Annotated in this window: 45 protein-coding genes (1 of these 45 only partly in view); 23 read left to right on the forward strand and 22 right to left on the reverse strand. The window is 59.5% G+C overall.

Translation table 11 applies throughout. The annotated features are described in order from the left end of the window. Nucleotides 1–936: DUF2950 domain-containing protein (locus tag GSQ80_RS10590; RefSeq protein ID WP_158787617.1), on the forward strand; the 936-nt coding region annotated here is incomplete at its 5' end. A gap of 134 nt (nucleotides 937–1,070) precedes the next feature. Here GSQ80_RS10590 and GSQ80_RS10595 read toward each other — a convergent pair. The 5 genes from GSQ80_RS10595 to GSQ80_RS10615 all read right to left on the reverse strand — a co-directional run bounded on the left by GSQ80_RS10595 (nucleotide 1,071) and on the right by GSQ80_RS10615 (nucleotide 9,487). After that, on the reverse strand, nucleotides 1,071–2,495 hold the full coding sequence (locus tag GSQ80_RS10595; RefSeq protein WP_158787618.1) for an amidase: 1,425 nt from the start codon (nucleotides 2,493–2,495) through the stop codon (nucleotides 1,071–1,073). A 10-nt stretch (nucleotides 2,496–2,505) separates the two neighbouring features. Next, nucleotides 2,506–5,952, reverse strand: coding sequence for an FG-GAP-like repeat-containing protein (locus GSQ80_RS10600; protein ID WP_254059575.1), 3,447 nt, complete (start codon nucleotides 5,950–5,952; stop codon nucleotides 2,506–2,508). 72 nt (nucleotides 5,953–6,024) lie between these two features. After that, nucleotides 6,025–7,152 (reverse strand): DegT/DnrJ/EryC1/StrS aminotransferase family protein, encoded by a 1,128-nt coding sequence (locus GSQ80_RS10605; RefSeq protein WP_158787619.1) that lies wholly within the window; start codon nucleotides 7,150–7,152, stop codon nucleotides 6,025–6,027. Further along, nucleotides 7,152–8,321 carry a UDP-N-acetylglucosamine 2-epimerase gene (gene neuC, locus GSQ80_RS10610; protein ID WP_158787620.1) on the reverse strand — a complete coding sequence of 390 codons (1,170 nt, stop codon included), beginning with the start codon at nucleotides 8,319–8,321 and terminating at the stop codon, nucleotides 7,152–7,154. Before neuC ends, GSQ80_RS10605 begins: the two co-directional genes overlap by 1 nt. Then, the gene (locus GSQ80_RS10615; RefSeq protein ID WP_158787621.1) at nucleotides 8,318–9,487 is read right to left on the reverse strand and encodes a polysaccharide biosynthesis protein; all 1,170 of its coding nucleotides are present in this window, start codon (nucleotides 9,485–9,487) and stop codon (nucleotides 8,318–8,320) included. The genes neuC and GSQ80_RS10615 overlap by 4 nt, the downstream gene beginning before the upstream one ends. A gap of 214 nt (nucleotides 9,488–9,701) precedes the next feature. Between GSQ80_RS10615 and GSQ80_RS10620 the strand changes: the two genes are divergently transcribed. The 14 genes from GSQ80_RS10620 to GSQ80_RS10685 all read left to right on the forward strand — a co-directional run bounded on the left by GSQ80_RS10620 (nucleotide 9,702) and on the right by GSQ80_RS10685 (nucleotide 30,540). Further along, a complete protein-coding gene (locus GSQ80_RS10620) occupies nucleotides 9,702–11,174 on the forward strand; it encodes a hypothetical protein (protein WP_158787622.1) in 1,473 nt (490 codons plus the stop codon). Beyond that, on the forward strand, nucleotides 11,171–12,892 hold the full coding sequence (locus GSQ80_RS10625) for a CRTAC1 family protein (protein ID WP_158787623.1): 1,722 nt from the start codon (nucleotides 11,171–11,173) through the stop codon (nucleotides 12,890–12,892). Before GSQ80_RS10620 ends, GSQ80_RS10625 begins: the two co-directional genes overlap by 4 nt. After that, nucleotides 12,889–14,865, forward strand: a complete 1,977-nt coding sequence (locus tag GSQ80_RS10630; protein WP_158787624.1) for a beta-propeller fold lactonase family protein — start codon at nucleotides 12,889–12,891, stop codon at nucleotides 14,863–14,865. Before GSQ80_RS10625 ends, GSQ80_RS10630 begins: the two co-directional genes overlap by 4 nt. Before the next feature lie 8 nt (nucleotides 14,866–14,873). Continuing rightward, nucleotides 14,874–16,007 (forward strand): regulator, encoded by a 1,134-nt coding sequence (locus GSQ80_RS10635; RefSeq protein WP_158787625.1) that lies wholly within the window; start codon nucleotides 14,874–14,876, stop codon nucleotides 16,005–16,007. A gap of 5 nt (nucleotides 16,008–16,012) precedes the next feature. Then, the gene (locus GSQ80_RS10640) at nucleotides 16,013–16,537 is read left to right on the forward strand and encodes a Rid family hydrolase (RefSeq protein WP_158787626.1); all 525 of its coding nucleotides are present in this window, start codon (nucleotides 16,013–16,015) and stop codon (nucleotides 16,535–16,537) included. A gap of 20 nt (nucleotides 16,538–16,557) precedes the next feature. Further along, nucleotides 16,558–17,499 carry a 3-deoxy-7-phosphoheptulonate synthase gene (gene aroF, locus GSQ80_RS10645; RefSeq protein ID WP_158787627.1) on the forward strand — a complete coding sequence of 314 codons (942 nt, stop codon included), beginning with the start codon at nucleotides 16,558–16,560 and terminating at the stop codon, nucleotides 17,497–17,499. A gap of 13 nt (nucleotides 17,500–17,512) precedes the next feature. Next, nucleotides 17,513–18,862, forward strand: a complete 1,350-nt coding sequence (locus GSQ80_RS10650; protein ID WP_158787628.1) for an ABC transporter substrate-binding protein — start codon at nucleotides 17,513–17,515, stop codon at nucleotides 18,860–18,862. Continuing rightward, nucleotides 18,852–20,036, forward strand: a complete 1,185-nt coding sequence (locus GSQ80_RS10655; protein ID WP_158787629.1) for an ABC transporter substrate-binding protein — start codon at nucleotides 18,852–18,854, stop codon at nucleotides 20,034–20,036. The genes GSQ80_RS10650 and GSQ80_RS10655 overlap by 11 nt, the downstream gene beginning before the upstream one ends. A 209-nt stretch (nucleotides 20,037–20,245) precedes the next feature. Continuing rightward, nucleotides 20,246–21,817 carry an acetylxylan esterase gene (locus GSQ80_RS10660; RefSeq protein WP_254059576.1) on the forward strand — a complete coding sequence of 524 codons (1,572 nt, stop codon included), beginning with the start codon at nucleotides 20,246–20,248 and terminating at the stop codon, nucleotides 21,815–21,817. A gap of 51 nt (nucleotides 21,818–21,868) precedes the next feature. Then, on the forward strand, nucleotides 21,869–22,954 hold the full coding sequence (locus tag GSQ80_RS10665) for a Gfo/Idh/MocA family protein (protein WP_158787630.1): 1,086 nt from the start codon (nucleotides 21,869–21,871) through the stop codon (nucleotides 22,952–22,954). A gap of 32 nt (nucleotides 22,955–22,986) precedes the next feature. Further along, nucleotides 22,987–24,048: an SMP-30/gluconolactonase/LRE family protein gene (locus GSQ80_RS10670; RefSeq protein WP_158787631.1), complete on the forward strand. Its 1,062-nt coding sequence runs from the start codon at nucleotides 22,987–22,989 to the stop codon at nucleotides 24,046–24,048. A 438-nt stretch (nucleotides 24,049–24,486) separates the two neighbouring features. Beyond that, complete coding sequence (locus tag GSQ80_RS10675) at nucleotides 24,487–26,040, forward strand: carboxypeptidase regulatory-like domain-containing protein (protein WP_158787632.1); 1,554 nt, start codon at nucleotides 24,487–24,489, stop codon at nucleotides 26,038–26,040. Nucleotides 26,041–26,424: 384 nt separating this feature from the next. Beyond that, a complete protein-coding gene (locus GSQ80_RS10680) occupies nucleotides 26,425–28,305 on the forward strand; it encodes a hypothetical protein (protein ID WP_158787633.1) in 1,881 nt (626 codons plus the stop codon). Between the two features lie 231 nt (nucleotides 28,306–28,536). Further along, nucleotides 28,537–30,540, forward strand: coding sequence for a tetratricopeptide repeat protein (locus GSQ80_RS10685; protein ID WP_158787634.1), 2,004 nt, complete (start codon nucleotides 28,537–28,539; stop codon nucleotides 30,538–30,540). A gap of 22 nt (nucleotides 30,541–30,562) precedes the next feature. Here GSQ80_RS10685 and GSQ80_RS10690 read toward each other — a convergent pair whose 3' ends face one another. From GSQ80_RS10690 to GSQ80_RS10700, 3 genes are read right to left on the reverse strand one after another with little or no spacing between them, the layout of a single operon-like run. Next, complete coding sequence (locus GSQ80_RS10690) at nucleotides 30,563–32,359, reverse strand: CRTAC1 family protein (protein ID WP_254059577.1); 1,797 nt, start codon at nucleotides 32,357–32,359, stop codon at nucleotides 30,563–30,565. Nucleotides 32,360–32,369: 10 nt separating this feature from the next. Continuing rightward, on the reverse strand, nucleotides 32,370–33,809 hold the full coding sequence (locus tag GSQ80_RS10695) for a sigma-54 dependent transcriptional regulator (RefSeq protein WP_158787635.1): 1,440 nt from the start codon (nucleotides 33,807–33,809) through the stop codon (nucleotides 32,370–32,372). Further along, nucleotides 33,802–36,765 carry an ATP-binding protein gene (locus tag GSQ80_RS10700; protein ID WP_158787636.1) on the reverse strand — a complete coding sequence of 988 codons (2,964 nt, stop codon included), beginning with the start codon at nucleotides 36,763–36,765 and terminating at the stop codon, nucleotides 33,802–33,804. The genes GSQ80_RS10695 and GSQ80_RS10700 overlap by 8 nt, the downstream gene beginning before the upstream one ends. Nucleotides 36,766–37,221: 456 nt before the next feature. On the opposite strand from GSQ80_RS10700, the gene GSQ80_RS10705 reads away from it, so the two are divergent. After that, nucleotides 37,222–38,154 (forward strand): alpha/beta fold hydrolase, encoded by a 933-nt coding sequence (locus tag GSQ80_RS10705; RefSeq protein ID WP_158787637.1) that lies wholly within the window; start codon nucleotides 37,222–37,224, stop codon nucleotides 38,152–38,154. On the opposite strand, the gene GSQ80_RS10710 is transcribed toward GSQ80_RS10705, so the two are convergent. Beyond that, complete coding sequence (locus GSQ80_RS10710) at nucleotides 38,079–38,741, reverse strand: alpha/beta hydrolase (RefSeq protein WP_254059578.1); 663 nt, start codon at nucleotides 38,739–38,741, stop codon at nucleotides 38,079–38,081. The two genes, GSQ80_RS10705 and GSQ80_RS10710, sit on opposite strands and share 76 nt — an antisense overlap. A gap of 84 nt (nucleotides 38,742–38,825) precedes the next feature. Here GSQ80_RS10710 and GSQ80_RS10715 point away from each other — a divergent pair, with 84 nt between their 5' ends. Together GSQ80_RS10715 and GSQ80_RS10720 are read left to right on the forward strand one after the other, a co-directional pair. Continuing rightward, nucleotides 38,826–39,863 carry a M20/M25/M40 family metallo-hydrolase gene (locus GSQ80_RS10715; protein ID WP_158787639.1) on the forward strand — a complete coding sequence of 346 codons (1,038 nt, stop codon included), beginning with the start codon at nucleotides 38,826–38,828 and terminating at the stop codon, nucleotides 39,861–39,863. A 39-nt stretch (nucleotides 39,864–39,902) separates the two neighbouring features. After that, the gene (locus GSQ80_RS10720) at nucleotides 39,903–40,604 is read left to right on the forward strand and encodes a 1-acyl-sn-glycerol-3-phosphate acyltransferase (RefSeq protein WP_254059579.1); all 702 of its coding nucleotides are present in this window, start codon (nucleotides 39,903–39,905) and stop codon (nucleotides 40,602–40,604) included. A 34-nt stretch (nucleotides 40,605–40,638) separates the two neighbouring features. On the opposite strand, the gene GSQ80_RS10725 is transcribed toward GSQ80_RS10720, so the two are convergent. The 4 genes from GSQ80_RS10725 to GSQ80_RS10740 are packed head-to-tail and all read right to left on the reverse strand — an operon-like array spanning nucleotide 40,639 to nucleotide 44,122. Next, nucleotides 40,639–41,259, reverse strand: coding sequence for an SPOR domain-containing protein (locus GSQ80_RS10725; protein WP_158787640.1), 621 nt, complete (start codon nucleotides 41,257–41,259; stop codon nucleotides 40,639–40,641). Nucleotides 41,260–41,319: 60 nt separating this feature from the next. After that, nucleotides 41,320–42,015 carry an outer membrane beta-barrel protein gene (locus tag GSQ80_RS10730; RefSeq protein WP_158787641.1) on the reverse strand — a complete coding sequence of 232 codons (696 nt, stop codon included), beginning with the start codon at nucleotides 42,013–42,015 and terminating at the stop codon, nucleotides 41,320–41,322. A gap of 36 nt (nucleotides 42,016–42,051) precedes the next feature. Then, complete coding sequence (locus tag GSQ80_RS10735; protein ID WP_158787642.1) at nucleotides 42,052–42,474, reverse strand: hypothetical protein; 423 nt, start codon at nucleotides 42,472–42,474, stop codon at nucleotides 42,052–42,054. Nucleotide 42,475: 1 nt separating this feature from the next. Beyond that, nucleotides 42,476–44,122, reverse strand: coding sequence for a tetratricopeptide repeat protein (locus GSQ80_RS10740; protein ID WP_158787643.1), 1,647 nt, complete (start codon nucleotides 44,120–44,122; stop codon nucleotides 42,476–42,478). A gap of 292 nt (nucleotides 44,123–44,414) precedes the next feature. On the opposite strand from GSQ80_RS10740, the gene GSQ80_RS10745 reads away from it, so the two are divergent. After that, nucleotides 44,415–44,993, forward strand: a complete 579-nt coding sequence (locus tag GSQ80_RS10745) for a hypothetical protein (RefSeq protein ID WP_158787644.1) — start codon at nucleotides 44,415–44,417, stop codon at nucleotides 44,991–44,993. Between the two features lie 76 nt (nucleotides 44,994–45,069). Here GSQ80_RS10745 and murA read toward each other — a convergent pair whose 3' ends face one another. Beyond that, nucleotides 45,070–46,350, reverse strand: a complete 1,281-nt coding sequence (gene murA, locus GSQ80_RS10750; RefSeq protein ID WP_158787645.1) for a UDP-N-acetylglucosamine 1-carboxyvinyltransferase — start codon at nucleotides 46,348–46,350, stop codon at nucleotides 45,070–45,072. Between the two features lie 411 nt (nucleotides 46,351–46,761). After that, nucleotides 46,762–47,727, reverse strand: a complete 966-nt coding sequence (gene murQ / locus GSQ80_RS10755; RefSeq protein WP_254059580.1) for an N-acetylmuramic acid 6-phosphate etherase — start codon at nucleotides 47,725–47,727, stop codon at nucleotides 46,762–46,764. Between the two features lie 150 nt (nucleotides 47,728–47,877). Between murQ and GSQ80_RS10760 the strand changes: the two genes are divergently transcribed. Together GSQ80_RS10760 and lepB are read left to right on the forward strand one after the other, a co-directional pair. Beyond that, on the forward strand, nucleotides 47,878–48,954 hold the full coding sequence (locus GSQ80_RS10760) for a serine hydrolase (protein WP_158787646.1): 1,077 nt from the start codon (nucleotides 47,878–47,880) through the stop codon (nucleotides 48,952–48,954). A 172-nt stretch (nucleotides 48,955–49,126) separates the two neighbouring features. Further along, entirely contained in the window at nucleotides 49,127–49,801 is a 675-nt protein-coding gene (gene lepB / locus GSQ80_RS10765) for a signal peptidase I (RefSeq protein ID WP_256369890.1), read from the forward strand. Between the two features lie 229 nt (nucleotides 49,802–50,030). Here lepB and tpiA read toward each other — a convergent pair whose 3' ends face one another. The 4 genes from tpiA to GSQ80_RS10785 all read right to left on the reverse strand — a co-directional run bounded on the left by tpiA (nucleotide 50,031) and on the right by GSQ80_RS10785 (nucleotide 53,934). Next, nucleotides 50,031–50,783, reverse strand: a complete 753-nt coding sequence (tpiA, locus tag GSQ80_RS10770; RefSeq protein WP_158787647.1) for a triose-phosphate isomerase — start codon at nucleotides 50,781–50,783, stop codon at nucleotides 50,031–50,033. Nucleotides 50,784–50,861: 78 nt separating this feature from the next. Next, nucleotides 50,862–52,073, reverse strand: a complete 1,212-nt coding sequence (gene pgk, locus GSQ80_RS10775) for a phosphoglycerate kinase (protein ID WP_158787648.1) — start codon at nucleotides 52,071–52,073, stop codon at nucleotides 50,862–50,864. Nucleotides 52,074–52,191: 118 nt separating this feature from the next. Beyond that, nucleotides 52,192–52,386 (reverse strand): hypothetical protein, encoded by a 195-nt coding sequence (locus GSQ80_RS10780; protein ID WP_158787649.1) that lies wholly within the window; start codon nucleotides 52,384–52,386, stop codon nucleotides 52,192–52,194. A 36-nt stretch (nucleotides 52,387–52,422) separates the two neighbouring features. After that, nucleotides 52,423–53,934, reverse strand: a complete 1,512-nt coding sequence (locus GSQ80_RS10785) for an aldehyde dehydrogenase family protein (RefSeq protein ID WP_158787650.1) — start codon at nucleotides 53,932–53,934, stop codon at nucleotides 52,423–52,425. Between the two features lie 203 nt (nucleotides 53,935–54,137). On the opposite strand from GSQ80_RS10785, the gene GSQ80_RS10790 reads away from it, so the two are divergent. Beyond that, nucleotides 54,138–55,169, forward strand: coding sequence for a YeiH family protein (locus GSQ80_RS10790; RefSeq protein WP_158787651.1), 1,032 nt, complete (start codon nucleotides 54,138–54,140; stop codon nucleotides 55,167–55,169). Here the strand turns inward: GSQ80_RS10790 and GSQ80_RS10795 are convergent. Further along, complete coding sequence (locus GSQ80_RS10795) at nucleotides 55,166–56,095, reverse strand: LysR substrate-binding domain-containing protein (RefSeq protein WP_158787652.1); 930 nt, start codon at nucleotides 56,093–56,095, stop codon at nucleotides 55,166–55,168. The two genes, GSQ80_RS10790 and GSQ80_RS10795, sit on opposite strands and share 4 nt — an antisense overlap. 70 nt (nucleotides 56,096–56,165) lie before the next feature. After that, entirely contained in the window at nucleotides 56,166–56,537 is a 372-nt protein-coding gene (locus GSQ80_RS10800; protein WP_216850272.1) for a RidA family protein, read from the reverse strand. A gap of 90 nt (nucleotides 56,538–56,627) precedes the next feature. Here GSQ80_RS10800 and GSQ80_RS10805 point away from each other — a divergent pair, with 90 nt between their 5' ends. Beyond that, entirely contained in the window at nucleotides 56,628–57,290 is a 663-nt protein-coding gene (locus GSQ80_RS10805; RefSeq protein WP_158787654.1) for a DUF6629 family protein, read from the forward strand. A 96-nt stretch (nucleotides 57,291–57,386) separates the two neighbouring features. Here GSQ80_RS10805 and gap read toward each other — a convergent pair whose 3' ends face one another. Beyond that, on the reverse strand, nucleotides 57,387–57,671 hold the final stretch of the coding sequence (gene gap, locus GSQ80_RS10810; protein ID WP_158787655.1) for a type I glyceraldehyde-3-phosphate dehydrogenase. The gene runs 720 nt beyond the window's last position; 285 of the gene's 1,005 nt are visible here — the last part of the coding sequence; the start codon falls outside the window, past its right edge; the stop codon is at nucleotides 57,387–57,389.

Below are 57,671 nucleotides of genomic sequence, written 5' to 3' on the forward strand. Positions count from 1 at the left end.
ATGTCGCTCAATAGTCGTAGAGTCGGAGTAACACTTTGCTCAACCTTGATGGCGGTGACGATTGTTCTTGTTGCCTGCAAGAAGGCGCCTTCGTACGAAACATTTGCCTCTCCCGATGAAGCTGGCGATGCGCTCCAGCAAGCGGCCAAGTCAGGCGATCAAAACCAGGTGTTGGCAGTTTTCGGCCCTCAAGCAAAGAACGTCATTTTCTCAGGAGATGCCACTCAGGACAAGGCCGCGACAGATGCCTACGTTCAGGCCTACGGGACGATGCACCGTTGGCGCAAGATGCCTGACGGCACTCAGCTACTGTTGGTGGGAGCTGACAATTTTGCATTCCCTATCCCGCTCAGGAAGACCAGCGACGGAAAATGGTTCTTCGATGCTGGAGCTGGAGAAGAGGAGATCTTGAGGCGTCGTATCGGGCGAAATGAGCTTGCAGTAATTGACGTCTGTTACGCGATCGCAGATGCGCAGGCCGAGTACTACTCCCAACCTCGAAATGGCGATAGCACACAACAGTTCGCGCCGAGGTTCCTAAGTGATCCGGGTAAGCAAAACGGATTGTATTGGGAGACGTCGCAAGGTCAGCCTCCCAGCCCGCTCGGTCCGCTCGTGGCCCTTGCGACCCACGAAGGATATAACGCCAAGCCGGATGCGCACTTGCCTTTCCACGGCTACTACTTCAAGATGCTGAACAGCCAGGGCAGCAACGCCCCTGGCGGCGCAAAAGACTACCTGGTCAACGGGAAGATGGCGGGCGGGTATGCGTTCATCGCTTATCCTTCCAATTACGGCAACTCGGGAGTGATGACCTTCATCATCAACCAGGATGATGTGCTACTTCAAAAAGACCTTGGCAAGACAACCACCCAGACTGCAGAGGCAATCACCGCGTTTGATCCCGACAAGAGCTGGAGTGTTGTCACTGATTAATTAATTGTCAAAAAACTTAGCGCCGGATCTTCCGATCGCAGGAGCGCGGAAGATTGGGCGTTGTTGTGCGGAAGGCATCAGCCGGCTCCGGTAGTCCTTGACTAATCTTGAGAGCCTTGCGTACAACTCTCTGCTTAGGGGTACTGCGCGGGCGGTGCTACGTAACCAAAATCCTCTTCAAGGATGCTGGCAATCCCGAGCACGTCTTCATCGCCATAAGGGCGTCCAGCTAGCTGCAGGCCGATCGGAAGGCCCTCGGCTGAGCGGCTGATCGGAACGACCGCGGCAGGAGCGCCGAGCAGATTGAACCACTGGGTAAAGCGCATGGCATCAAGGTAGGCGAGCGACCGCGCTGTACCGTTTGCATCATGCAATGTCCAGTTGCGTTCGCCGTGACGGAACGCGGGGATCGAGCAGACGGGGCTTAACAGGATAGGGAAATCGCGCATTTCCACGAGCAATTGCGATCGAACGATATTGGTCTCGCGCCAGGCACCGAGCAGTTCGTCCGCCGCTAGCGGTGCGTGCGCGCGGGCGGTCGAGAGGAAGTCAAGAAATGTAGGACTGAGGTCGGACTCGCGGCCGCGGCCCAATGGTTCCAGTAACAGGGCGCCGCAACGGACAAAGTAGGTGTACCAGAGTTCCCGCGCCCGCTCGAGAGAAGGCGGCCGAAACGCCTCGACGTGAAAGCCGTGGCGACGCAGCGAGTGCACAGCATCCTGCACAGCCTGCCGGGTTTCCGCCGTGACTGGAACCAGGCCGTCGTCTTCGAAGTAGCCGATGCGGATTGTCTTGAGAGCCTCCGCAGTAGACGGTCGGTAGGGAACGGGCGCGGCGACGGGGTCGATGTCGAGTGCACCGGAGACTACGCGGAACAGCAACGTGACATCAGCCATCGTCCGCGCCATCGGCCCAATGGTGCCGAGAAGGGCAAACGGTCCCAGGGTGTCAGGTAGATGGCCAGCCGTAGGAATGCGGCCGGGTGTTGGTTTCATCGCGCAGATGCCGGTGAAGTGAGCAGGCTCGCGAACCGACCCACCACCGTCCGAGCCAAGCCCCCCCGCAGAGAGCCCGGCTGCGATCGCTGCGGACTCTCCGCCACTCGAGCCGCCCGCGGTGCGCGTAAGATCCCACGGGTTGGACGTGCGACCATACAGGCGATTGTCGGTCTCGTAGGCCATCAAAAACTCAGGACAATTTGTCGTCCCGAGAATCAGCGCTCCCGCCTTGCGTAGACGCGTGACGGTCTCAGCATCACTCGTTGGACGACGCCCTTGATTGAAGAGACTGCCGGTCTCGCACAGACGTCCTACGACTGAGATGGAACTCTTCACTGTGAGCGGAAGGCCATGAAGCGGACCGCGCGGTGCTGTCGATTGATCGAGCATTATCGCCTGCCGGCGAATCTCGTCCGGATCAAAGTCGACCAAGGCGTTCAGCTGAGGATTCAGCTGCTCGATGCGTTCAATGTGCAGCTCAGCGAGCTCGAAAGCGGATATTTTCTGTGCTGCCAGCAGGGCAACGAGATCGACGGCGGGTTGAGTGAGAAGATCGCTCAAGTCAGGCTTCCTATGGTTGGGCTTGCAGCGTCGACGTATGAGGAACATAGTCGAACTTGAACGAGCGATCCACGGTACCAGACTCAAAGCGAGTGTTGTACTCGAGCTGATAGGCCGTGTGGGCAGCATCCGTTGGGTAGTGCTCGGTTGCAGGATAGGGATAGCTGCTCATGCCGTGAAAGGGCAGGCTGCCGACGCTGAAAGGCCTCGCCTCGTAGAAGTCCATGTCTTTCACAAAGCCATTCGCATAGAAGAAGTAGTCGCGCGACCAACCCTTCGGCAGCGCGGGGAGAGCGACTGCCTTGAACTCCAGGTCCATATCCTCGCCAGTGCCGAAGATCACGAACTCGTCGTCAATCGCGTGCAGCAGCGGAGTCACGTCGCCGTATCGCGTATAAGCCCCGCGATGAGGAACGAAGGGTCCAGTGGCGCTCATGCGCTGATAGTTGTAGGTGAGGTCGCCGGGCGTGCGCCCATCAAGCTGCTGGGGATATCCGCGGAAAGCCAGCGTGGCATGGGCAAGCGGAAGCTCCGTGGTGTGCGTTGCCAAAACCGCGTTATCAGGCTGCTGTTGTGGTGAGGCTTCGTTGTCGATCAGCACCTGGTCCCAATAGATTTGCAGGTTGGTAGTGATGCGCAGACGCGTCACTCCCTCGGGAAGCTTACCCGTGAGATTGACCGTAACAGTGCGAGGCAGGCCGGCAGGGAAGCCCATGTCGGCAACTACCTTCCGCCAGGAACCATCCGGCATTTGCGCCTCAATATACGGCGGAACGGGCGAGAGACCAGCCTGCCAGGCTGAGTACATGGAACTAGCCGAGAAGTATTCGATGAACCCATGCAACAGAAGGCGCAGAGGAAGCTGCGGCGACCACGCTCCAATGTCGATGGTCAGCGAATGAAGATTAGCAAAGCCGGCAAACGGAAGATTGGTGAAATCGCGAACGTAGTTCCGTCTCTCCCGATCGCCGATGTCGCGCTGGCTGAGCACGTCCAGCACGCTGTTGCCGTGATCGTCCCAAGCGCCAGCGAGCGGACGCGGGACAGCGGCAACGATCGTCTTTGCTTTGGCGAACGGGGGCTCAGAGAGAAAGCCTTCGTTGGGGAAGACCGCCGTGCCGGAGGGGTGATCGATGGCAACCAGCCGAACCTGGTCCACAAAGTTGACCTCCTCCATGGGCTCGCCAAAGCGGAGACTAAATAGCCCGTTGTGTTCCTGTAGCTGATCACCGTCCACCTTGATCCATTCGTCAGGGTCCGGAATATTTGTGTGCGTAGGCGACACCCAGTGACCGATCACCGCCGCGCCGATCACATCTGCGACGAAGTTGTAGCGGCTTCCGTTCCACGCGAAAAGCGTTGGGCATGAACTACCGCGGCGATCGAGTTCGGTGATGGGATGCATGTCGCTCGCCGCGACGTCAATCTCATCCTGCGGAACCCCGGTGGGCCATAGCAGGCGCACAAGGTCTGCCTTGTCTGCGCTGCCAAGACCGGCGAGAATCTCGCGTTGGCCCGTGTCCTCCCACTTCTGCCAGAGCCCGTTCGCGAAGACCTGGACCTTCGTACCGATGCCGCTCTTATTGTCCGCACCGCCGTGCAGCACAATGTGCAGCGAGTGGTTACGGTTGCCTCCAACATTCGCTAACAGCACGCTCGAGCCGTCGGAATCGGTAACAATCAGGTCTGCCGCGCCTGTGCGATTCACGTCGCCCGCTAGCAATGAGTTCGGTGAGTGAAGATGGAGTTCGTTCAGCTTGAGTTGTGCGCTGACATCCACAAAGCCAGCGGGGCCAAGGTTGCGCAGCACCCGAAGTTCAGGCCCGCGCCGCGTCTGGACCAGTGCCGCGATATCAATCCAACCGTCATTGTCGAAGTCAATCGGGATCGCTGCCGTGGCACTGAGAATGCCGTTCATGGGCAACAACACACGTTCGAAGTTTTTCCCATCGACGTTTCGCCAAAGCGTTACGCCCGGTTCGCCGGAGTGCGAGAGAAGTACATCCATCCATCCATCTTTATTGAAGTCCAGCGTTACCACCGAGACGGTGGGTGGCAGGTTCGCCGAATACAGTGGCGAAGAACCAAATGGTCCTTCGCGATTATTCGCGAAGAAAGTCGGAGCGTTCGTCTTGCCCGCTACCAGCAGATCCACGGCGCGATCGTTATTGAGGTCGGAAAGAATTGCCGCAGTTGTGGAAGCAGTTCCTTCAAGGCCGGTCGACTTTGTCCAGTCGGTAAAAGTCTTGTTACCGTTATTGCGCCAAAGCGTGTTGGGCGAAGCATGTGAGGCCGTCGGCGACCCAGTAATGAAAAGATCAAGATCCCCATCATGATCGTAGTCGACGAACATCAGGCTGGTCGGGTGACTTGTAGCAGTGATGTCGGAGGCGGCGGTGGCATCTTCAAAGCTCCCTTTGCCAAGATTGCGATAAAGCGCGATACGATCCTGCCCATCCGGGCTAGTCACCGCCAGAGCCAGGTCCGGAAGCCCGTCGTTGTCAAAATCCCCGACTGCGCACGCGAGACCAGTGCCAGCAAGGTGAATGCCCGTGACGGAGGAGGGAACCGCCGAAAATCGAGTCGAGCCCACGCGGTCATACACGCGGATGGCATCCTCACCTTTGCCCATCAGGATAAGCGCTGGTTCGGTGTCGGACGACAGATCGATGAGACACGCTGAACCGCTCATACCGGTCGTCGCCGGAGTCGCGGGAGGCGAGCGCCACGACTCGCTGAACGCGACAGGGATCATAGGTTCAACGCGGGTGGGCGCCAACGCGGCATCTTCTACGCGCGCGTACATTCCTTCCTCTCCATAGTTGTGCGAGAGCGGCGCTCCGAGCTTGGCGGAGCTTATATGTTGAAAGCGCGCTAGAGCCTGCTGGGCGCCAGCCGTATCCCCCTCGCGACGAAGCACGCGTGCAAGACCGAACAACGCGGAAGCATGATGCGGATCCAGCTCAAGCGCCTTCTGATACTCCACCTTCGCGGCGGGAAGATTATTCAACTCGAAGTCGACCGACGCAATCATGTAGTGCGTGTCAGGATCGCCAGGCCTAAGCGCCGCAACCTTCTGAAAGGCCTCCAGCGACTTCTCGGGGTGATTCTCGTTGCGATAGAGCAAGCCAAGGGCGTACCAGATGTGAGGGTCTTTCGGATCCGCGATGGCCGCCGCCTCAAGCAGCCTCTCCGCCTCCGGAAGTTTTTGCAGATACATCAGCGCGATGCCTTCATTCACCTCGGCCAGGGTAAGGCTCGGATCGGCCTTAGCTGCTGCAGCGAAGGTGCTGACTGCGCGATCGAGGAACTGTTGGCCCACCAGCGCCGTTCCGAGATTGTTGAGGCGCGCCGCCTCGATCGCTGAGGACTGCTGCTGGGCGCGGAGCCCCGGAGACAAAGCCACTGACATGACCACCAAGCCGAGGCCCAGGCGCCGTGTGGCCCGTGTTGCCATGTTCCGTACATCGAAGAAGAAAGGCATGTTCGCTCGCGCTCGAGGTTATTTGTTACTGAAAAGATCGGGTGATTAAGATATACGCCTGACAGCCAGTTTCAGGGCGTCGCATACGGTTACGATCTGTGAATCGTTGATGCGATTGAAGAAGGGAAGGGCAATGGTGCGCAAGGCAACCGACTCGGTAACGGGAAGGTCCGCGGCAACGGGAACATCGGCGTATGCCGGCTGCAAATGAATGGGAGCGAAATATCGTCCGCAGCCGATGGCCGCCTGCTCGAGTTCCCGGATGACCAGTTCGCGATCCGCAGCAGTAAATTTATCCGCAAGACGGACTACATAGACGAACCAGCTGATGCAGCAACCAGGCATTTCATCGATCGGAAGAATGAGGCGACGCTCCGCGCTTAGGTGCTGGCGATAGATGTGTGCGATCTCCTCGCGCCGGTCGAGGATCGCGGGCAGGCGTCTCATCTGGCCAATTCCCAGAGTGCACCCAATCTCGGACAGCCGATAGTTGTACCCAATCTCTGTATGTTGTAGCCAGCTGTCAGTCGGCGCGCGCCCTTGGTTGCGCAAGCTCCGCATGTGCGAAGCAAGGCCAGCGTCGCGCGTCACGATCATGCCGCCCTCGCCAGTCGTGATCTGCTTGTTGGGATAGAAGGCGAAGACGGCGATGTCGCCGAAGGACCCAATCGGCTGCGAATCAATGGTCGCGCCGAGAGCTTCGCAAGCATCTTCAATCAACGCAAGATGGTGCCGCCCCGCGAGCGCAACTAGTGCAGGCATATTGGCTGGAATGCCGAAGGTGTGCACGGCAACGATAGCCCGTGTGCGAGAGTTGATCGCCCGCTCCACCGCGGCCGGCGACAGGTTAAGCGTGACGCTGTCAATGTCAGCAAACACAGGAGTCGCGCCAACATAACGAATGGCATTGGCGGCGGCGATGAAAGTGAACGAGGGAACGATGACCTCGTCGCCCGCGCCGATCTCGAGTGCCAGCATCGCGAGGTGCAGGCCTGCGGTGCCCGAGCTTACGGCAACGGCATGTTCGACCCCCGTCAGGAGCGTGAAGGCCGTTTCGAACTCGGCCAGACGCGGCCCCAGGCTGAGTTGTGGTGAGCGCAGCGTCGCAGCGACCGCTTCAATTTCAGCTTCGGTAACATCCGGCGATGAGAGAGGAATCTTGGGCGAGTTCATCAGGATGGCCGAAGCTCCGCCGGAAGTGGCTGAGCACGCTTATGCAGCAAACCTTCAAGCGGTATCGAAGTAAGGACGCCCACGATTCGCTCGGCAGCGTGTCCATCGCCATAGATATTCTTCATGGACCGCAGGCTCTCGCGGAATGCAGGCTGCCGGGATCGGTCGACTTGCGCCCGGATGGACTCGACCGTCGCCTCCGCATCCAGGATGTTGGGATCGCGCTCGCGACCTTGCTGCCGCATCCCCACGTTCACCACGGGCAGCCCAAAGGACGCAGCCTCCATGATGCCGCTGCTGGAATTGCCCATCAGCACGCTAGCCTCGCGTAGAAGACTCCAATACGTAATCGAAGCAAGGTTGATAAACAAATGCGCGTCAAGACGTGTAGCGCAGAAGGTTTGAATGCGAGCCATCAACTCATGGCTCCCTGCGTCGGCGTTGGGATAGCAAAAGATAATCTGCCCGGAAAGACTTTCAAGCGCCGCAAAGACTGCATCCGCCTCGGCCGTCGTGTGCCTGAAAATCGTCACGGGGTGATACGCGACAACGGTAACATCGTCCGCCAGCGAAAGCTCAAGAGCCTTCTCAAGTTCAGCGCGGGTGAGCAGCGTGCTGCGGCGAATGTGGTCCAGCGAGGGTGCGCCGGTCCGATGGACACGCCATGACTCCTCCCCCATGGATATGACCCGTGCCCGCGCCAAATCGGTCGACGTGAAATGAATGTGCGCCATCTTGGTGAGCGCATTGCGGACAGCATCGTCAATGGCGCCCTCACTGATCTCGCCGCCTTCGATGTGTGCCACGGGGATCCGCAAAGTAAGTGCGACGCTCGCCGGTGCAAGCATCTCGTAGCGATCCGCGATCAGCAGCAGCAGGTCCGGCCGCATCTGCGCCAGCGCGTCCGTCAGGCCAAGGATCGCTAGCCCGAGCGTCTTCGCCATACCAACGTCGCTGTCGGAGCTGAGCAGGCATTCAATACGCGACGCAATCGGAAACCCGTCGCGCTCGATCTCGCCAACCGTGGCGCCGAACTCAGGCGAAAGATGCGCCGCCAGCACGATCAACTTGAGGTCAACATCAGGGTGTGCTTCGAGATCTCTTAGCACCCAATAGAGATGGCCGTAATCGGCGCGCGAGGTCGTGACAACCGCGATCGTGCGTCTCATGCGCGTATCTCCGTTGCCAGCTCCAGAGCAGCCTGATCCTTGCTCGCTGCCATGATCAGGCTGCTGGGCTGGTACTCGGGTACAAGGGCCTTGATCCCCCGCAGCAGTTCCGGCAAGTCGCATTTATAGACAGCTCCGCGGAGCGTATCCAATGCAGCGTTCACGTCCGCCGCAGCAGGTATCGGTGTGTCGATGGCTTGCAGGCCCGAGCCACCGACCTTACCTTGGGAACTGACCGTCTCGCGGCTCGAAAGAAGCTGTTCGGAAAGCTTGTCGCCAGGTCGCAACCCCGTAAATTCGATAGACACCGGGCTTTGATGGAGCGAAATTAAATATCGCGCAAGATCGACGATGCGGACGGCAGGGCCGATGCGGGGAAGAAGCAGCTTCTTTGTGGATGCCACATCCAGCGTGTCGAACAGAGTTCGGACAGTTTCATCCAACGTGATGAAGTATCGCTCCGCATCGGGGTGCGTTACGGTGACATGTCCACCCGACGCAATCTGCTCAAGAAATAGCGGAAGCACGCTACCCTGCGAGCCCATCACATTGCACAATCGCACCACTTTCATCCGGGTAGAGCCCGCCAGACTAAGAAGAATGAGCTCTGCAACGCGTTTGGACGCGCCCATGATGCTGCGCGGCTTAACCGCCTTATCCGTGGAGACGTGAATGATCTGCTCTACTTCGTGCGCGATGGCAGAATGCGCCAGGGCGTACGTGCCGAACACATTATTCTCGATGGCCGCAAACGGTTTCTGTTCCATCAATGGAACATGCTTCAGAGCTGCTGCATGGAAAATAATCTCGGGTCGATGCGCGGTCAGCGCACGATCGAGCGTATCGGAATTGCAGACGCTGCCGAGAAGGGAAATATGTTCCCGCGAACCCGCCTCATGAAGGCTGCGATCTACTTGGTAGAGCCCATTCTCCGAGCTGTCGAGAAGCACTAGGCTGGCTAGCCGAGACGCCGCCGCCGCATGCGACAGCGCCGATCCGATGGACCCCCCCGCCCCCGTGATCAGAACACGTCTTCCGGCCAAGGATCCCGATCCGAGCAGCCGCCAACTCGCCGGAGAACTCGGTACGATCAGTTGCTCCCAGCAGGGCGACGAGTGATCGGAGGTTCCGGCATCGCGAAGATCCGTTGAAGCTGCAGAATTCATGTGTCTACAGTCTAGAGAATTTCTCGGCATCGGTCACAAACCGCCGATTTCTGCGTGCAACAGCCGTGGTCTCTCCATCGATCGGTGGATACGGACGCCCTTCAATAAGTCCATTACACGCTGCGTTCAAGTTGGTATACCTAATACATCTCCCAACGATCAGAAGCTTGAAAGAGCGCGCCGGTTGGACTGTTCCGCGTGCGCGAAGGCCCTTATGGACGTCGTCGGGAAAGTCGTATGTGCAGGTTTGGGTATAGCTCTGTGCGCGTTGTATAAGGCGCCTGCCTTCACACAGAGCGTCACCGCTTTCGCCCTCGCCGCGAGCACGGCCCAGGATCCCACAGACATCGCCTTCATCCAGGCGCCTGAATTCACGGCAGGCGATCCCGCGCGGCGGTTTCCGCTCGGCAGCCGCCTCGTGCGCTTGCGCCTCGGAGCCGAAGTCACGGCACCATCTGTGCTCATCCTCCTGACGCCTCAGTTCTTCGCCGCCGCTGATCCCCAGGTGTCCTTCGATGGCCGCAATCTCCTTTTTGCCGCCCAGGCCCAGCGCAACACTAATTGGCAGATATGGGAGATCCCGGTCAAAGGGGGAAGTCCGCGGCAGGTCACTCATTGCGCCGGAGACTGTGTCCAGCCCGAGTACTTAGCAGTCGGCGAAATCGCCTACACGTCGCTGCGAGGCGTGGAGCCTGCTCGTACTTCGGAAGTGCAAATCTGCCGCAACGATGGGTCTGAAGCGCACCCGATTACGTTCGGACCGGGCAGATACGAAGTGGAGGCCGTTTTGCGCAGCGGCCGACTGCTGCTGTCTGCCGAGGCGCCGCTCGTCGACGTTCCCTCGGTGAATCAGGCGCGGAGCTTGTATCTTGTCGATCCGGATGGGTCAGGGTTGATGCTGCTGCGACAAGACGGTACCGCACAGGCTATTCGCAGCGGCGCGGTCGAGTTGACCGACGGGACCATCCTCTTCATGCAGCGGAATGCAGCGAGCGCTTCGGAAGAACATCTCGCATGGATTCATCCCGGAGCCTTGCAAGCCACAGCCATCGAGAGCGCCCATTCGGGATATGCGTCCGCGAACGCGCTCGACCATGGGACATTACTGGTATCGCGGCGAGCCCCGGGCCACCGGTTCGATCTTTATCAGATATTCCCAAACAGTAGGGGCCGCGACCAGTTGCTCTACCGGGATGCGCACGCGTCGAGCGTTCAGGCCGTTCTCATCGCTCCCCATACTGTGGCGCTCACTTACAGCAGCATTTTGCATCCGGATCGTAAATCCGGACGGATCATTTGCCTCGATGCCTATGCCTCCAAAGATTTTACGACCGGCCGATTGCCCGATCAGATCGTTCGTGTGCGTGCGCTGCTCAAAACGCAGGACGGCGAGAAGATCCTGGGAGAAGCCCCGGTCGAACGGGATGGATCGTTCTACGCGACGGTGCCCGCGGACCTGCCGATACGCCTTCAGTTAATCGGCGTGCACGGTGAAGTTCTGAAGCAGCAGCGCAGCTGGATGTGGGTGCGCTCCGGCGAAGATCGCGGATGCGTTGGATGTCACGAGAGCCAAGCGCTGGCACCGGAGAATCGTTCGCCCCTAACACTGCAGCGCTTGGATACACCGACGCCCCTCATGGGTGAAATCGTCATCAACCCAGGTACGCAGAAGAAAGCACGACCGTGAAAACCTCACTCAGAACCTACGCAATAGGCATTGCAATCTCGCTACCGGCCTTAACCGCCCCCGCCGCCAATGCTCAGTCAGCCCCCGTTGTGGCCGACAACGCAGCCCGTACCACGCCCATTCCGCAGTTCGAGGATGTGACCAGACAGGCTGGGATCAACTTCCAACACTCCTTCGGTGAAAAAGCTCTGAGTTCGATCCAGGAGGGTACGGGATCGGGATGCGCCTGGATCGACTACAACAGCGACGGCTTCATGGATCTCTACGTTGTCAACGGTCGGCATGTCGACGGGCTCACCGACCACTCTGCGCCTGACGGGATCGACGCGACCAACCACCTCTATCGCAATAATGGTGACGGCACGTTCACAGACGTGACGACGCAGGCGGGCGTTCCCGGCAATGGCTTCGGTGTCGGCGTTACGGCGGGAGACTTCGATAACGATGGCAACGAAGACCTGTACATCACCAATTACAACTCGGCGGTCCTCTATCACAACAACGGCAATGGAACTTTCACCGACACCACCTCAAAGGCCGGCGTAGCCAACCCGAACTTCGGAACGGGTGCCGCGTTTCTCGATTATGACCGCGATGGTCGCCTTGATCTCTTTGTCGGAAACTACCTGAAGTACGATCCGGCCAACCGGCAGTTTTATTCAGCGCAGCAGTACCCGGGACCGCTCGAATACGCGCCAGAAACGAACCGGCGCTTCCATAACAACGGCGACGGAACGTTCACCGACGTCTCCGCGGCATCGGGTATCCGCGCCCAGCCCGGACGTGCCATGGGTGTCACGGTCGGGGACTATGACGGCGATGGATGGCCTGACATCTATGTTGCGAACGACACGATGGCGAGCTTCCTCTATCACAACAACCGCAACGGTACGTTCACCGATGTCGCCGCTGAAATGGGCGTAGCGTACGGACAAAACGGCGAGGCTTCCACCGCAATGGGTCCTGTCTTCGGTGACTATGAGAATAAGGGACACCAAGCGTTATTCGTCTCCGATGCCCACTTCCACCGCCTGCTGCGCAACAGCGGAAATCCGGGCGAACCGTTCGAAGATATGACCAACGAATCTGGAGTCGGATCGGTCTCAGCACAATTTGTCGGCTGGGGCGATGGCTTGTTCGACTTCGATAATGACGGATGGAAGGACTTGTTCATCGTGAACGGCGGCCTGGTGTGGCTCATCCCCCAACAGAGTTCGCTGCTGCGCAACAACGGCGACGGAACATTCGCCGACGTCTCCATGCAGGCGGGAAGTTTCTTCCAAACCCAGATCGTCAGCCGCGGCGCCTGCTTCGCCGATTACGACAACGATGGATATGTCGACGCGTTTGTCGTGGCGCTGGGTGGCAAAGGAATTCTGCTGCACAACACGCCGCCGCCGGAGAAGCGCAATCACTGGCTGACGATCAAGCTGGTGGGAACGCGCAGTAATCGCGACGGCTTTGGAGCGAGCCTCGAGGCAATTGCCGGAGACCTGCACCAATGGGTGCAGTCCACCTCGGCCAGCGGATACCTCTCGCAGAATGATCCGCGTCCTCACTTCGGCTTAGGTCAGCATGCGCTCGTGGATACCCTGACGATCCATTGGCCCAGCGGGGTCGTCCAGACTCTGCACGATATCAAGGCGGAACAGGTGCTGAAGATTACCGAGTCGGTATCAACCGCCGCCGCAGCTCCAACCAAGGCGAAGACGCCATGACCACCGCCAGTAAGCGTTCAGCATCGCGCGTTCGCCGTCGAGACGAAGCCCTTCTCGGTATTGCGCTGCTGTCCGTGATCATCGCGCTGATCATGTTTATTGCTCAACGGCCGAAGCCTGCCACAGCCGCAGAACATACCTCTTCGCCGGAAGCCGCCATCCGCTATCTAAGCCCGGTCGCCCTGCAACTCTCGCCGAATGGTCAGCGCCTGTACGTCGTCTGCGAGGACAGCGACGCAGTACTCGCGGTGGACACGCGCTCTCAACGCATCGTCGGCCGTGCGGAGGTCGGCAAACGGCCGAAGGGAATCGCAATCTCGCCTGACGGAAATACGCTCTACGTCTCCGACGAAGGGAGCGATGCCGTTACTGAAATCGATGCACAGACATTGACCATCCGGCGCACAATCAGCGTAGGTTGGAACCCCGTCGGGCTTGTCACCGACCGAGCAGGAATCACGTTGTACGTCGCCAACACACTTGGGGATGACGTCTCGGTGATCGATCTGCGAACCGGCACGGAGAAGAAACGGCTTCACGCCGGACGTTTCCCAGAATACGTTGCTCTCTCGCGCGATGGCAGCCGCGTGTATGTTGCGAATCTCCTCGCACGTCTCGGTCCGCCGGATCAACCACCCATATCGGAGTTGACTGTGATCGACTCTGCGACCCAGCAAGTGACGGCGCGCCTCGAAGTTCCCGGAGTCCTCCAACTGCGCCACATCACGGAGTTGCCTGCCGCCGCGGGAGGCTATCTGCTCATCCCGTTCATGCGCCCCAAGAACCTTAACCCGCTGGTTCAGATCCAGCAGGGCGGCTATCTGACCCATGGCATGGCCGTGATTCGGCCCTCCGCTACGAGCGCAGGAGAAGCGCGCGACTACCAGGTGTCCGAGCTGCTCCTGGACGATATCGATCATTACTACGCTGATGGATTTGGCGTTGCCTCAACGCCTGACGGGCACTGGGCGCTGGTCACCGCTTCCGGATCGAATATCGTTTCCATCGTCGATACATCAAGGCTTCGGACGCTTCTGTTGAACAGCAGGCCAATGCATCGGCTGGAGCTCGCAAATCGGTTGGATTCGGCCCACAAACTCGTCGCTGCTCGCCTTCTAACAGGGCGCAATCCAACCGACGTAGTCACCTCGGCCGACGGACGCTTCGCCTACATCGCCAATCGCATGGACGACACAATCAGCGTGTTGGACATGACGCGACTCCAGCTCGCGGCAACGATTGATCTCGGTGGTCCCAAGCAGCTTTCGCGGATCCGTCGAGGGCAGCAGCTCTTCTTTGACGCGAGCCATTGCTATCAAGGGCAGATGGCGTGCGCCACGTGCCACCCGCATGAAGGGCTTTCGGACGGCCTCGCGTGGAGCCTTGAGACGCCACAACTCGGACGTGATGTCGTGGAGAATCGCACGCTCTACAGCATCGAGGGGACTGAACCCTTCAAGTGGAACGGTAAGAATCCGGACCTTGAGACACAGGATGGCCCGCGAACAGCCATGTACATCTTCCGCTCCCAGGGCTTCAGCCCCACAGAAGTAGAAGACCTCGTGGCCTATATCTTTTCGCTGCATCTCGTCAGAAATCCCCATTTAGCGGCAGACGGACATCTGACCGACGCGCAGACCCGCGGCCAGGCACTGTTCTTTCGCGAAAAGACCAACAGCGGTGCGCCGATCTCTCCATTACAGCAGTGCCCGACGTGCCACTCGCCGCTGACGCATTTCACATCGAAGATTCAGATCGATGTCGGCACAGCAACGAAGTACGACACAATCACCGCGTTCGATGTACCTCAGTTAGAAGGCGCTGTCATGAAGCCTCCATACCTGCACGACGGAGAGGCGCTCCAGCTGGAAGAGATCTGGACACGATTTAATCCCGACGATAAACATGGCCTCACCTCTGACATGAACAAGGCGCAGCTCAACGATTTGATCGAGTACTTGAAGACCTTATGAGGCTGGCGATGAACCCGAACAAGACCACGACCGTACTCCAAAGGACTCTGCTGAGCATGGCATTGCTACTCGTCGCATTGCCGTGCGCCATGACACAAGCGCCTGCGCAGAACCGTGCAACCCAGCCAGCCCTCTACACAAAGTGGATCAATTACACCGCGGCGAATGGGTTTCCAGAGGGTGAGGTGTACTGCGTAACAGTAGATGGTTCGCGTGTCTGGGCCGGAACATCGCATGGACTCGTTTTGCTCGAAGATGGCCGCGTGAAAAAAATATTCTCGACAGACGACGGTCTGGCCGGTCGGGCAGTGATGTCCGTCGCGGTGGATCAACAAAATGGCGACGTGTGGATAGGAACTTTCGGCGGTCTCAGCCTCTACTCGGGTGGGGAATTTAAGAATTACACCAATCTGACCAGCGGTCTAGCGAACGACCTCGTTTACGGAGTCGCGTTGCAAGGGCAGTTCCTATGGGTGGCAACAGCGGCAGGCGTCAATCGCCTTGACACCAACACAGGGACCTGGTCGATTTTCAACGAAACGAATGCCCCGTTCAACGAGCCGTGGGCCTATGGAATCTCCGTTGCTCAGCAAAAGGTATACTTCGCCGTCTGGGGCGGCGGAGTCCTGGCATACGATCTCGCAAAACAAACCTGGAAGCCGTTCACCGACCCCGACGGAGAGCAAGAGCTCGTTCTCTATCGAAACCAGGGGCTAATCCATAACATCGTCAGCAGCGTCTCGTACAACCCTGACACGAAGACATTCTGGGCATCCACCTACTTTGGCCTGAGCGGCTATGACGGCCGGAACTGGCATAACTATCTCACCAAGGACAGCGGGCTGGCTTCAAACTTCATCAACGCGGTGCAGTCGCGCGGAGACGACGTGTGGGCTTCCACGCAGAGCGGCCTCAGCCAGCTCGACACAAATACAAACACCTGGACCACCTACAGCCGCGATCCAAAAACGGGGCGCGGAGAAATCCTCATCACCCACGCGGATGGCAGCAAGCAGCGGATCGCCACGGAGACTAGCCTGGCGCACAGCTACATTCTCAACACAGCGTTTCAAGGCGACGACATCTGGGTGGCGACTGCACAAGGTCTGAGCCACGGTATCCACGCACAACCGAAGGAGTAACGAATATGAGCAGCACGATCGTAGCAACGCAAAACGTAACGAATGGAACCATCGGCGCGCACAAATCGATTCGCAAAAAAGCGATGTCCGCTCCCATGGCGCTCAATGAGGCATACAAGTACCAGCGCCCCTCGTCCTTCTCGCGCGGCATGCGCCTGGACATCAAGGGCATCACGATCCTGATGATCTCCGGAACAGCCAGCGTTGGAGAAAGCGGCGAGACCGTTCATCCCGGCGACTTCGGCGCACAAGCCCGGCGCGCGTATCAGAACGTTACGGCACTTCTGAAGTCAGAAGGCGCCACGTGGAAAGATGTGGTTCGCACCACCTGCTATCTTCGCGATATTGAACGCGACTATGAGCAATTCAACCTCATCCGCACGGAGTTTTTCAAAGAACAGGGTCTCGAAATCCTACCCGCCTCCACAGGCATCCAGGCCATCCTCTGCTGGCCGACGCTCCTCTATGAAATGGAAGCCATGGCGATCTTCGAAGCACCTACAGCGATCGATCCGCAGGGCGCGAAATAACGAAAGCAAGGAGCTCCAGCATGAGCCAGAAGATTGCAGGACAAGTGACCCTCGAAGACCTTTCGCGGATGTGTCCGACGATAAGTCGGCGCACGCATCCCGAGTTTGCCGACGGGTGCGCCTTCGAAGTGGAAGTGGGCGCCGTGCGCTTTGGGACAGGCGTCCCCGTCATGATTGCAGGACCATGCGCCGTCGAAAGCGAGCGCCGGATGATCGAACTCGCGCTTAGCGTGAAAGCCGCCGGCGCAGACATGTTGCGCGGTGGCGCCTTCAAACCACGCACCTCGCCTCATGATTTTCAAGGGCTTGGCCTGGAAGGCCTAAAAATTCTGCGGGCCGCGAGCGATCTCACCGGCCTTCCCGTCGTTACGGAAGTAATGGATGTACGGCTGGTCGAACTGGTCAGTCAATATGCGGACATGCTCCAGATCGGTTCTCGCAGCATGCAGAATTATCCGTTGCTCGTCGAGGCAGGGCGCAGCGGCAAGCCCGTCCTCTTGAAGCGCGGCATGGCTGCAAGCTTGTGCGAATGGCTGGGCGCAGCCGAGTACATTGCCAGCGAAGGGAACCTCAACATTGTTCTTTGCGAGCGCGGTATTAAAACGCACACTGCCGGAGAGTACTCGCGATACACCCTCGATCTCAATGTGGTTCCCGCTGTACAAGCGGAGACATTTCTTCCAGTGATCGTTGACCCAAGTCATGCGACCGGTATGGCATCCCGGGTGGAGCAGGCAAGCCGCGCAGCGATTGAATTCGGAAGCGATGGTTTGTTGATCGAGGTCTCGACGTGGGGCCGCGGTCCCGACGCTCAACGGCCATTGTGCGATGCCGACCAGGCAATCACTCCCGAGACGCTGCGGAGAATTGTTGAATTCGTCCGTGAGCGCAAATCGGGAGCGCAGTCAAGGAACGATCCAATGACGAGCCTGGCCCGGCATGCAAGAGCTAGCGGTCGATGAGGAAGGTCAAACGATGAGGACGAAACAATGCATTACGGTCCTGCTGTTGGCGGCCGGAGGCTTGACGGTACATCGCGCAACCGCGCAGGCGTTTCTCCCCGCAGCTCCGATGGACAAAACGGTGATGCGGTACGCGAACATGCCGCCCGCCGCCCGCCCGTACGCGAGCTTTCGCAAGCCCTACCAGGAGTGGTATGTGCAGCCGGACACGCTTGAGTATAGCGGCGCTGCACGAAGCGAGCGGGACGGAGATGTGGCTACGCTCAAGACAATCAACATCGGTTTTCTCGGACCCTTGGACGCCGACAATGAAGACTCACCCTATGGTGTCTCAATGCTGCACGGCGCAGAACTCGCTGTTGACGAGGTCAACGCCAGCGGGGGATATCGTGGCAAACCATTCGCGCTAGCCATCCATGACGATCAGGCGCTGTGGGGAGCTTCCTCGATGGCGATCGTTGACATGCGCTTCAAAGATCAGGCATGGGCGATGCTCGGCTCCGTTGACTCCGCCTCCACGCACATCGAGCTTCGCGCCACTTTGAAGCTTGAACTGCCGATCATGGATACCGCTACCAACGACCCAACCGTCACTCAGACCCTCGTTCCATGGCTACTCCATAACTTTCCCGACGACCGGCAGCAAGGCTACGCGCTCGCGGACTACATCTTTCTGCAGCGCCATCTGAAACGGATCGGCATCCTGCAAGTGAACAACCGCTACGGTCGAGTAGGAAAGGAAATATTTGCTCAAACAGCGCGACGCATCGGTCACCCGCCGATTGTCGAGGTTTGGTTTGCCACCGACACCACGGACTTTTCCTCTCAACTGCAGACGATTAAAGCGAGTGGCGTGGACGGCCTGGTCATCTGGGGCAATGCTGCCGAGGCTGGCCTCATCCTGAAACAGATGCGCGCACTCGGTATGCAGCAACCGGTGTTTGGCAGCAGCCGTATTTGCAGTCCCGAAGTCATCAAGATCGCTGGCTCGGCATCAGAGGGCTTGACTGTCATCAGCGCCATCAATCCGACGCGCGACGATCCAACCTGGACCGGCTTCCAGCAGCGCTTTGCAAAACGCTTCGGCGTCGAGCCCGATGCCTACGCCGCCTACGCCTATGACGGCGCGAACATGCTGATGGGCTCAATCAGCCAGGCAGGTCTCAATCGTGGTCTCATCATGGATGCATTGCGCGGCTATGAGATGAAGCACTATGCAGGTGTGAGTGGAAGCGCTTTCTTCGATTACACGCTGAACAACATCGCGCCCGTAACCTTTGCGCAGATTCGCGACGGGAAGTTTGCCTACTGGCCAGAACGGCGGACTGACTGGAAGCCCAACGATGCAGCCAATGCGCGATAGGGAACTAGCCCTCTGCGCTGTGATCGTTGCGTTGCTGCTACCCGGGTTTGCCGCTCCGACGCGTGCCCAAACCACGACGCCGACGCCCTACGCTTCCATCTCCGCAGAGGTTGAAAGATACGCAGGGCCGGGGCGGGCGTCCGCATACGATCTGACGGGCCAGGTCGTTCGGATTGGGCTTCTCGCTCCGCTGCACGGCGCACGGAAGGCGGAGGGCGACGCGATGGTAGCGGCCGCTCAGATGGCACTGCGGGACACTGCATCGCAGCGATTGACCCGCGGACGCCACGTAGCGTTAGCCGTAGAGGACTCGAGTGGACCGTCCTGGGGAATGGTCTCCGACGCGGTGATCCGCCTCATGCTTAACGACGAAGCAGTCGCAGTGATCACATCCACCAGCAGAGTCGATACGCACCTGTGCGAGCAGGTGGGCAACCGCATCGGCGTACCGGTGTTGACCCTCTCCGCGGACCCAACGACGACGCAGGTTGATATCCCATGGATCTTCCGCATGGGCCCGAGCGACGACCAGCAAACCCAGGGTATTGCCCAAGATATCTATAGTGTGCGCAAGCTACAAAACGTGCTGTTGATCGCGCAGCACGATCCTGAGAGCAGTCGTGCCATCCAGGAAATGAAGCAAGCCACGTCGGCCTTCGGTGCTCGAGCCCCTGGCGTGATCGCGCTCGATGAATTGCCACTCAATCTCAGACCCATCATGAGAAAAATCGAGGCCGAGGCCTCACAAGCCATCGTCATTTCGGCGGACCCGTCGACCGCAGCAATCCTCTTAAATGCGCTTCGAAGCGCAGGAGTGAAAACCCTCTGCTACCTCTTTCAAGATGCAAGCTCCGAGATGCGCGACGCGTCGACGAGTGAGTTAGCCGCCAGTGATGTCTGGACGGTTGCCGGCGCTGATGAACCAACCGGCAACCGCCAACGATTCGCAGCGCGCTTCCGGCAATCTACCGGGGTCGCTCCGAGCCTTGTCGCAAGCCAAACCTACGATGCGGTGATACTGACCGTGCAGGCATTGCAAATAGCAGGCCCCAATCGTGCTCGTGTCCGGGATGAGATTGCCAAGGCGACCAACTATGAAGGTGTGTCCGGCAAAATTTCCTTCGATCGCGAAGGCAACGACAACGCCACCTGGCACCTGGTCCAACTGAAGTAGGTGCACAAGCGGCCCTTGGCCTCAGCCAACTCGCGACGGCGCGCGAAGACGTCTTCAAGGAAAGCCTCCTCGCTAACGTCTTGTTAATACAGCATCAGAGGTTGAATCGGCGGGCGGCTCTATCCGGGCGTAGGTCTCAGGCATTACTATGGATCCCGAACTAAAGCGCTTTACGCAACAAAGACTGAGCAGCATCTCTGGAGAGATTCATGCGCCGATCCATTGCATCTCGAAGCTCCGCCATCAACGTCAGCCTCGTACTCTCCGCGTGCATGGGCTGGGCTGCGCATGCGCAGAATAGCGCCTCGACCCCATCGCTGCCTCCGCCGGTAACTTTCACGGCCGCGCAAGATCATCAGAACATGATGGATCAACTTGGAGTCAAGCGCCTGCGACCTGGGCCAAGTGGCAATGAAAAGGCGCCTGACCACGCGAACTATGATGAGACGCTCGCGAATCCCCACCCACTCCTTCCCGACGCACTGCGACTAAATAATGGCCAACTCGTAACGACCGCGAAGGAATGGTGGGACGTGCGGCGGCCCCAGATTGTGCACGCGTTCGAGGAGAACGTCTACGGCAGAGTTCCAGCAGATGTGCCCGCCGTGCATTGGTCCGTAGTCGCCACGGATCACGAGATCATTGGCGGCCGTCCAGTGATAGCCAAGGCCTTAGTTGGACAGGTGGACAATTCCGCCTATCCGCTGATCTCCGTCACCATCCGCATGACGCTCGTTCTCCCGGCGAACGCGACCGGCCCGGTCCCGGTCCTCATGATGTTCGGCCGAGCAGGTTTCCCCGCACCCAATCAGCCCTCGGTCGACGAATTGGATCGGATCAACGCAGCAGAGAAGGCGCTCCTCGTGCAGCAGGATCCTTCGCTAAAGCAAGTCTTCGCCGATCATCCCGCGTGGGAGCCTAACCTTCCTGCGCCCTTCGAGTTTCCTCAATTCAATGCCGACGGCGATCCGCCGAACACATGGGAACTCATCGCCGCCGGTTGGGGCTTCGTAACCATCGACCCGCAAAGCATTCAAGCCGACAACGGAGCGGGCCTCACCCGAGGCATCATTGGCCTCGTAAACAAAGGGCAGCCGCGCACGCCCGATCAATGGGGTTCGTTGCGGGCCTGGGGTTGGGGCGCAGGACGCGGCCTCGATTACCTGGCGACCGATCCCGCGGTCGATGCAAAACACGTCGGCATCGAAGGTGTCTCTCGCTACGGAAAGGCTGCCCTCGTGACCATGGCCTTCGATCAACGCTTCGCCATGGTCCTGGTTGGTTCGTCAGGCAAAGGTGGCGCAACGCCCCTGCGCCGCAACTTTGGAGAAGCGGTCGAGAGCCTCGCTTCCGATGGGGAATACCACTGGATGGCGGGCAACTTTCTAAAGTATGGAGCCGCTGAAGCCAGCTTTGGAAGCAAGACCCCCGGCGATCTTCCTGTCGACTCCAATGAATTGATTGCCCTATGCGCGCCGCGCCTGACATTCATCAGCTATGGCATCCCAGAGAAGGGCGACGCGCAATGGCTCGATCAGCGCGGAAGCTACATGGCTACTGTTGCGGCGAGCCCCGTCTTTACGTTGCTCGGCGTCAAGGGTGTAGGTGTGGACGAGGACTATCACACCGCAAAGATGCCACCCGTAAACGACGGCTTGCTGGATGGACATCTCGCCTGGCGCCAGGACGATGGCGGCCATACCGACGCACCCAACATGAAATATTTCATTCAGTGGGTCGACAAGGCCATTGGCTACGGCACCGCAGCAACTCAAAATTAAATCAACAGTCCGCTGGCGCGAAAAGCCATGCTGTTTCCCAAGAGGTAACCAATGGATCGCCGCCAGTTCACGAAGACTTCCGCGCTCGCACTAGCGGCGACGCCTCTTCGATCCTTCGCCCAGGCCCCTGGCCCACAAAAACCCGTAGGATTCGCCGCCGTTGGCCTCGGATCGATCTCGGACATCTTCATGCGTGCGTGCGCCAACTCCCAGACAGCGAAGATCACCGCGCTCGTCACCGGCCATCCGGCAGAGAAGGGAAGCAAGTACGCGGCGATGTACGGCATTCCGCAGACCTCCATCTACACCTACGAGCAATATGAACGCCTCGCCGACAACAAAGATGTTGATGCTGTCTACATCGGCCTGCCCAATAGCATGCATTGCGAGTACACCGTGCGCGCCGCACGGATCGGCAAGCACGTGCTCTGTGAGAAGCCGATGGCGGTCTCCAGTGCCGAATGCCGCACCATGATCCAGGAGTGCCGCACCGCTAACGTCAAGCTCATGATCGCCTATCGCGTACATTACGACCCCACCTGGCAACAGGCGATGCAGATCATCGATTCCGGCGGCATCGGCGATATCCAGTCGTTTCAGGGAGGATTTTTCAATCAGCAGCGCGCAGGCACATGGAGGCTGAGCCGCAAACTTGGCGGCGGCGGCTCGGTGCTCGATCTCGGCATCTATCCGCTCAACGCCATCCGTCATCTCACCCGCGAGGAGCCCACCAGCTTCACCGCCGTCGTCTCGACCCGCGACTTCAGTGGCCGCTTCGCGGAGGTTGAGCAATCGGTAGAGTGGACCATGAAGCTTCCCTCCGGCATCATTGCGTCCTGCGGCTGTTCCTACGGCCAGATCGCTCCAGGATTCTTGACGATCAATGGAGACAAAGGCTATCTCCAAATGCAACCTGCATTCCTCTACGACGGCGTGCACATGGTCGGCCGCGTCAATGGCCAACCGATCGATGTCCTCGGCACAGGCAAATCTCCGTTCCAGTTCGCATTGGAAGCAGAGCATTTCGCCGACTGCATTCGCCAAAACAAGCGCCCGGAATCGCCCGGCGAAGAAGGCCTCAAGGACATGCTCGCAATAGAGGCCATCTACAAAGCCGGAGGTACACCCATCGCGTGAAAACTCTCTTCCAGCAAAGGTGGCGCGCAAGGATGCACACTCGACACTTCACCCGTGGCGCGCTTTGTGTGTGCGCTTCCGTCGTCGTCCTCGCTGCGCCGCCTCGGGCTCTCCCGCTTTTTCCCTACGTGCTCGCGGCCGCAGCCCAGGCTGCTCCATCATCGCAACCTGAGATCCTTCGGCTCGACCCCGCGCTGGATTCAGTCATCGCCCCAGGAACGAAGATCGAAAAAGTTGCCGACACGTTTAAGTTCACCGAAGGCCCTATGTGGTACGAAGGTCGTCTATGGATCTCTGACGTCGTGGGCGACAAAACCTATGCAGTATCGGCCGATGGCTCCGTGCAGCTTCTGCTCGACAAGTCTGGAGGTTACCCCAACCCACCCGCCGGATCGTATCTCGGCCCCAATGCTATGGTGACGGACAAGGATGGCACCGTCCTGCTCGCCCAGCAGGGCGGTCGGAAGATTGTACGTATCGTGCGCGTCGGAGATCACCTGGAGCTTCGACCGTTCCTCTCCACCTATGACGGCAAGAAATTCAACAGCCCCAACGACCTCGTTTTCGCTCCAGACGGCTCCCTCTGGTTCACAGACCCGTCGTATGGCCTCGCCCTCGGCGATAAGGACCCCGCAAAAGAGCTTCCGTTCAATGCTGTCTTCCGCTACGCAGACGGCAAGCTGACGCCGGTGATTAAAAATCTCACGCTGCCCAACGGCATCGGCTTTTCGCCCGACGGCAAGATTCTCTACGTCGCGAACTCCGGCCCGGACATGTGCGTGATGCGCTACGACGTGCACCCAGACGGCTCTCTGTCCGCCGGCACCACGCTGATCGACTACCCTCATCCGGTCGGCCGCGGAGTTCCCGACGGCCTCAAGGTCGACTCGGCAGGGAACATCTGGAGCACCGGCCCCGGTGGCATTCGCATACTCAGCCCCACCGGCAGGGTCCTTGGTCAAATTCGACTGCCACAGACTGCAGCCAATCTCGCCTTTGCGGAGCGCGGTACGACCGTTTACATTACGGCACAGACCACCGTCTATCGCATCCACATCCTCACCCCAGGAGAGGTGCCGCTCTACCAACGCTAGAGACGGGCAATCCCATTACGGACGTGTTTTCCACCGAATCCATCGCACCAGCCAACCCGGCCAAGATTAATCGATTAAGTAAACGTCCGCAGAGATACGAGAAAAGTCGCCGGGAGGGCTAGTCACCCTGTGCATAATTTTCACGTTCTTAGGTTGGAATTGAGGGTTGGTTGGACAACTTCTCGCCTCCCGTAAATCATTCTCCTGCAAGTGTTTGCAAGACGCACAACTTTCCGCGCTTACGCCTCGCCTGTGTGCGGAACCTCATCGTGTTCCAGCTTTTCTAAAGCCCTTTAAGAAATAGATTGACAACCCTACGCTGAGGTCTGTAAAGAATGGTGCGGCATTAAATCGCATTAATAGATGCAAATGAATGTGTATGGGCTTTCAACCTGACAACTTGTAAGAGGCCGTATGAACTCTGGAGGTAGTATGCAAATGAATCAAAGGAACACGGAGCGGGGCGCGACGAATGGCCTGACTGCTCCAGCCAACCTGCTGAAGACGAAACTTCGTCGCGGCAACTGGCTTAGCTTGGGAGCAGGACTGCTGGCAACGCTTCTGCTGCTCTTCGCCCTACCCGCCCTTCACGCACAAACGACCGCACAGATCTCTGGCATCGTCACCGACAACACGGGCGCCGTCATCCCGGGTGCGAACGTCGCCCTGGTCAACGAGGCCACGCAGGACACCCGCGTCGTCAAGTCCAACGGCGAAGGCCTCTACTCCTTCCCGGCATTGTTGCCGTCCTCTTACACCATCAAGGTGAGCGCCAAAGGTTTTGAGCCCAAGACCCTAACCGGCCTCGTCCTGCACGCAGGCGATGAGCGCTCGGTTCCGGCCTTCGCCCTCGCGATCGGTTCGGAGACACAGACCGTGACCGTCGAAGCCGCCGGCGAAATGATCCCGCAGGATAACGGCGCGCGTTCCGACGTTCTCTCCTCCAAAGACATCGAGAACCTGGCCCTCGAAGGCCGCGATACAACGGAACTCTTGAAGGTTCTTCCGGGCGCGACCACGATGTCAGGTGGCCTCACGCAAAATAATCCCACTTTCAGCGATCTCAGTATTTCAGCGAACGAAAGTGCCATCGGTAACGGTATCAACATCAACGGCGTCCCTAACCGCGGCGGTACGGCTCTCCTCTCGGACGGCGTCAGCGTTCTCGACCCGGGCGACATGGCAAGCTCGATCGGCATCATCAACCCCGAAATGACGGCTGAGGTCAGCGTCCAGACCTCCAACTTCGGCGCCTATGTGCAGAACGGCCCGGTCGTCGTTAGCGCCATCAGCAAGTCTGGAACGTCACACCTCCATGGAACCGCGTACTTCGTTGCCCGCAACGACGTCCTCAACGCGAATGGCTGGCAGCAGAACCACCAGGGAGTCCCCAAGGCGGGTGCGCACTACTACTATCCTGGCGGCAACGTCGGCGGCCCTATCCCCTTCACGCACAAGAAGGCCTTCATCTGGGGCGGCTATGAGCGCTTCCTGCAGAACCCAGGTAACGGCAACATCCTGGAGTCGTACATCCCCACGCCGGAGATGATGAAGGGCGACTTCAGCACCGACAACGCAGACAACAACGTTCTCTGCCCCAACGGCTTCTCCTCGACCGCCCAGGGCAACTGGTGCAACAATCTGGCGGGCACGGTCCTGCCGGACGGCACGGCAATCACCCCTGGACCAGGCACCACCGGTTCGATCATCCCTTCGCAATACATTGATCCGGGCGCCGCGGCATTGGCCTCTTTCTGGCCGAAAGCCAACGCCAACCCTGCAACCACTGCTGGCGGGTACAACTATTACGCTCCCGTCGTCGCTCCCAACGATGGTTGGGTCTATCGCATTCGTATGGACTACAACCTCAACGACAACAACAAGTTTTACGTTTCCTATCAACAGGCCTACAGCTCAACGCTCGCTCAGGGCAATGGTGCTCACATCTACTGGACCCCGGGTAACTCCATTCCTGCTCCCGGCGGTGGCTAGGTCGGCCAGGTCTTTACCAAGTCGATCTCCGGTCACTTTGTTCACACCTTCTCCTCCACCACCACCAACGAATTCATCGCCGCATGGGGCTTCGGCAGCTTCCCCTTCGGTCCTCCAAACCCGAAGGCCGCGGATAAGTCCACACTGGGCTATACCTACGGCTCCATCTTCAACGCTTCCCAGCTGATTCCGTCCTACAGTACCGCTGGAAACTTTACCTTCCCCGACTTCTCGCAAGGGGATTGGTTCGAGCCCAACGGCTACTACCTGGTCCGCAAGGAAGTTCCCAGCTTCACGGATAACTTCACCAAGGTCTGGGGCGCGCATACCCTCAAGCTCGGCGCCTACACCCAGAACACAGGCAACCTGCAGGGCAATGATGGCGTGAGCCCGAACGGAATCATCAACAGCTTCAGCGGTAAGAACCCGAACATCTTCACCGGCATTAGCACTGGTTCTCCTAACAATCCGGACGCGAACTTTGTCATCGGCAACGTCTCGAGCTACACGGAAAGCAATTCGGCTCCCGTTAGCGATATGGCTTACCAGAACACGGCCTTCTATATTGACGATTCATGGAAGGTAAACAGAAAGTTGAGCGTCGAACTCGGCGCTCGTATCGAGCATGTAGGTCACTGGTATGACCGCCAGGGCACAGGTATGGCTGTGTTCCTTCCAGGCCGTGTCTTTTCGGATTACTACTCCGGCAAGGCTGACCCCGGTTACTACTGGCACTCCATCGACCCGTCCATCCCTCTAAGCGGACAGCCTAATCGTCTGGCATTTGTCTCTCCTCGCTTCGGTGTGTCCTATGATCCCTTCGGAACCGGCAAGACCGTGGTCCGCGGAGGCTGGGGCGTCTATCGCTTTTCTGGACAATACAACGATTACGCCGCTGCTCTGACCACCGCGCAGAACGTAGTCAACTACAGTCTGCCCGGGCAAAAGACCGTTCAGCTCAGTCAGATCGCCAATCTGAAGCCTCCCGTTTGCACTAGCCCATTTCCAACAGAGGCTAATCCACAGGGAGGGTGCGGAATCAGCGGCTCGCAGAATGGTTTGGATGCCAGCGACTACGGCGTGCCAATCACCTATGCCTGGAACCTGACCATCGATCATCGCTTCAAGTGGAACACGCTTCTGGATGTCGCCTACGTCGGCAACACCAGCAGCCAGATCCTCGATAACGGCGAGACGATCCAAGGCAGCGGCTTTGCTGAACTCGCAAACCAGAACAAGGTGCCAATCGGTGCGTTGTTCCTGCCAGATCCGATCACGGGTATTACCTCCACCAATCCGGAAAACGTAGCGGTCAACCCCACCACGGGTGCACCCACGGGCAACCAGCTGGCGGACTACCACCCGTACGGCTACGCCTATGGCACCAACGCCCCTCACATGTCTCAAAGCAACCAGTACTCGAACTACAATGGTTTTCAGGCTGCCTATATCAAGGAGACTGGCAGGCTGAACTTCGACTTCAACTTCACCTGGTCGAAGACCTTGGGAACCGTATTGCAGGCAAACCCCTTCGTCGTTCGTGAAGGAAACTATGGCATAGCATCCATTGACCGTCCCTTTGTCTTCAATGCGACCTACCTCTACCAGACCGGAGAATTCACTCACTGGGGAACGATCGGTCATGTCCTCCTCAGTGGCTGGACCATCTCTGGCATCTCAACCTGGCAGGCAGGCGGCAGCTTGTTGGCGCTTCTCGGCAACAGCGTACCGAACTACGGTCTGTCGGAGAGCTACAGCAACAACCCAACTACCAACGGTGTCGGTTCCGGGGTCTCTCAGGCGACCTACTACGGTACTGACGAGAGCGGCCTGGCCATCCAGCCAGTGCTAACTTGCAACCCAAACAAGGGACTTGCGAAGTATCAGCGCCTTCAGGTGGGTTGCTTTGCGGCACCCACGATCGCTGGTAACAACGAGATCGGCGAATTCGGTGGTAAGGCTTACCCCCGCATGAGCATGGGTTCGTACTTCGATAATGACCTCGCTCTCTACAGAACCATCCACATCCACAACACCCAAAACGTCCAGTTCCGCTTCTCAATGTTCGATTGGATGAACCATGCGTTGCCGGAGTTCAGCTCGGCGAATCAGGTCACCCTGCGTTACCTGGTCGACTACCCAAGCAAGGCCGTCACGCTCAATACGGGCACCGGCGGTACTTCTCCCACGTTCGGTTACATGGACACGAAGACCGCATACCCTTACGCTCGTATCCTTGAACTTGGCCTGAAGTACACCTTCTAACCCTAACCTCGTGGCCGGGATGCATCTCAATGCATCCCGGCCAGACTTTTCAGAGGTGCAGGCCATTCCACCGGCCAACCAAGCACCCGCTGTCAATTCAGTGCCTCCATCGGAGGGTGGCGTTCTCAGCCACCCTCTTTTTTTTGTCACGTAAAATAACGTTGTGAGCTCGATTCTCAACCCATGCATCACGGCAATAGAGCTCAATTTTTCATGCACTGGATGCTTTCGATGAACGTCGTTAAAATGAGCTCGCCGCGCGCCGTAGGTGCGAGCCTCCTGGTCCTTATCGGTAGCTTTGCCACTTCCGCACAGCAGCCACAGGCGTCCGCCGCAAAACACGACGACTCCATCCTGCAACGCCGCTACGACGCTGCACAGAAATTCCAGGCAGCCAACGACCTCGACCACGCCGCACAGCAATACAAGATCTTCATCGCCGACGCGCTCGGAGAATTCGCCCTCGGCCGCGCCCGTGCCGGCCAGTATGACAAGGCAGCCAACGACTTCGATACCGCACTGATCCTCGTCCCTGATTTTCCTGCGATGAAGATTCAATACGCCCGCGTCGCCCTGGACAGCGGCAATCTCGACCACGCAAAACTTCTAGCCTCCGGTGTAATTCAGGACTATCCCAACAACCCGAAGGTCGCAGCCGATGCCCACGCAATCCTCGGCCGCGTCCTTTTGAAAACCAACGAGGACACCAAAGCCAAACAGCAATTCGAAGCGGCCGTAGCATTAGATCCGACCTTCGAAAATGGCTACGAGCTGGCCGTCGCCGATCTCGATCTCGGCGACGCCTCGGGTGCCGCAAAGATCTTTTCCGAGATGCTCTCCTCCTTCGGCGATACCGCCACCATCCACATGTACTTTGGCCAGGCTTACGGTCGCTCTGATTTCCAGGACGATGCCGTAGCGGAGTTCAAGAAGGCCATCGCGGCCGACGATAAGCTGCCCGGTGTCCATTACTCCCTCGCCGCCGCCTATCTCTCCACCTCCGGCAACTCCAAACTTCCCGAGGCCGAAGCCGAGCTGAAGAAAGAGATCGCCCTCTCGCCAAGGTACGCAGCAGCCTACGCCGCCCTCGGCCACCTGCTCGCCCAACAGCATGATCCCGCCACGCAGCTCGAAGCCGAGAACGATCTCAAGCACGCGACCGAGCTCGATCCCACCAGTCCCGACGGCTTCCTCTACCTCGGCCAGTTCTACTCTGATGCTCACAAGCTGCCCGAAGCAGAAGCCGCCCTTCGTCAGTCGATTCGCCTCACCACTGACGTCTCCCGAAACGCATACCAGGTGCAGAAGGCACACTATCTCCTGGGACGGCTCCTCATGCAAACCGGTGACGTCGAAGAAGGGAAGATGGAGATCGCAATTTCTCAATCGCTGCTGCAACAGAATCTTCAGCGCGACCAGAATCAGCTCTCCGACTATCTGCAGACGAAACGAGCTGCGCAGGCCGCTTCCGCCCTGGCTCCCGAAATGCCCATGACGGTCGAAGATCATACCGTCGACCCCGAAGCCGCACACCAGGTGGAGCAGCTCGAGAAGCAACTTGGTCCCGCGATTGCCGATAGCTACAACAATCTCGGAGCGATCGCCGGCAGCCAGGGCAACTATGTCTCAGCCTTGCAGTCCTTCGAGCGAGCAGCCGAGTGGAATCCCGCGTTGCCCGGCCTAGATATCAACTGGGGGCGTGCGGCATTTTCAGCAGGCGCCTTCGCTCAAGCCGTCGCTCCCCTGAGCCACTATCTGCAGGCCCACCCAACCGATAAAGACGTGCGCGCCGAGCTTGGCCTAAGCCAGTTCTCTATCAAGGACTACGCTGCAGCACGCCAGACACTCGAGCCTCTCAACGACACAGCAGGCGAAGCTCCGCGCCTCCAGTTCGCCTACGCTGCGTCTTTGATCGAGACCGGCGACATAAGCACTGGCGTGGCGCAGTTATTAGCGTTGGAGAAGACAAATCCAAACGTCGGCGAAGTTCATCGTGAACTCGGCGAAGCCTACGCGAAAGAGAAGTCCCCAGCGGCCACAGCCGAACTGCAGACCGCAATTCGGCTCGACCCTTCTGATGCCGAAGCGCATATCGCGCTCGCACGTCTCCAGTTGGCGCAAGGAAACAAGGCGGCGGCTATCACCCATCTCGAAGCAGCCCTGAAGCTCGAGCCCGGAAACCAGTCCCTGCAGCAAGAACTCGCCGACGTCACAGGTGCCCGAGCCCAACACTAGGCCTTCCCGAGCCGGCCACTGATCAACGCTTCACAGCGCCAGGCAGAATCTTCTCCCGAGGCACCACTCCCTGGCCCTCGAGCACACAATAGAACTTGTCCGCCGCCAAATTCTTCAGAGTCTCTTTCACTCCAGAAGGCCACGTGATCTCGACGCTGTCCACCGTCGCGCGCGCTCCCAGACCAAACTGCAATCGCACGTCATTTTGCGAAAGATAGCTTCCTCCGCTCCGCACCTCGTCCAGTTGTACCAGGTCGCCCGCCGTCACGCGTACTCTTGCATTCAACGCCAGCCGATTGCTCTTGGTCCCCGCCAACTCAAAGCTGATCCAGTGATTCTTCGGCCCGCCCTCGGTCCGCAAAATCATCGGGCTCCCTTCAATATTCTCCACCACCAGTTCCGTGTGCCCATCGTTGAAGAGATCGCCCACCGCCAGTCCGCGACTCACCTGCGGAGTCTGAATGGCCGGCCCAACCAACTCGCTGATGTTGCGGAACGATCCGTTATGCTGATTCAAAAACATCTGCTTCGGCTCTCGATACTTCGTTCCAATGTCTCTCGTATCCACCTGCGGATAAACATGGCCATTGACCAGAAATAAGTCCACCCAGCCATCATTATCCAGATCGAAGAACGCGTCCCCCCAACCAACATAAGGCGAGGTCGCAACCGTCAGCCCCGCCTGGTCCGACACATCGGTAAAGTTCAAATCCCCGTCATTGCGAAACAGCGTGGTGTACTCCTCGCTGAAATGCGTGACCGCAACCGAGAAGCGCCCGGCATGCAGATAATCACCCAGCGCCACTCCCATATTCGCCTGCTCGTAGCCGTCCTTGTTAACGGCGATCCCCGACGGATACGCCACGTCCGTAAACTTGCCCCTGCCGTCATTTTGATACAGATAGTTAGGCTCGCCGTCGTTCGCCACAAACAAATCGATCTTGCCATCCCCATTAAAATCCGACCACACCGACGTCAATCCAAAATACTTCTGCGCATCGTCCACGCCTGCCTGCTTCGAGACGTCGGCGAACGTCCCATCACCATTGTTGTGATAAAGATTGTCCGGAAAACCCACTAGCCCACGCGGTCCACACTGCACCGCAATCTCGTGGTACATGCATGTCTTCTTCGATCCCAGCGTCGGCAGATCATTCAGATTCAGATCAACATAGTGCGGAACAAACAAGTCCACATACCCATCGTTGTCATAGTCCCCGAAGGCCGCCCCAGTCGCCCATCCCGCATCGCTGCTCAGGCCCGACTGCTTGGTCACATCCGTAAATGTCCCGTCACCATTATTCCGATAAAGCACCACGCCGCCAAAGCACGACACCAGCAAATCCGGCCAGCCATCGTTGTTGTAATCTCCCACCATCGCGCCCATCGCCCAGCACGGGTGGCTCACACCAGCCTTCTCCGTCACGTCGGTAAATGTGCCATCGCGATTGTTATGGTAGAGCGCACTCCTCGCCTTCGTCCCGGCCAGAGACATATCAACGTCCGGCGCATTCGTGAAAAAGATATCCGGCCAGCCATCGCGATCATAGTCAATCAGCGCCACGCCACCGCTCATCGACTCCACAATATACTTCTTGCTCTCCGACGAAAGATGCGTGAAGTGAATCCCCGTCTTCGCCGTAATGTCCACCAGCTGCGGAAGATCATTCACCGCCGCTGCACCTGGCTGGACCACCGCACCAGATTTCTTCGCGCCCACCTGCTGCGCCCATACCGTCTGCATCAGCGTCGCGCACACGATCAACATCGCGGCCCACCGCTTCCCACCCAACCCTCGAGAGCTACTCAAAGCGATCATCGAAGGTTCACTACTCTTTGCCGCGCTTCTTCAAAACGATGTTCAATCGCTTGATCTTCTGATTCAACGTCGAAAGCGGAATCCTGAAAAACTCCGACGCCTCAGTCTGGTTCCAGTTGCAGCGCTCCAACCGATCCGCGATGATTCTCCGCTCGATGTCCTCGATCACATCAAACAGGGAAGCGTCCGGCCTCTGCTCCAGTAGTGCCGTCGAAAACGTATTGCCGCGCAACTGCTGTGGCAACAAATCCGGGCTCAACGTTGGCCCGTTGGAGAGGACAACGCCGCGCTCCATTGCATTCTCAAGTTCGCGCACATTGCCCGGCCACTCATAGTCCATCATCAATCGCAACGCTTCCGAGGACAGTTCGGGCGGCGGAAAGCCGTTCTCCTCCGCATAGAACTTGAGATAGTGATTTGCCAGCAACGGAATATCTTCCTTGCGATTCCGCAGCGGAGGCAGCTCCAGCGAGATCACATTCAACCGATAGAAGAGGTCTTCGCGAAATCTCCCTTCCTTCACCGCCTGCTCCAGGTTCACGTTGGTCGCGGCGACGATCCGAATGTCCACCTGGATCTCCTGCGTTCCACCAACATGCATAAACCGGCGATCCTGCAGCACACGCAGAATTTTCGCCTGCATATCCATGCGCATCGTTCCAATTTCATCCAAAAACAGCGTCCCACCGTCCGCAACTTCAAACAATCCCTTCTTCGCCGCCACAGCTGACGTGAACGCACCGCGCTCATGCCCAAACAGCGTCGACTCCAGCAAATCCGACGGCACCGCGCCCGTGTTCACGGGAATGAACGGCTTATCCCGCCGTGGCGAGTGCGCATGAATCGCCTTCGCGATCAGTTCCTTGCCCGTTCCGCTCTCTCCCTGAATCAACACAGTCGAGCGGCTAGGAGCCACCTGCGCCACCAAATCAAAAAGTCGCAGCATCGGCTCGCTCTTGCCCACAATGTTCTCAAACGACACCCGCTGCTTCAGCGTCCGCTTGAGATGCACAACCTCCTGCTCAGCGCGATTCTTTCCAATCGCAATCCGAATATCCGCCAGCAGTTTCTCGTTGTCCCACGGCTTCTGCACAAAGTTCGACGCGCCCGCGCGGATCGCATCCACCACGTTGCCCACCGTTCCATACGCCGTAATCATGATCACCGGCAGATCCGGCACCAGCGCTTTAATCCGCGGCAGCAGATCAATCCCGCTCTCTCCCGGCAGCGCGAGATCCAGCAGCATCAGGTCATACGCATTGCGTGTCAATTGGTCCAGTCCCGCCACACCATCGCCCGCCAGATCGACGCGAAATCCCTCGAGCGTCAACAGCGTCTCGAGCGAGTCGCGGATGCCCGCCTCGTCGTCAATAATGAGAATTCTTTGGCCCAATGGATGAACAGCTACACTTGGCTCGTCGATCGCGTCACTCACGGCTGCCTTAGACATGGACTACCTTTCCCTCTGCGCTCGCAGGCTCACTGCCGGCTTGCGTCTTGTGCTGGGGTCGCGGTCCCGTTGTATCGACTGCAGGCAACTCCAGGCGAAAGACCGTACCCTCGCCCGGCGTGCTGCTCACTTCGATCGTCCCAGCGTGCTCCTGGACGATCCCATACGTAACCGCCAAGCCCAACCCGGTGCCCTTGCGCTGACCTTCCTTCGGATTGCTCTTGGTCGTAAAGAACGGGTCGTAGATCTTGCGCATCACGTCCGGCGACATACCCACACCGTTGTCCTCCACGCGAATCTCCACTCCCTTGGACGTTCTCGCCGTCAAAATGCGTACGCTGCCACTGCCTTTCTCCTGCAGTGCATCCTTCGCATTCAGCACCAGGTTCACCAACACCTGCTGCAACTTGCCACGGTTTCCTGACACCAGCGGCAGATCCTCATGCAACTCAGTCGCCACCGCCACGCCCGCCGATCGCATCTGGTGCTCCAGCAGCAACACCGTATCCCGCACCATCAGATTCACATCCACGCGTCCGAAATCGACACTGCCCATGCGCGAAAAATTCAGCAGCCCATTCACAATCTCTGATGCCCGGAAAGTCTGTTGCGTAATCTTTTCCAACACCGGCTGCAGCCGCGCATGCGTCGCCTCATCCGACCGCAACTGCTTGCCCAGCATCTGCGCATAGCTCGAAATTACGGCCAGCGGCGTATTTACCTCGTGCGCCACACCAGCCGCCAGCAGCCCAATCGACGACAGCTTCTCGGTCTGCGTCAGCTGCGTCTCCATGTTGATGCGGTCGGTAATGTCGTCCACAATCACAATCCGCCCAACAGCCTGGAAGTCCCGGTTGAGCAGCGGCGCAATCGTGATATTCGCGATGCGCGACTCGCCAGTCGGCGTTGGCAGCCGGAACTTGTACAGCGTGCTCACTCCTTGCTCGCCGCGCAGGCGGTCGAACTCCAGCAAAAATTCCATCGGAAACACATCCCGCAGCGGATGTTGCAGCGCATCGGCCCTGGGCGTCGCATACATCACTTCCATCTGCGCATTCCAGCTCTCGACACGGTCTTCCAGATCAACAGCGAACACCCCAATGTTGATCGACTCCACGATGTTCTCGTTGAAGTCCCGCAGCCGCTCGAAGTCCTGGATCTTCTGCTCCAGCCGGCGATAGAGCTGCGCATTCTGAATCGCGATCCCTATGTACCCGGCCAGCGACTCCAGCAGCTCCATGTCCTCGCTCGAAAGAAAATCGCCTTCTCCCGTGCGCCCCAGGCCCAGCACCGCAATCGTGCTCCGCCCCGTGCCCTCATGCCTTGCAGCCCGACACGGTACGTAATAATTCAGATCCAACGCCGCAGCCGTTTGCCGTTCTTCATCCGGAAGTCGCAGCATCGCATTCGGCGTCTCGAAAAATAAATGGCTGCTGCTATCCCGGTTATCGAAGTCCAGGAACCCAAGCTCCAGCGAGTCCGCATTCGAGAGCACCTGCTGCGATAGCCCATGCGCCGCCGCCAGCGAGAACTTGCTCTTCCGCCCTGCCGTCTCCTCCTGTGCCAGGAAGACCGCAACGCGCGTCACCAGCAGCGTCTCTGGCAGCCGCTGCACGATCGAATTCACCAGCGCGCGCAGATCCGTCTGCGCATTCAACTCGCTGCCAAACTCCACCAGCGTCTCGCGGTAGTCGATGCTCTTCTGATCGAACACCCGATCCAGCTGCCCCTGGATCACGCGCTTCAGCGGATCGAAGACAAGGCCCGTCACGATGACCGCGGCCACCAATCCCCATTCGCCGAGATGCTGAAACCGCGTATGCACCATCTCCGCGCTGATGGCCACTATGCCAAAATAGATGCCCACCAGCGCCGCAGTCGCCAGCGTGTACGACGCGCCGCGCTTGAAAATCAAATCCACATCCATCAGCCGATACCGCACGATGGCCCAGCTGAACGTCAGCGGCAGCAGGATCAGCGACAGCAGCGCAACTCTCGTCAGCGCGCTCGGCATATACGCGTTGAACAGGAACGGAATTACGTACAGCGCGGTGAAGGGAACCACCGTAAGCACCGTTCCGCGCGATAGCCACTTCAGCTGCTGACGTTGCAGCGGCTGGACCTCAGCGCGATAGCGCACCCAGAATACGATCGCCGCGAGAATGTAGAAGCTTGCCAGGTACGCATAGTCGAACTTGTCCAGGCGCTGCTGCAACGCGCCCGTCGACTCCCAGTAGGTGTACGACAGGTACCGTAGAACACCCAGCACCAGCCCCGGCAGATAGATCAGCGGGTACAACAACCTGCGCCGCCGCCGCGACGCCTCCTGCGTAAAGCTGATCGCGAAGTGAAGGAACAGCGCCGGCTGCAGCTCCGTCGCAATAATGTTGCCGGTCAGAATCGTTATGTCGAGGCCGTCAAGAATCCCCGTGAACTTGAACGCATAAAAGATGAACGAGACCAGGCAGAAGACAAAAAAGTGGGTCGACTTCGGCGCCGTCCAGCGTCGCAGCAGCACGAACAGTCCAATCGCCAGGTACACCAGCGCAATCAGCCGCTCGACCTGCCAGTCGGTCCGGTCCGTCGGCTCCAGGTACACCACCACCGGAATAGCAACTGTCGTGCTGCCGCTAGTCTTCCGCAGCAGGGAATACCTTACCTTCGACCAGACGCCGTTGGCATCAATCTGCCGCTGCAGCGAAGCCAGCCGCAGCGTCGGAACGTCGTTCACCGAAGTGAGCGTGTCACCGGTGTGAACCCCGGCCCGGTACGCTGGCGTGTCGGGCGGCACCAGGTAGGCGCGCAATCCCCCCGGCGTCTCTGTCCATCCAGCGCCGTCAGTGGCTGGAGTGTAATCGCTCTCCTGCACAAGGTTCGCAATCGCAAGTCCTAGGGCGGCCAGAGTAAAAATCGCCAGGACAATCGCCAGCAACCGAGTTTGAGCACCGCTTTTCACGGGGAAGTACCATCTTTCAGGGATCAAGCATGCAAATCAGCGGCCAAAGGGCGAATACTGCCGAATACCGCCGATAACTCAGCAGAATGAGGGAGGTTGAGGAAATCTTGGCCTTTCAGATGCACGAATTCATATGCAGATACGTATTTCAGAATAGCTCGGTTCTGGGCTTACTCGCCATTTGCCTGATCAAATCGGCCTGCCTTATCGCCGAGTCCAGTCGGAAAAGCCCACTGACTCCGCGACTTTCGTGAGCAACAACACTGTTCGCGCCAGCACCAATTGTTAAAATCCAAGGCCTCAAGCTACCTTCTGCGGAATTTCACGTATCTTTAACATTTGGCACGCTGCGATGCACGACCTTCAGGCCTCCAGGGTTGATCAAACGATCAATGGACCATCCGAAGCTCGCATTCGTTAGCGAACCTGAAATCGAATAGGGGAATCCCCGGCACCATGATGAAGCGCCGTCATCTTCAGCTCGATGGCCTTCGCCTCTCGTACCTCGAAAAGGGAAGAGCGGTGGAGGATCAGCCCTCGCTCGTCCTGCTCCATGGCCTCATGGGTTGCGCCGACACCTTCGTTCCCCTCATGCAGCAGCTCCAACCCGACCTCCACGTCATCGCCCTCGATCTCCCCGGCGCCGGCCAATCCGAGCGCCGCCACGACATCGACCCGCGCATGGCCACTACGGCAGAACAAGTCAGCCGTATCCTCGACGAGCTCCATCTGCACCGTCCCATCGTCGTCGGCCACTCACATGGCGGAGCGGTCGCAATGAGCGTCGCAGCAAATCATCGCCAGTCTGTCGGCTCGCTCGTGCTCATTTCGCCCGCGCACCCCTACTTCCGCGAGGGCGATCCGCTCATCCGCTTCTATCTCTCCCGGCCCGGCCAGATGTTCGCTCACCTCATGCCCTGGCTGCCTGAGTGGTTGCAGATGATCGGCCTCCGCCGCATGGCCGGACCCCAGAGCTGGGACACTCCCGAGCGCCTCAAGCCCTACCGCGACAACCTCCGCACCCCCGGCACCATCCTCCACCTGCTGCGCCTGCTCCAAACCTGGCATAACGACATGGCCGGCCTCCGTCGCGTCCTCCGCCGCCATCTTGATACCCCCACCCTGGTCCTGTGGGGCGACTGCGATCGTGCCGTTCCCATTCACTCCGCGCCCGAGCTGCGCCGCCATCTACAGCACTCAGACCTGATCACTCTGCCCGGCGTAGGCCACCGTCCTGCCGAAGAAGCCCCTGAGCTAGTAGCCAATTTCATCCGCACCTGGATGGAGGAGGAAGTTCCTGCTCCGGCAATTCACTACAGCGCGAACGTCTCCCCAAGCCACGTCCGCACAGCGTCGCGCATCACGCCCAGCTTCGAATCCGGCGACTGATCCGTCCCCGCAAAGAAGTGATCCGCACCCTCAACCCACACAATCTTCTTCGGCTCCGCAGCCGTCACCAGCGTAGCCTCCAGCATCCCCTGCGGGCAGAACTTGTCGTGATCTCCGCTCACAAACAGCTTCGGCACGCTCCCGCAAGCCGGCAGAAACCGATAGCTGTACTCACGTCCCGCTGACTGCAGTGGCAGCCCCAACCCCACCAGCCCACGCACCCGCGCATCGCCGCAGGTCGCCCTCATCCCCACATTCGCCCCAAACGAAAACCCCGCAAACAGCACCGGCAAGCCAAACTTCTCTGTTAACCAGTCCACGCCCGCGCGCACATCGTCCACCTCGCCATGCCCGCCGTCGTGCACGCCCTCACTCAGCCCCGTGCCGCGAAAATTGAACCGCAGCACTGGCAGCCCAAAGCTCGAAAACGCCTTGGCCGCGTGATACACCACCTTGGTATGCATGGTGCCGCCGCTGGGCGGATGCGGATGCGCCACCACCGCCGCATACAGCGCATCGTCCTTGCCGGTATTCAGCACAGCCTCCAAACGTCCAGCCGGCCCGCGCAGGTCGTCAACACTCTTCACATGGGATCGAAATGCAGCAGAATCACTCACCAGCCCAGTCTACCGTCCAACCCTGTTCCCGACAGTCAGTTATCCTTACACCAGATGCCGATCGATCCCATCCAACTTACGAAACAATTAGTCGACCTCGAGTCCACCACCTACCACGAGGCCCCGGCAGGCGAGTTCCTCTCCACCTACCTCGCTGCCCAGGGCTACGTCATCGAGCGCCAGCCCGTCCCCCAGCCCGACCTCGCCAAGAATCCCGCCGCCGGCACCGGCCCCCGCTTCAACGTCTACGCCTCGCTCCCCGGCGTCACCCCAGACATCGTCCTCTCCTCCCACATGGACACCGTCCCACCCTTCCTCGGCCCCTGCCGTGAAGACGCCGACTTCCTCTACGGCCGCGGCACCTGCGACGCCAAGGGAATCATCGCCACTCAGATCGCCGCCGCCGAAAAGCTCATCGTCGCCGGCAAACGCGTCGCTCTCCTCTACGTAGTCGGTGAAGAGCGCGACTCCGCCGGCGCCCTCCTCGCCAACACCACGCCCAAAGGCAGCCGCTTCATCATCAATGGCGAACCCACGGATAACCGCCTCGCCCTCGCCTCCAAAGGCTGCCTGCGCGTCGAGCTCCGCGCCCACGGCAAGATGGCCCACTCCGCCTACCCCGAGCTAGGCGACTCAGCCGTCGACAAGCTCCTCGCCGCTCTCCACGATATTCAAGCCTTGCCTTTACCCGTAGTAGAAGGCATCGGCGACTGCACCATGAACATCGGTGTCATTCGCGGAGGCGTCGCCCCTAACGTCATCCCCGACAAAGCCGAGGCCCACATCCTCATCCGCCTCGTCGGCCCACCCGAAGAGCTCCAAGCGGCAATCACCAAAGCCGCCGCCGGCCGCTGCGAAGTCAACTTCACCCTCAAGCTCCCCTACATGCACATGCGCGCGATCCCCGGCTTCGACACCATGATCGCAAAATTCACCACCGACATCCCCTCACTCACCAACTGGGGCGAACCCTTCCTGCTCGGCCCCGGCAGCATCCTCGTCGCCCACACCCCCGACGAACACATCCGCAAATCCGAGCTGCTGGAGTGTGTCGATCTCTACGTGAAACTCGCCAACAGCCTTCTCGGCTAGGTCTTACAGCAACCTCTGCATCCGGAACTTTAAGTCGCCATGTTTTCAGCATTACGCATGCTCTTCGTCTTCATCCTCTTCGGCCTGCCCGCCGCTCTCGTAGGCATCCCTTACTCGCTTCTCAAAGGCAACATCCGCACCATGTACGGCTGGGCCATGTTCGCCATGCGCGCCGGCATCCGCGCCGGTGGCATCCGCGTAGTCATCCAGGGCGCAGAGAACATCCCCACTGGCGAGTCCTGCATCTTCCTCAGCAACCACGTCTCCAACCTCGATCCGCCCATCCTCCTGCCTGCCATTCCCGGCATGTGCAGCGTCTTTCTCAAGAAGTCGCTGATGAAAATCCCCTTCGTCGGCATCGCCATGCGCATGGCCAAGTACGTCCCCGTATCGCGTGGCCACTCGCGCCAGGAAGCCGAGCAGAGCGTAGCCATCGCTGCGGATGCTCTCCGGTCCGGAATGCACATCTTCATCTTTCCCGAAGGCACGCGCTCCCCCGACGGCAACCTCCTGCCCTTCAAAAAGGGAGCTTTCTTCCTTGCAGCCGACGCCAACGCCCCCATGGTCCCCATCGTTATCCAAGGCACCGCGCAGATGATGCGCAAGGGAAGCCTAAAAGTCTTTCCCGGAACAGCCACCGTTCGCTTTCTCCCCGCCATCCGCCCTCAGGACTTCGCCACCCGCGAAGATCTAATGGACGCAGTCCGCCTCGAGATGCAGACAGCTTTAGGCCAAGGCTAACCCTCGACCCCTGCTCGCTACTTCCTATTTCCTTCTATTTGATGATGGGCTGATATCCATCTGCCAGCAGCCGTTGCTTGGCGGCCGCAGCGTCCTTCATATTCGTAAACGGTCCCACCTGGATGTGAAAGAACTTGTCTTCCGGATCCGCATGCGCGCTGACCGGATAGCCCTTCGCCCTTAGCGCACTCACCAGCAGTTGCGCATCTTCCTCATGCGAAACCGCCGCCACCTGCACCATAAAGCTTCCTGTCGCTGTAGGCTGCTCGGGCGTCGTCACCACCGGCGTTGCCGCATGCGCAGCAGGTGCAGCCACTGGCGGCGCACTCGCCGCTGCAGACGCTCCGCGCGGAGCCTCTCCCGATCCGGACGTCTTCACCGTCGACCCGGAACCGCTCCCCGCACTCGAACCCATGGGTGATCCCGCGGCGGGCTTGAACCCGTTGAACAGGCCGGTCGAAGGCTGCGCACCATCCGTGTTAGCCCCAGATATCGGCGGCGCCGGATTGCGGCTACCCATCTTGTACCCAAAGCCGAAGAACGCCCCACACAGCACCACCAGTGCGAGAAATATTCCAAGGATCACCCCGGTACTAAGCGTCAGCTCACGCTCGCGCTTCAGGTCTTCTTCGTCTTCATACACGGGTCGGCTCATAGCGGCACGCTCAATATAACTAACCAGGCAGGGAACAGCTAGTACCCAGCTAGGGAACAGCTAGAACCGAATATAAAACCCGGCCATCGGCTCATACGTCGTAGCATGCTTCAGGATCGTCAGATAATTCTGACCAAAGTCCGGATCCAGGAAGAACAACTCGCGGAAGCCGGCGCGCAGACCGAAGTGTGGGCTCAGGTCCTTCCCAAATCCCAGCGAGTAGTAATACGTCATACGCGCCTTTTCCGGCAGTTCCTGTCCGCCGCCCGGCGTTGGCTTGAACGCCATAGGACCGGCGCCGACCGAGGCAAACGGCTGCAGCCCAAAGATCGTGTACGGCGGCGTAATCAGGTAACCAAACGTGTATTCGTTCACCTTCGTCTGGACCTGGAAGTTTGTGATGCCGTTCGGCAGGAAATTCTCTATCGCTGGGCCTGTGTAATTTTCGGTATAACGCGCGTAGCTGTAGTTGAACTCAAGTCCAAAATAAGGCTTCGCTGGATAATGAATCGACACCAGCGCCCCTAGCGTGTTCGACCCGAACTGCGACATCGCTAGGCCTTGGTTCGGTGCGACGGGTATAACCGTGCCCGACACCGTGTTGTTGAAGATACCAACACCCGCAATCGAGAGATCCACCTTGTCCAGCTGCTTCTGGAACGCTGTCGGAGGTGGTGCTTCGGTCTGAGCATGTGCCCCGGCAACGAGGCTGGCAAAAAGGAATGCGGCAAGAATGGGAAAGGCTTTGCGGATCAAGTCGTGAAGGCTCCGGGCGCGAAAATGCGCTCTCATCTAGTCTAACCCTTTGTTGGCGCGGGCGCGTCGTGCAATCCGCGTAAGAATTGAAGTAGACCCCCCAAGAAATATCCCGCATCCCGCTGCTACCCCCGGGCGTATTCCAGCGTCGCGCACCAGGTACAGGAACCCCAGCACAAGCGCCAGCGTGGCCCCCACATCCACCACAACTAGCGTCCGCCGCCGCAAACCGACTCCCAGCAGCGCCACCGCCGTTCCTACCAGCACTACCGCCCCAGGATTTACCCCCGCCCGGCCCAGCGATGCCACCCCAAACAGCGTAGCCGTAAGCCCCAACGCTCCCGGCACCACCCACCCCGGCCGGTTCAGCTCGATATAAATCAGCAGCACTCCCAGCGTCAGCACCAGCAGCGCAATATTCGGCGAAAGATGTGCTAGCGGAGACAGCAGTGCCGCCATCCTACGGCACCGTTTGCCCGCGCTGCTGCACCACCAGCTTCAGCGCAATGGCGTCCGCGTTCTTCGGATCAATCCGCAGCGCTTGCGAGAGATCCTGCGCGCTCGCCGCCAGTTGCTTATCCGCCAAATCCAGCCGTGCCAGCACCAGCAGCGCGGCCACATTCGGCTTCATGATCATCGAAGTCTTCGCCTCATCCCGCGCCCCCGCCGGATTCCCGCTCGCCTCCCGCAGCTGGGCCATCCCCGCATGCGCATCGGCCGAGTTCAGACTCGCTTGCAGCGCGTCCTGGAACTGCGTCTCCGCCTCCGGCAACAACCCCTGCGACAGATACTCTCGTCCCAGCTGCGTATACTCTGCCGCCCGTTGCTCCGGCGGCAGCATCGCCATCCGGATCGCGCGCACCTGGTCCAGCTGGAACGCCGCCTGCCGGAATCCCGTCTCCGAATAGTTCCGCCGAATCCGCTCCAGCGGGCTGAACCCTCCCTCGGCGTCCGCCTTCAACTTCGTCCCCGCAGGAACCTTCTTCAACTCCGCAAGCAGCTCAACCGCGGCATTATCCGTGGGCTTCAACTTCAGCGCCGCCTCCGCCTCCCGCGTCGCTCCCGCCGTGTCTCCGCGCCGGAACATCGCAAGCGCCAGGTTGTAGTGGTAATCCTCATCCGAAGGATCAGCATCGCTAGCCTTCCGGAACAACTCCACGCTGTCCTTGCCCTGCCGGCTCACCGCGACCGCCTCGTCATTCACCACCTCGGGCAGCGGCAGCCGGCTGGCCACAAAGGAAAACGCCGCCTGCGCGCCCGCATAGTTCGCCGAATTAAACTCAGCCAGCCCTAAATAAAAATTCGCCTCCAGCGCCAGCGGATCAGTCTTCGGAACCTTTGCGAGCGTCGCCGCCGCTCCATCGAAATCCCTCTGCGCATACTGCTCTTTGCCAAGCTCCAGCAGCGCCGCCGGATAGTTCGGCACCTGCGATACCGCATTCTTTAGCCGCTTCAGCCGCTCGTCACCCGAGGTCGCATTGATCCCGCGAATATAGTCTTCAAAAGCAGGCAGCGGCACCGCGCCCGGCGCCGCCAAAAACGTCTGCTCCGACACTGCCAGCTTCGGATCCATCGCGCTCGCCACCTTCCACGCAATCGCGTTCTCCGCATCAAACAACCGTATCAACTCAGCCGAGTCCTCAATCGTCCCCGACAACTTCAGCGCATCAATCGACAGCACCTTCGCTTGGATCATGATTCGGCTCTTCGCCGTTCCAGCGGCCCCGGCAGCCCCGCCCCCCGCCGCTGGCACCAACGTATAGCTACCCAGGATCACGTAGTTCGCATCCAGTTGATTCGCAATGCGGATCGTCGTCGCCCGCGTCGGCCGAAAGTCCGCCGGCAGTCCCAAATGGTCATACGCAAACTGCCGGTCGTCATGCGAGATCGTCAAAAATCCTGCCGACGTCAGCCGCTTGTTCAGCGTGTCTGGAAACGAATCCCCAATCCAATTAAGCGAAGCGTTCCCCGAATGATTATCGAAGGGAAGCACCAGCACCACGCGCCCACCAGCGTCCTCCGGCGCCTGCGCAAAGGCAGCCGGGCTACAGGCGAAGATCGCCACAAGAGCGAGGACAAGGGCGAGGAACTTCGTCGGAAACCGCATCGCCCCCATTATAGGCGGTAGCTCCGCGCACGCGCCGCACCCTCATCCATCACCCGCCTCTACGGCCCCTGCCTTTACGCTTTCGTTGACAGGATCATCGGTGACGGTCCAGGCGCCTCCACCAGACCACCCTGCTTCTCAAGCCTCTCCGCTCGAATCTCCCCTCCGCGCAGGCAACCAATTCCTACTGCATCCTTTCGTGCTCCACAGATTAAGCTCGCATTCACCCAATCGCATCTCACTTGTTGCAGGAGATTCCGCTCCCATCATCTCCTCGCAGGAGACTGAACCTATGCAGCTCAATCCGAATGATCCCAGACTCATTATTGGCATCGTAGTACTTGTTGTAATCATCGCCGTGGTCGTAGCCATCGTCATCTACCAGCGCAAAAAGAAGGCCGAACATCTCCGCACCCGCTTCGGCTCCGAATACGACCGCACCGTCCTCGAGCGCGGCTCTGAACGCGACGCACAGGCCGCTCTTGCCGCACGCGAAGAGCGCGTAAACCATCTCCAGATTCGCGACCTCGCCCCCGCCGAACGCGAACGCTTCCTCAACGAGTGGCAGGTTGTGCAGTCGCGCTTCGTCGACCATCCCCGCGGCGCCGTCATCGAGGCCGACGACCTCGTCGCCTCCCTCATGAACGCTCGCGGCTATCCCGTCGCCGACTTCGAGCAGCGTGCCGCCGACATCTCCGTCAACCACCCGCGCGTAGTCGAAAACTATCGCTCGGCCCACGCCATCGCCCAGCGCCTCGCCGGCAACGAAGCCAACACCGAAGAGATGCGCACCGCCATGCTCCAGTACCGCGCCCTCTTCGACGAGCTCCTGCAGATAAACGTAGCCCGCGAGACCGCCGTAGCCGTCTAAAGATTCCCAACCTCAGAGAAAACAATGGCTGCACACCGAATCTGATGTGCAGCCATTGTCGTTTGTTTCCGTTGAATCACCGCTTCCCAAACACCTCGCCCATCCGGCGAATTTGCGCGCCCACACCTCGCAGCTTTTCTTCCAGCCGCTCATACCCGCGATCCATGTGATACACCCGGTCAAGAATGCTCTCGCCATCGGCCACCAGCGCCGCCAGCACCAGCGCGGCACTCGCCCGCAGATCCGAACACATCACCGCAGCCGACTGCAGCTTCGTCCCGCCGCGCACGGTAGCCGACCGCCCCTGGACCGAAATATTCGCGCCCATCCGGTTCAGCTCGCCTACATGCATAAAGCGGTTCTCAAAAATATTTTCCGTCACAATCGACGTGCCCTCCGCCTGCGTCATCAGCGCCATATACTGCGCCTGCATATCGGTAGGGAAGCCCGGATACTCTTCAGTCGTAATATCGGCAGCTTTCAACGCGCTGCCCGAATGAACCCGCACATTCTCCTTGCCGATCTCAAGTTTCACACCGCACTCTTCGAGCTTTGAAAGCAGCGCGCCCAGGTGCTCCGGATTGCAGCAATCAATATTCAAATCCCCGCCCGTAATTGCTCCCGCCATCAAGTACGTTCCCGCCTCAATGCGATCCGGATTAATCCGATGCCGCGCACCATGCAATTTCGCAACGCCCTTAATCTTGATCGTAGAAGTCCCCGCACCCTCGATCTTCGCGCCCATCGCATTTAGCAGCGCCGCAAGGTCCATCACCTCCGGCTCGCGCGCGCAGTTCTCGAACAGCGACTCGCCCTCCGCCATCGCCGCCGCCATCAACAGATCTTCAGTCCCCGTCACTGTGATCTTGTCGAAGACAATATGCGCGCCCTTCAACCGCTCCACCCGCGCCTCCAGGTAGCCATGCTCCTGCGTGATCGTCGCACCCATCGCCTCCAGGCCCTTGATATGCAGATCGATCGGCCGACCCCCAATAGCGCATCCACCCGGCATCGCCACGCGCGCCATCCCTGTCCGCGCAATCAGCGGCCCCAACACCAGCGAGCTCGCCCGCATGGTCTTCACAATCTCGTACTTCGCCACCGGATCGCTCAACACCGCGCACTTAATCGACGTCCGATGCTGCGCCCGCCCATACCCCAGCTCCACCTCAGCGCCCATCGACTCGAGCAACTTCCGCTCCGTCTCAATATCCCGCACCTGCGGAATATTCTCGAGGATCACCTCATCCTCAGTCAGAATCGCAGCAGCCATACAAGGCAGCGCAGAGTTCTTCGCCCCCGAAATCTTGATCGTCCCAAGCAGGGGATTGCCCCCGCGAATAACAAACTTATCCATCCCTCCAGTGTAGATGCGACACAGCGAGGAAATCCCAACCAGCGATCCCAACAGCTACGGGAGTATCCCCGCAAGCACCACCTAAGGTCGGGTGCCCCATCTTCGGCGCGGCCTCATGCGCCTAAGGCGGGCAATTTGCGGTAGCAAACGACCGCTCTCTTCCGTACCCTACACAACCGTCATCTCGACCTCAGCCGCGCACTTTCGCCCGCCCATCAAGCCCGCCATCTCGACCGCAGCTGCGCGCACTTGCGCGGCGAGTGGAGAGACCACTGCATTCGCACTTGTCGTTGTTTTTGCTGTTGCCTCTGAGATAGGCCGGGACTTCAGTCCCGGCATTAAGCCCCCACCTACACCCTGGCTTTAGCCCCTGGGACTCTCTGCTTCTACTCGGCTGTCCTTGCCGTCGCCCTACAGCTCCAGCCGCGAGTCCTCAATAGCCAGCCGCACATTCCCATCCGACTTCTGCAGGCGCCGCACGGCCTCCATCTTATCCACATTAGCCTTCAGCATCACCACCGCAATCGGTATCGACTTGCCCGCCGACTTGATCGTCCGAATCGCCGTCTCGCGATCAATCCCGCACACCTTCATCAGCACCCGAATCCCGCGCTCCACCAGCTTCGCGTTCTTCATGTGCACGTTCACCATCAGGTTGTCGTAAACGTAGCCCAGCCGCGTCATTGCTCCCGTGGTAATCATGTTCAAAATCATCTTCTGCGCAGTCGACGCCTTCATGCGCGTCGACCCCGACAAGATCTCCGGCCCAACCTCCGCCAGGATCGTAATGTCCACCACCTGCGATAGGTCAGAGTTCACGTTGCACGTAATCGCCGCCGTCTTCGCGCCGCAAGCCCGCGCATATTCGGTCGCACCCACCACGTACGGCGTCCGTCCGGAAGCCGAAACTCCAATCACAATGTCCTTGCGCGTCGGACGCCGCCGGGCAATATCCCTCTGCCCCAACTCCGGCGAATCCTCATTCACGTCACTAGCGCTCGCCAGCGCCTTCGGTCCGCCCGCCATAATGTACTGAACCTGCTGCGGTGCGGTGGAGAACGTCGGCGGACACTCCGAAGCATCCAACGCCGAAATCCGCCCCGACGAACCCGCACCCACATAAATCAACCGTCCGCCATCCCGGAGCGAGCGCGCCACCGTATCAATCACCATCGCGATCTCGGGCAGCGCCTTCTTAACGGCGGCCGCAATCTTCGCGTCTTCGTGATTAATAATCCGCGCAATTTCAATAGCGGATTTGGTGTCGAGACCCTCCGATGCCTCGTTGGGTCGTTCAGTTGGGAGATTTTCGAGATCGGAAACAGCCCGTGCAAACGGCTGCTCAATCGGAGATGAGGGCATAGTCAGTGTTGACATGGCAAATAGGTCACCACACTCAGTCTACTGCATTAGCCTGTGATGCGTCGTGCATCACAGTACCTCTTCAGGCTCCTGTGGTATGTCGTATGGCCGACGTACCCACCTAAATCCCCGCGTATCATCATCCCGAGGACCCCTTAACCAACGATGCGCACTCTTCCCATCCCCTCCCTCCGCCGTGCCCTTTTGCCGGCTGCCGCCCTGCTCAGCACCGCCATCGCCGCCCAAACCCCAGTCCAGCCGCCCGCCCCGACCCTCCAGCAGCAACTCCAGCAACTCACCTCCGCCCGCGTAACCACTGGCCTCGGCCACACCGCCCTCTACGCCATCCAACTCAACACCCAAAACGTCGTCGGCATCGACGCCAACCTTCCCGTCCAGACCGCCTCCGTCATCAAGCTCGGCATCCTCTATCACGCCATGGTCGAAGTCCGCGCAGGCAAAGCCCGCTGGGACGAGCCCATCACCCTCCACCCCCACCAAGCCGTTGCCGGCTCCGGGCTCCTCACCTTCCTCGACACCCCCGTCACGCTCACCCTCAAAGACGTCCTCACCATGATGGTCATCGTGAGCGACAACACCGCCACAAACCTCGCCATCGACCGCTTCGGCATAGACCCCGTCAACGCTCGCCTCCAGGCCCTTGGCCTAGAAAACACCCATCTCTACAAGAAGGTCATGCTCCCCGCCACCGGCCCCATGCCCGCCGACCAGCCCAAATTCGGCCTCGGCAAGACCACCCCGCACGAGATGGCCTACCTCATGGAAGCCATCGGCCTCTGCCATCTCCACCAGCAGGGAACTGCCACCACCCCCGGCGCCGCCCATTTCCTTCCCACCGACGCCGCCGACCGCGCCGTCTGCTCCGTAGCCCTCAATATGCTCAAAAACCAGTTCTACCGCGAGACCATCCCGCGCTACCTCGAAGCCGTTGACACCTCCGAGACCGGTACCGCCATCGCCAGCAAAACCGGCTCGCTCGACGCCGTCCGCGCCGACGTCGCCATCGTCATGGGCAAATCCGGCCCCATGGTCCTCTCCATCTTCACCTACGACAATCGCGACCACGGATGGACCGTCGACAACGAAGCCGAAGTCTCCATCGCCAAGCTCGGCAAGCTCATCGTCAACACCTGGAGCCCCACGGGCCTAGACGGCAAAAACCTCATCCCCGGCCTCGGCCTTCCCGATTCCACCACCATCCCCTCACCGCCCACGCCCTAGCTCAATCACCCTGGGGGTGCCCCATCCGTACGCGCTGTTTGCGGATGGGTGGGATGAATCACTCAAAACCCGCATTCAAGCCTGCGTACACAAGCTCACGTGTATCGTCTAATCTCAAAGGAGCCGCTTTTTACCGGCTCAGCACCGCCATCGCCACCGAGGCTTCCAGAACTTGCCCGATCTACAACCACCGCTCGCCGAACAAGAAGCCGAGCAGTCCCCAGCGCCCCCCCTCGCTCCCGATCTGCCCACCGAACCGAGTCCGGTTCCACCACTCCCACCCGCGCCTCAGTTCCGCTCCGGCGAAACCCTTGTCCCCCAGCTCCCCCCCGCCGAGCCCACCGGCTGGCGCTCCTGGTCGCGCGACATTCTCTTCTCCGTCGCCGTTTCGCTCTTCATCATCCTCTTCCTCTACCAGCCCGTGCGCGTCGAAGGCACCAGCATGCTCCCCCGCCTGCAGGATCAGGATCGCCTCTTCATCAACAAGTTCGCCTATCGTTTCGAGTCCATCCACCGCGGCGACGTCGTCGTCTTCCTCTATCCCGGCGACCACACCAAGAGTTACATCAAGCGCGTCATCGCCCTCCCCGGCGACAGCGTGCGCATCGACCATGGCGACGTCTACGTCAACGATCGCCCCATCCGCGAACCCTACGTCCCTAACCGCTTCCGCGACGAACGCTCCGAGCCCGAGCGCATCGTTCCCGCCAACGACTTCTGGGTCATGGGCGACCACCGCAACATCTCCAGCGACAGCCGCGACTTCGGCCCCGTCCCCCGCGCCCTCATCTACGGCAAAGCCGCCTTCGTCTACTGGCCTATGGACCAAACCGGCGTAGTCCACTAGCGCCAGACTCGCCTCGCTGAAGCCCTCGTTCCCCAATTACATTGTCATCCTGAGCGGAGCGCAAAGCGCGCAGCCGAAGCACCCCGAGGGCGATCTTTCCACCGAAACCGCCCAACCCTTCGACCAATGCTGCTCCCGTCGTTGCCTTTGCTTTTCTGGCTGTCATTCCGAGCGCAGCGAGGAACCTGCTTCTCGCGCGAAGCGCGCCCGTTCTACCCGCGCAATTCGTCTACTCGTACTTCACAATATTCGCGAACGTAGTCGGCACCAAACTCGCTCCACCCACCAGCGCCCCATCAATATCCGGCTGCGCCATCAACGACGAAATATTCTCCGGCTTCACCGACCCCCCATACAAAATCCGCGTCTTCTCCGCTGTCTCCAAGCCGCAGCAATGCGCCAGCTCCTGCCGAATAATCCCATGCGCCTGCTCGGCAACATCCGGGTGCGCGGTCGACCCAGTCCCGATCGCCCAGATCGGCTCATACGCCACCACCAGCCGCCGCGCCTCGCTCGCCGAAATGTTCCTCAGCGCCGTCCGCACCTGTGTCCGCAGAACATCTGCTGTCTGCAAATCCTCACGCTCGGCCAGCATCTCGCCAAAGCAAACAATTGGCGTGATCCCATGATTGATCGCCGCCTTCAACTTCAAATTCACGCGCTCATACGTCTCGCTAAAATACAGCCGTTGTTCCGAGTGCCCCAGCAGCACGTGCCGCGCGCCGATCGACACCAGCATCGTAGGCGACGTCTGCCCCGTATATGGCCCTTCGTTCAGCCAATGCATGTTCTGCGCCCCGGCACACACATTCGTGCCCAGCGAAGCCTCAATCACATACGCCAGCGAGCTCATCGTAGGGAACAGCAGAATCTCGTCCCGCCCATGCCCCTCCACCAGCGGAAGAAACGCATCCAGAAACGCCAGCGACTCCTTCGGCGTCTTGTACATCTTCCAATTTCCTGCAATGACCGGCTTCCGCATCCACTCTCCTGGCACACGTGAAAAGAAAATATGTGCGCGTACCAACGACTGGCAAATTACCTGAACGCCTATCGCACACTACTTCTCCGTCAGCGCCGCAACCCCCGGTAACGTCTTCCCCTCAAGGAACTCCAGGCTCGCACCACCACCTGTTGAGATGTGCGTGATCTTGTCCGCGACTCCAGAATTATGCAGCGCCGCCACCGAGTCACCACCACCCACAATCGTGATCGCATCCTCATTCTTCGCCAATGCCTTCGCAATCGCGTTCGTCCCCTTGGCAAACGCCGGAAACTCCGCCACCCCCATCGGCCCATTCCAAACAATCGTCGCCGCCTCCGCAATCTCTTCCGCGAACAGCTTCACCGTAGCCGGCCCAATGTCCAGCGCCATCCACTCAGCAGGGAAGGGCCCATCGCCCGAGAACAACTGCGTCTTCGCATCCGCCGCAAACTTATCGGCGAGGCAATGATCCACCGGCAGCAGAAACTTCACTCCTCGCGCCTCGGCCTTCTTCAACGCAGCCTTCGCGACATCGATCTTGTCAGTCTCCACCAGCGACTTGCCCGTCGTCTGCCCCATCGCATTCAGAAACGTGTACGTCATCCCCCCACCAATCAGCAGCGAATCCACGCGATCCAACAGCGCATTGATGACCTCAATCTTGTCCGACACCTTCGCCCCGCCAATGATCGCGACAAACGGCCGAAACGGCTCCGTCACCGCCTTGCCCAAATAATTCAGTTCCTTCTCCATCAACAATCCCGCAGCCGACTGCCCCACATAATGCGTGATCCCCTCGGTCGACGCATGCGCCCGATGCGCCGCACCAAACGCATCGTTCACGTACACATCGCACAACTTCGCAAGCTGCTGCGCAAACCCCGGATCGTTCAACTCTTCGCCTGCATGAAATCTCAAATTCTCCAGCAGCAGCGTCTGCCCCGACTCAAGATTATCGGCCATCTCCTCCGCCACCGGCCCAACACAATCCGGAGCGAACGCCACATTCTCATCCGCATCCAACACGCCATCCAGCAACATCCGCAGCCGCGCCACCACCGGCTTCAAGCTCATCGAGTCAACCTTCTTACCCTTTGGTCGACCCAGGTGCGCCGCCAGAATCACCTTCGCCTTGCGCCGCAGCGCATACTCAATCGTCGGTATCGTCTCGCGGATCCGCGTGTCATCCGTGATCGTGCCCTCCTTCGAGAGCGGCACGTTGAAGTCAACGCGAATGAAGACACGTTTGCCAGTAAGGTCGAGGTCACGAATCGAAAGCTTTGACATTGCCAGAAGGATAACCGAACCAACTGCAATTGAATAGCAAACAGCCCCATCCAATCCGCGAACACGTCGCGCATCGAACAGGGTTGTCTGTGGAAAACCAGTAGTGTCTCAGTTTGAATTAGCGGAGGTTGTTAACGATTGCCGCCATGGTTACCATTCCAAGGGTCGCCGCTATAATTGCCCACGCCATCGGCTTAGCGAAGTTGAGCGTGACAGGAAGTCCGGTCCTCTTCGCCACGAATAGACGTGACTCCTCTGGATTGAAATAGAAAACCAGAAGTTTCCAATGCTCCGGGTTCCTGTCGGTCCGCATGATTGCCTCCGCGTGGGTCTCGCAACGTTGATTATTTTACAACTTCACGGTCACCGCCTTCACCTCGGTGTAATTGTTCAGCACCTCCGCGCCCATCTCGCGTCCCCATCCCGACTGTTTATACCCGCCAAACGGCAACGCCGCGTCGAACACATTGTGACAATTCACCCACACCGTTCCCGCCTTAATCCGCCGCGCCATCTTGTGTGCCGCTGATATATCACGCGTCCAAACACTAGCCGCCAGCCCATAGATCGAATCATTCGCCTGCGCCGCCAGCCGATCAAGATCAGCGTCCGAAGCAAAGCTCTGCGCCACCACCACCGGTCCAAAGATCTCCTCGTCCACAACCTTCATCCCTGGCTTCACACCCGACATCACGGTAGGCGCCACAAAATATCCGCGCCCACCATGCTCCTTCCCTCCCGCAACAAACTTCGCACCCTGCTCGCGTCCGCTCTTCAAAAATCCATTCACGCGCGCAAACTGCTCATCGCTCACTAGCGGCCCAAGCTCAGTAGAAGGGTCCAGCCCCTCGCCCATCTTGATCTTTCCCGCAATGTCGCTAACGCCGCTCACCACTTGGTCGAACACGCTCTCATGCGCAAACAGCCGCGAGCCCGCGCAGCAACACTGACCCTGGTTGAAGAAGATTGCCGAAGCCGCACCCGCAATCGCCGCATCCATATCCGCGTCGGGAAAAATAATCGCAGGACTCTTCCCACCCAGCTCCAGCGTCACCTTCTTCAAGTTCCCGGTAGCCGCCTTCGCAATCAACTTGCCCACTTCGGTCGATCCGGTGAACGCAACCTTGTCCACCAAATCATGCGCCGCCAGCGGAGCCCCGCAAGCCTCGCCAAACCCGGTCAGCACATTCACGACGCCAGCAGGGAAGCCAGCCTCCTCAATCAACTGCGCCAGCCGCAACCCCGTCAACGGCGTCTGCTCCGCAAGCTTCAGCACGACTGTGCATCCAACCGCCAGCGCCGGCCCCAATTTCCAGGCCGCCATGAGCAAGGGAAAGTTCCAGGGAATAATCTGCGCGACAACTCCAATAGGTTCCCGCACCGTGTAGCTCAGAAAGTCGTTGCCAGCTGACAGCGGAATCGTAGACCCCATCGTCTTCGTAGCCCATCCCGACATATACCGAAACAAATCCACCGCCAGCGGCACATCCGCCACCCGCGCAATCGAAACTGGCTTGCCATTATCCAGCGACTCCAATTCCGCAAACTCGTCCGTATGCTGCTCCAGCAAATCCGCCAGCCGATACAGCAATTGCCCGCGTTTCGACGGCGACATCGCCGGCCACGCACCACCATCAAACGCCCGCCGCGCCGCCCGCACCGCGCGATCCACATCCACATGATCGCCCTCAGGAACCTGGCAAATCTCCTCACCCGTCGCCGGGTTATAGACAGGGAAAGTCTTTCCCGCCGAAGCCGACGTAAACTTCCCGTCGATATACATCTGGTGCTTGCTGGTTACAAAAGCCGAGGCAGCGGCGCCCAAACGGGAGTCGACGATAGGAGAAGTAGCAGTGGCCATGGGAGTGGCTCCTTGGTTAGCCGCCGCGCCGAATCCCTCAGCGCAGCCGCCGTTTTACGAACGCCAAAACTCTAGCACCACCCGCCCACCCCTGTCGTGAACCCCGCATAAATCCATCCGCCCCAACAAATTCCTAATGGCCCATCACAACTTCTACTTGGACGCCGCACCGCTGCTACCCGAAAGTAGATCTCGGAGCAACCATGCCTACCGCAACCCACGCAATCGAACCCACCACGACGCATTCGCCCACTCATCCGGCAGCGCACAAACTCCTCGACAGCCGCACCCTCTTCCTTCTCGGCCTCCTCATCGCCGGCAGTAGCATCGTCTCCCCACCCGTCGCACTCGTCGGTGGCATCGCCTTCGGCTTCACAGTCGACCACCCCCTCCGCGCCGAATCCGCCCGCCTCTCCAAACTCCTCCTCCAGGCCTCCGTCATCGCTCTCGGCTTCGGCATGAACATCCAGCAAGTCGCCCACGCCGGCCGCTCCGGCTTCGCCTACACCGCCATCAGCATCACCACCGCCATGGTCCTCGGCCTCGCACTCGGTAAACTCCTCCACATCGGAGGCAAGGCCTCCTTCCTCATCACCGCCGGCACCGCCATCTGCGGAGGCAGCGCGATCGCCGCCATCGCCCCCATCACCAACGCCAACGAAGAAGAGATCAGCGTCTCCATGGGCACCGTCTTCCTGCTCAACTCTGTCGCTCTCCTGCTCTTTCCCCCCATCGGCCACCTGCTCCATCTAACGCAAAACCAGTTCGGCCTCTGGGCCGCGCTCGCCATCCACGACACCAGCTCCGTCGTAGGAGCAGCCGCAGCCTACGGCACCCAGGCCCTCGCCATTGGCACCACCGTCAAGCTAGCCCGAGCCCTCTGGATCGTCCCCGTAAGCCTCTTCACCGCCGTCTACATGGCCCGTGTCGTAACCCAACGCAACTACCCCACCACACACCACCGCAGCAAAGTAACCATCCCCTGGTTCATCCTCTTTTTCTGCGCCGCTGCCGCTCTCGCCACCTATCTCCCGAGCTTCCACCACACCTTCGCCGCGCTCAACCACCTAGGCAAGGCCGGACTCACCGCAACCCTCTTCCTCATCGGCACCAGCCTCTCGAAGAAAACTCTCCGTCAGGTAGGAGTCCGTCCGCTAGTGCAGGGAATCGTCCTTTGGATCATCGTAGGCGCAGCCTCTCTGGCCGCCATTTACTTCCACCTGATTGCGATCTAGCTCTTCCGCGCGCGCCCAGTAGCCCGAGGCGCCAAGCCCTCCGCACGCTCCAGCACAAACCGCCGAAACGCCCCCACCACCCCCACCGGCTCCGGCCCCGCCACCGTCGCCACCGCGAACACTCTCCCCAACTCCAACCCCTTCACCCGAGCCACCCGCAACGTCCCCAACGCCAACTGCGCACGCACCGCCCACCGTGACACGAACGCCACACCCAAACCCGCCTCCACCGCACTCAACAATCCCTCAGTAGAATCGAACGTCATCCGCACATTCATCTCGCGCACCTTCAACCCCGCACGCTCGAACGCCTGTTCCACAATCTTCCGCGAACCCGATCCCAGCTCCCGCGTTACCAGCGTCGCCTCCTGCAGCTGCGCGAGCGTGACCTCCTCATCCGCCCATTCATGACCCGCCGGCACCACGCACACCATGTGGTCTTCCATAAACGGATCCACCCGCACATCCTGCCGCATCGCTGGCCCCTCAATCAGCCCCACCTGCGCGCGATGCTCCATCAGCGCCTCCAATACCCCCTGCGTATTCCCGCTCACCACCGAAATCTCCACCCGAGGATTCTCCGCCAGGAACGAAGCAATCAGCCGCGGCAACAAATACTGCCCAATCGTCTGCGACGCCGCAATCGTCAACGCCCCCGCATTCCGACTAGTAGTCGCAGCCACCGCCTGCACCGCCTCCGCCGAAACCTCCGCCAACTTTTCCGCGAACGGCAGCAGCGCGACGCCCGCAGCCGTCAATGCAATCCGTCCCCCCGCGCGATCGAACAGCGCCACCTCCAGTTCCGCCTCCAGCGCTTTGACCTGCTGAGTCACAGCCGGCTGCGTCAGCAGCAACTCCTCCGCGGCCACGCGAAAGTTCAGCCGCCGCGCCACCGTGCGAAACACCTTCAGCCGAAAATTCTCCATCCCCGAATCCTAGCCCCACTCAAGCCGGGTGCCCCATATCTCGCCTCTGAGATGTGGGTTTTACGAAGCCCTATTCCGCCACAACGGCTTCCGCCTCAATCTCCACCCGCCACTTAGGATTTAGCAGTGCCGCGACCACCATCGTAGCCGCCGGCCGAATCTCTCCAAACACCTCGCCATGCGCCCGCCCAATCTCCTCCCAATCCTCCGCACGCGCAATAAACATCCGAGTCCGCACCACGTCCTCAAACCCCGCCCCCGCTTGACTCAACGCCTTCTCGATCAACCCCAGCACCACCCGAGTCTGTTCCGCCGCACCAAGCTCCTCCGCCCCCACCGGCCCCGTACCCGACACATGCACCACGTTCCCAATCCGCACCGCCCGTGAAAACCCAATCACCGGCTCATACGGCGACGTCCCCGCAATATTCGTTCGCTTCATCTCTGCACTCATGCCCCTATGTTATCCCCGTAGCCGACGCCCCCACCACACCTGCGTTATGATCTCCAGAACCCCGAGGTCTTTCCCCCAATGTGCTTCTCCGCAACCGCGAACTTTGTCGGCAGTGGCGTCCTAACCGCCGTAGGCGTCGTCACCTTAACCAAGGTCCGTCATCGTCGCGAGCTCCTCTTCGCCTCGCTCCCCACCCTCTTCGCCATCCACCAGTTCATCGAAGGCTTCGTCTGGCTAGGCCTCGACGGCTACGTCTCCCAAACCACCATGCACAACATGGGCGCCGCCTTCATGCTCTACGCCCAGGGACTCCTCCCGTTCCTCATCCCTTTAAGCGTCATGCTCTTCGAAGCCACCGCCAAGAACCGCAACCGCATGTGGCCCTTCCTGATCATCGGAACCGGAACCACGCTCTACATGCTTTGGGCCTTGATCGCATACCCAACCCACATCTACGTCAAAGCCAACAGCATCGTCTACATCAACGACGCCACCAACAACACCACCCTGGCCATCCTCTACGTCATCGCCACCTGCGGCACGCTCTTCTTCTCCAAGGTCAAGGACATGGTCCTCTTCGGCGCCGCCAACCTGATCATCCTGCTAACGGTGATGGCAGTAAAGCGCTATGCCTTCACCAGCCTCTGGTGCGCCTACGCAGCGGTCGCCAGCATCATCATCCTGGCCTACTTTTGGAAATCCGCCGGCCTCCGCCCCTTCAAATACGTCACCGTCCTCTAAGGGCAAAGGTTCTCAGTTCTCAGTTGTCAGTTCTCAGTCGAAGAACGAAGTCGTTGCTTCTAACTGAGAACTGACAACGAACAACTGACAACCCCCTCACAGCCCCTTCTCCACCAAAAACAAAATCAAGTCCTTCACCCGGCTCGAATATCCCCACTCATTGTCGTACCAGCTAATGACCTTGCCAGTATTTCCAACCACCTTGGTCAGCTTGCTATCAAAAATGCTCGACAGCGGATTCCCGCGGAAGTCAGTCGACACCAACTCCTCCTCGGTATACCCAAGAATCCCCTTCAGCGGCCCTTCGCTAGCCGCCTTGATCGCCGCATTAATGCTCTTCACATCAATCGGCTTCTCAGCAACAAACGTCAAATCCACCAC

The sequence above is a fragment of the Granulicella sp. L46 genome (assembly GCF_009765785.1).
GTDB lineage: Bacteria > Acidobacteriota > Terriglobia > Terriglobales > Acidobacteriaceae > Granulicella.

What these genes read in the sequence shown, in the direction of transcription:
- pgk (WP_158787648.1), bottom strand. Translation starts at nt 52,073, where the DNA reads ATGTCAAAGCTTTCGATTCGTGACCTCGACCTTACTGGCAAACGTGTC.
- murQ (WP_254059580.1), bottom strand. Translation starts at nt 47,727, where the DNA reads ATGTCAACACTGACTATGCCCTCATCTCCGATTGAGCAGCCGTTTGCA.
- GSQ80_RS10760 (WP_158787646.1), top strand. Translation starts at nt 47,878, where the DNA reads ATGCGCACTCTTCCCATCCCCTCCCTCCGCCGTGCCCTTTTGCCGGCT.
- murA (WP_158787645.1), bottom strand. Translation starts at nt 46,350, where the DNA reads ATGGATAAGTTTGTTATTCGCGGGGGCAATCCCCTGCTTGGGACGATC.
- GSQ80_RS10805 (WP_158787654.1), top strand. Translation starts at nt 56,628, where the DNA reads ATGTGCTTCTCCGCAACCGCGAACTTTGTCGGCAGTGGCGTCCTAACC.
- GSQ80_RS10640 (WP_158787626.1), top strand. Translation starts at nt 16,013, where the DNA reads ATGAGCAGCACGATCGTAGCAACGCAAAACGTAACGAATGGAACCATC.
- GSQ80_RS10655 (WP_158787629.1), top strand. Translation starts at nt 18,852, where the DNA reads ATGCGCGATAGGGAACTAGCCCTCTGCGCTGTGATCGTTGCGTTGCTG.
- GSQ80_RS10735 (WP_158787642.1), bottom strand. Translation starts at nt 42,474, where the DNA reads ATGGCGGCACTGCTGTCTCCGCTAGCACATCTTTCGCCGAATATTGCG.
- GSQ80_RS10725 (WP_158787640.1), bottom strand. Translation starts at nt 41,259, where the DNA reads ATGAGCCGACCCGTGTATGAAGACGAAGAAGACCTGAAGCGCGAGCGT.
- GSQ80_RS10715 (WP_158787639.1), top strand. Translation starts at nt 38,826, where the DNA reads ATGCCGATCGATCCCATCCAACTTACGAAACAATTAGTCGACCTCGAG.
- GSQ80_RS10740 (WP_158787643.1), bottom strand. Translation starts at nt 44,122, where the DNA reads ATGCGGTTTCCGACGAAGTTCCTCGCCCTTGTCCTCGCTCTTGTGGCG.
- tpiA (WP_158787647.1), bottom strand. Translation starts at nt 50,783, where the DNA reads ATGCGGAAGCCGGTCATTGCAGGAAATTGGAAGATGTACAAGACGCCG.
- GSQ80_RS10705 (WP_158787637.1), top strand. Translation starts at nt 37,222, where the DNA reads ATGATGAAGCGCCGTCATCTTCAGCTCGATGGCCTTCGCCTCTCGTAC.
- GSQ80_RS10630 (WP_158787624.1), top strand. Translation starts at nt 12,889, where the DNA reads ATGACCACCGCCAGTAAGCGTTCAGCATCGCGCGTTCGCCGTCGAGAC.
- GSQ80_RS10790 (WP_158787651.1), top strand. Translation starts at nt 54,138, where the DNA reads ATGCCTACCGCAACCCACGCAATCGAACCCACCACGACGCATTCGCCC.
- GSQ80_RS10665 (WP_158787630.1), top strand. Translation starts at nt 21,869, where the DNA reads ATGGATCGCCGCCAGTTCACGAAGACTTCCGCGCTCGCACTAGCGGCG.
- GSQ80_RS10745 (WP_158787644.1), top strand. Translation starts at nt 44,415, where the DNA reads ATGCAGCTCAATCCGAATGATCCCAGACTCATTATTGGCATCGTAGTA.
- GSQ80_RS10690 (WP_254059577.1), bottom strand. Translation starts at nt 32,359, where the DNA reads ATGATCGCTTTGAGTAGCTCTCGAGGGTTGGGTGGGAAGCGGTGGGCC.
- GSQ80_RS10695 (WP_158787635.1), bottom strand. Translation starts at nt 33,809, where the DNA reads ATGTCTAAGGCAGCCGTGAGTGACGCGATCGACGAGCCAAGTGTAGCT.
- GSQ80_RS10670 (WP_158787631.1), top strand. Translation starts at nt 22,987, where the DNA reads ATGCACACTCGACACTTCACCCGTGGCGCGCTTTGTGTGTGCGCTTCC.
- GSQ80_RS10600 (WP_254059575.1), bottom strand. Translation starts at nt 5,952, where the DNA reads ATGGCAACACGGGCCACACGGCGCCTGGGCCTCGGCTTGGTGGTCATG.
- GSQ80_RS10615 (WP_158787621.1), bottom strand. Translation starts at nt 9,487, where the DNA reads ATGAATTCTGCAGCTTCAACGGATCTTCGCGATGCCGGAACCTCCGAT.
- GSQ80_RS10780 (WP_158787649.1), bottom strand. Translation starts at nt 52,386, where the DNA reads ATGCGGACCGACAGGAACCCGGAGCATTGGAAACTTCTGGTTTTCTAT.
- GSQ80_RS10635 (WP_158787625.1), top strand. Translation starts at nt 14,874, where the DNA reads ATGAACCCGAACAAGACCACGACCGTACTCCAAAGGACTCTGCTGAGC.
- GSQ80_RS10720 (WP_254059579.1), top strand. Translation starts at nt 39,903, where the DNA reads ATGTTTTCAGCATTACGCATGCTCTTCGTCTTCATCCTCTTCGGCCTG.
- GSQ80_RS10650 (WP_158787628.1), top strand. Translation starts at nt 17,513, where the DNA reads ATGAGGACGAAACAATGCATTACGGTCCTGCTGTTGGCGGCCGGAGGC.
- GSQ80_RS10605 (WP_158787619.1), bottom strand. Translation starts at nt 7,152, where the DNA reads ATGAACTCGCCCAAGATTCCTCTCTCATCGCCGGATGTTACCGAAGCT.
- GSQ80_RS10620 (WP_158787622.1), top strand. Translation starts at nt 9,702, where the DNA reads ATGGACGTCGTCGGGAAAGTCGTATGTGCAGGTTTGGGTATAGCTCTG.
- GSQ80_RS10795 (WP_158787652.1), bottom strand. Translation starts at nt 56,095, where the DNA reads ATGGAGAATTTTCGGCTGAAGGTGTTTCGCACGGTGGCGCGGCGGCTG.
- neuC (WP_158787620.1), bottom strand. Translation starts at nt 8,321, where the DNA reads ATGAGACGCACGATCGCGGTTGTCACGACCTCGCGCGCCGATTACGGC.
- aroF (WP_158787627.1), top strand. Translation starts at nt 16,558, where the DNA reads ATGAGCCAGAAGATTGCAGGACAAGTGACCCTCGAAGACCTTTCGCGG.
- GSQ80_RS10785 (WP_158787650.1), bottom strand. Translation starts at nt 53,934, where the DNA reads ATGGCCACTGCTACTTCTCCTATCGTCGACTCCCGTTTGGGCGCCGCT.
- GSQ80_RS10660 (WP_254059576.1), top strand. Translation starts at nt 20,246, where the DNA reads ATGCGCCGATCCATTGCATCTCGAAGCTCCGCCATCAACGTCAGCCTC.
- GSQ80_RS10675 (WP_158787632.1), top strand. Translation starts at nt 24,487, where the DNA reads ATGAATCAAAGGAACACGGAGCGGGGCGCGACGAATGGCCTGACTGCT.
- GSQ80_RS10800 (WP_216850272.1), bottom strand. Translation starts at nt 56,537, where the DNA reads ATGAAGCGAACGAATATTGCGGGGACGTCGCCGTATGAGCCGGTGATT.
- GSQ80_RS10685 (WP_158787634.1), top strand. Translation starts at nt 28,537, where the DNA reads ATGAACGTCGTTAAAATGAGCTCGCCGCGCGCCGTAGGTGCGAGCCTC.